At 36.0% G+C, this 57,671-nt stretch carries 48 protein-coding genes (1 of these 48 running past the window's edge); 19 read left to right on the top strand and 29 right to left on the bottom strand.

Translation table 11 applies throughout. The annotated features are described in order from the left end of the window. Positions 1-1,262 carry the 3' portion of an acetyl-CoA hydrolase/transferase family protein gene (locus tag DLK05_RS12885; protein ID WP_127344422.1) on the top strand. It extends 55 nt beyond the left edge of the window, so the window shows 1,262 of its 1,317 coding nt (coding positions 56-1,317); the start codon falls outside the window, past its left edge; its stop codon occupies positions 1,260-1,262. A gap of 94 nt (positions 1,263-1,356) precedes the next feature. Here DLK05_RS12885 and DLK05_RS12880 read toward each other — a convergent pair whose 3' ends face one another. Together DLK05_RS12880 and DLK05_RS12875 are read right to left on the bottom strand one after the other, a co-directional pair. Continuing rightward, the gene (locus DLK05_RS12880; protein WP_127344421.1) at positions 1,357-3,666 is read right to left on the bottom strand and encodes a tetratricopeptide repeat-containing sensor histidine kinase; all 2,310 of its coding nucleotides are present in this window, start codon (positions 3,664-3,666) and stop codon (positions 1,357-1,359) included. Between the two features lie 93 nt (positions 3,667-3,759). After that, a complete protein-coding gene (locus tag DLK05_RS12875; RefSeq protein WP_127344420.1) occupies positions 3,760-5,124 on the bottom strand; it encodes a UDP-N-acetylmuramate--L-alanine ligase in 1,365 nt (454 codons plus the stop codon). Between the two features lie 104 nt (positions 5,125-5,228). On the opposite strand from DLK05_RS12875, the gene DLK05_RS12870 reads away from it, so the two are divergent. Further along, entirely contained in the window at positions 5,229-6,071 is an 843-nt protein-coding gene (locus DLK05_RS12870; protein ID WP_127344419.1) for an MBL fold metallo-hydrolase, read from the top strand. On the opposite strand, the gene DLK05_RS12865 is transcribed toward DLK05_RS12870, so the two are convergent. The 6 genes from DLK05_RS12865 to arsC all read right to left on the bottom strand — a co-directional run bounded on the left by DLK05_RS12865 (position 6,064) and on the right by arsC (position 13,004). Next, positions 6,064-6,399, bottom strand: a complete 336-nt coding sequence (locus DLK05_RS12865) for a hypothetical protein (RefSeq protein WP_127344418.1) — start codon at positions 6,397-6,399, stop codon at positions 6,064-6,066. The two genes, DLK05_RS12870 and DLK05_RS12865, sit on opposite strands and share 8 nt — an antisense overlap. Positions 6,400-6,702: 303 nt before the next feature. After that, complete coding sequence (locus tag DLK05_RS12860; protein ID WP_127344417.1) at positions 6,703-7,212, bottom strand: thioredoxin family protein; 510 nt, start codon at positions 7,210-7,212, stop codon at positions 6,703-6,705. A gap of 90 nt (positions 7,213-7,302) precedes the next feature. After that, positions 7,303-9,459 carry a methylmalonyl-CoA mutase gene (scpA, locus tag DLK05_RS12855; protein ID WP_127344416.1) on the bottom strand — a complete coding sequence of 719 codons (2,157 nt, stop codon included), beginning with the start codon at positions 9,457-9,459 and terminating at the stop codon, positions 7,303-7,305. A gap of 62 nt (positions 9,460-9,521) precedes the next feature. Then, positions 9,522-11,381, bottom strand: coding sequence for a methylmalonyl-CoA mutase family protein (locus DLK05_RS12850; protein WP_127344415.1), 1,860 nt, complete (start codon positions 11,379-11,381; stop codon positions 9,522-9,524). Between the two features lie 104 nt (positions 11,382-11,485). After that, positions 11,486-12,541, bottom strand: a complete 1,056-nt coding sequence (locus DLK05_RS12845; protein ID WP_127344414.1) for an endonuclease/exonuclease/phosphatase family protein — start codon at positions 12,539-12,541, stop codon at positions 11,486-11,488. A gap of 121 nt (positions 12,542-12,662) precedes the next feature. After that, positions 12,663-13,004, bottom strand: a complete 342-nt coding sequence (gene arsC, locus DLK05_RS12840) for an arsenate reductase (glutaredoxin) (RefSeq protein WP_127344413.1) — start codon at positions 13,002-13,004, stop codon at positions 12,663-12,665. Positions 13,005-13,993: 989 nt separating this feature from the next. On the opposite strand from arsC, the gene DLK05_RS12835 reads away from it, so the two are divergent. Together DLK05_RS12835 and DLK05_RS12830 are read left to right on the top strand one after the other, a co-directional pair. Continuing rightward, positions 13,994-14,719 (top strand): DUF6261 family protein, encoded by a 726-nt coding sequence (locus DLK05_RS12835; protein WP_127344412.1) that lies wholly within the window; start codon positions 13,994-13,996, stop codon positions 14,717-14,719. Positions 14,720-14,914: 195 nt separating this feature from the next. Further along, on the top strand, positions 14,915-15,127 hold the full coding sequence (locus DLK05_RS12830) for a DUF6132 family protein (RefSeq protein WP_127344411.1): 213 nt from the start codon (positions 14,915-14,917) through the stop codon (positions 15,125-15,127). A gap of 7 nt (positions 15,128-15,134) precedes the next feature. Here the strand turns inward: DLK05_RS12830 and DLK05_RS12825 are convergent, their stop codons facing one another. Beyond that, complete coding sequence (locus tag DLK05_RS12825) at positions 15,135-15,800, bottom strand: Crp/Fnr family transcriptional regulator (protein ID WP_209319871.1); 666 nt, start codon at positions 15,798-15,800, stop codon at positions 15,135-15,137. 122 nt (positions 15,801-15,922) lie between these two features. On the opposite strand from DLK05_RS12825, the gene DLK05_RS12820 reads away from it, so the two are divergent. Continuing rightward, positions 15,923-16,372 (top strand): OsmC family protein, encoded by a 450-nt coding sequence (locus DLK05_RS12820; RefSeq protein ID WP_127344409.1) that lies wholly within the window; start codon positions 15,923-15,925, stop codon positions 16,370-16,372. A gap of 52 nt (positions 16,373-16,424) precedes the next feature. Here the strand turns inward: DLK05_RS12820 and prfB are convergent. The 5 genes from prfB to prmC all read right to left on the bottom strand — a co-directional run bounded on the left by prfB (position 16,425) and on the right by prmC (position 21,371). Beyond that, a protein-coding gene (gene prfB, locus DLK05_RS12815; protein ID WP_127344408.1) for a peptide chain release factor 2 occupies positions 16,425-17,523 on the bottom strand; the annotation gives its coding sequence in 2 pieces (ribosomal slippage) (positions 16,425-17,459 and positions 17,461-17,523; 1,098 coding nt in all). A gap of 353 nt (positions 17,524-17,876) precedes the next feature. Next, complete coding sequence (locus DLK05_RS12810; protein WP_127344407.1) at positions 17,877-18,476, bottom strand: LPP20 family lipoprotein; 600 nt, start codon at positions 18,474-18,476, stop codon at positions 17,877-17,879. Positions 18,477-18,522: 46 nt separating this feature from the next. After that, entirely contained in the window at positions 18,523-19,932 is a 1,410-nt protein-coding gene (locus DLK05_RS12805; protein WP_127344406.1) for an LPP20 family lipoprotein, read from the bottom strand. 83 nt (positions 19,933-20,015) lie between these two features. Further along, entirely contained in the window at positions 20,016-20,507 is a 492-nt protein-coding gene (locus DLK05_RS12800; protein ID WP_127344405.1) for a regulatory protein RecX, read from the bottom strand. Continuing rightward, positions 20,508-21,371 carry a peptide chain release factor N(5)-glutamine methyltransferase gene (gene prmC / locus DLK05_RS12795; protein WP_127344404.1) on the bottom strand — a complete coding sequence of 288 codons (864 nt, stop codon included), beginning with the start codon at positions 21,369-21,371 and terminating at the stop codon, positions 20,508-20,510. Between the two features lie 51 nt (positions 21,372-21,422). On the opposite strand from prmC, the gene cls reads away from it, so the two are divergent. Next, positions 21,423-22,895, top strand: coding sequence for a cardiolipin synthase (cls, locus tag DLK05_RS12790; RefSeq protein WP_127344403.1), 1,473 nt, complete (start codon positions 21,423-21,425; stop codon positions 22,893-22,895). Here the strand turns inward: cls and DLK05_RS12785 are convergent. From DLK05_RS12785 to DLK05_RS12775, 3 genes are all read right to left on the bottom strand, one after another. Then, on the bottom strand, positions 22,879-23,706 hold the full coding sequence (locus DLK05_RS12785) for a carboxypeptidase-like regulatory domain-containing protein (RefSeq protein ID WP_127344402.1): 828 nt from the start codon (positions 23,704-23,706) through the stop codon (positions 22,879-22,881). The genes cls and DLK05_RS12785 overlap by 17 nt on opposite strands. 41 nt (positions 23,707-23,747) lie before the next feature. Next, positions 23,748-24,569: a carboxypeptidase-like regulatory domain-containing protein gene (locus DLK05_RS12780; RefSeq protein WP_209319870.1), complete on the bottom strand. Its 822-nt coding sequence runs from the start codon at positions 24,567-24,569 to the stop codon at positions 23,748-23,750. Positions 24,570-24,669: 100 nt separating this feature from the next. Next, the gene (locus DLK05_RS12775) at positions 24,670-25,425 is read right to left on the bottom strand and encodes a uracil-DNA glycosylase (protein WP_127344400.1); all 756 of its coding nucleotides are present in this window, start codon (positions 25,423-25,425) and stop codon (positions 24,670-24,672) included. 211 nt (positions 25,426-25,636) lie between these two features. Here DLK05_RS12775 and DLK05_RS12770 point away from each other — a divergent pair, with 211 nt between their 5' ends. Next, entirely contained in the window at positions 25,637-26,458 is an 822-nt protein-coding gene (locus DLK05_RS12770; RefSeq protein ID WP_127344399.1) for a 2,3,4,5-tetrahydropyridine-2,6-dicarboxylate N-succinyltransferase, read from the top strand. A gap of 98 nt (positions 26,459-26,556) precedes the next feature. Then, a complete protein-coding gene (locus DLK05_RS12765; RefSeq protein WP_127344398.1) occupies positions 26,557-27,120 on the top strand; it encodes an L-threonylcarbamoyladenylate synthase in 564 nt (187 codons plus the stop codon). Between the two features lie 385 nt (positions 27,121-27,505). Here the strand turns inward: DLK05_RS12765 and DLK05_RS12760 are convergent, their stop codons facing one another. After that, positions 27,506-28,222: a head GIN domain-containing protein gene (locus DLK05_RS12760; protein WP_127344397.1), complete on the bottom strand. Its 717-nt coding sequence runs from the start codon at positions 28,220-28,222 to the stop codon at positions 27,506-27,508. A gap of 163 nt (positions 28,223-28,385) precedes the next feature. Between DLK05_RS12760 and DLK05_RS12755 the strand changes: the two genes are divergently transcribed. Then, positions 28,386-28,808 carry an acyl-CoA thioesterase gene (locus DLK05_RS12755; RefSeq protein WP_127344396.1) on the top strand — a complete coding sequence of 141 codons (423 nt, stop codon included), beginning with the start codon at positions 28,386-28,388 and terminating at the stop codon, positions 28,806-28,808. 90 nt (positions 28,809-28,898) lie between these two features. Here the strand turns inward: DLK05_RS12755 and rimM are convergent, their stop codons facing one another. Both rimM and DLK05_RS12745 read right to left on the bottom strand, forming a co-directional pair. Continuing rightward, positions 28,899-29,435 (bottom strand): ribosome maturation factor RimM, encoded by a 537-nt coding sequence (rimM, locus tag DLK05_RS12750; protein WP_209319869.1) that lies wholly within the window; start codon positions 29,433-29,435, stop codon positions 28,899-28,901. Between the two features lie 10 nt (positions 29,436-29,445). Next, the gene (locus DLK05_RS12745) at positions 29,446-29,994 is read right to left on the bottom strand and encodes a 30S ribosomal protein S16 (protein ID WP_127344394.1); all 549 of its coding nucleotides are present in this window, start codon (positions 29,992-29,994) and stop codon (positions 29,446-29,448) included. 425 nt (positions 29,995-30,419) lie between these two features. Between DLK05_RS12745 and dnaE the strand changes: the two genes are divergently transcribed. The 4 genes from dnaE to DLK05_RS12725 all read left to right on the top strand — a co-directional run bounded on the left by dnaE (position 30,420) and on the right by DLK05_RS12725 (position 37,069). Then, on the top strand, positions 30,420-34,796 hold the full coding sequence (gene dnaE, locus DLK05_RS12740) for a DNA polymerase III subunit alpha (RefSeq protein ID WP_127344393.1): 4,377 nt from the start codon (positions 30,420-30,422) through the stop codon (positions 34,794-34,796). A 46-nt stretch (positions 34,797-34,842) separates the two neighbouring features. After that, on the top strand, positions 34,843-35,160 hold the full coding sequence (trxA, locus tag DLK05_RS12735; RefSeq protein ID WP_127344392.1) for a thioredoxin: 318 nt from the start codon (positions 34,843-34,845) through the stop codon (positions 35,158-35,160). A gap of 71 nt (positions 35,161-35,231) precedes the next feature. Continuing rightward, positions 35,232-36,152 carry a DUF58 domain-containing protein gene (locus DLK05_RS12730; protein WP_127344391.1) on the top strand — a complete coding sequence of 307 codons (921 nt, stop codon included), beginning with the start codon at positions 35,232-35,234 and terminating at the stop codon, positions 36,150-36,152. Positions 36,153-36,346: 194 nt separating this feature from the next. Next, positions 36,347-37,069: a toxin-antitoxin system YwqK family antitoxin gene (locus DLK05_RS12725; protein ID WP_127344390.1), complete on the top strand. Its 723-nt coding sequence runs from the start codon at positions 36,347-36,349 to the stop codon at positions 37,067-37,069. Here DLK05_RS12725 and DLK05_RS12720 read toward each other — a convergent pair. The 5 genes from DLK05_RS12720 to DLK05_RS12700 all read right to left on the bottom strand — a co-directional run bounded on the left by DLK05_RS12720 (position 37,066) and on the right by DLK05_RS12700 (position 42,462). Next, complete coding sequence (locus tag DLK05_RS12720) at positions 37,066-38,148, bottom strand: endonuclease/exonuclease/phosphatase family protein (RefSeq protein ID WP_209319868.1); 1,083 nt, start codon at positions 38,146-38,148, stop codon at positions 37,066-37,068. The genes DLK05_RS12725 and DLK05_RS12720 overlap by 4 nt on opposite strands. Positions 38,149-38,157: 9 nt before the next feature. Continuing rightward, the gene (locus DLK05_RS12715) at positions 38,158-39,090 is read right to left on the bottom strand and encodes a rhomboid family protein (RefSeq protein ID WP_127344388.1); all 933 of its coding nucleotides are present in this window, start codon (positions 39,088-39,090) and stop codon (positions 38,158-38,160) included. A gap of 84 nt (positions 39,091-39,174) precedes the next feature. After that, positions 39,175-39,996, bottom strand: coding sequence for a rhomboid family intramembrane serine protease (locus tag DLK05_RS12710; protein WP_127344387.1), 822 nt, complete (start codon positions 39,994-39,996; stop codon positions 39,175-39,177). Positions 39,997-40,090: 94 nt separating this feature from the next. Then, positions 40,091-42,070: a DNA mismatch repair endonuclease MutL gene (gene mutL / locus DLK05_RS12705; RefSeq protein WP_127344386.1), complete on the bottom strand. Its 1,980-nt coding sequence runs from the start codon at positions 42,068-42,070 to the stop codon at positions 40,091-40,093. Between the two features lie 86 nt (positions 42,071-42,156). Then, a complete protein-coding gene (locus DLK05_RS12700; protein WP_127344385.1) occupies positions 42,157-42,462 on the bottom strand; it encodes a hypothetical protein in 306 nt (101 codons plus the stop codon). Between the two features lie 431 nt (positions 42,463-42,893). Here DLK05_RS12700 and lpcA point away from each other — a divergent pair, with 431 nt between their 5' ends. From lpcA to DLK05_RS12685, 3 genes are all read left to right on the top strand, one after another. Then, positions 42,894-43,469, top strand: coding sequence for a D-sedoheptulose 7-phosphate isomerase (gene lpcA / locus DLK05_RS12695; protein ID WP_127344384.1), 576 nt, complete (start codon positions 42,894-42,896; stop codon positions 43,467-43,469). A gap of 259 nt (positions 43,470-43,728) precedes the next feature. Further along, the gene (locus DLK05_RS12690) at positions 43,729-45,267 is read left to right on the top strand and encodes a YifB family Mg chelatase-like AAA ATPase (RefSeq protein WP_127344383.1); all 1,539 of its coding nucleotides are present in this window, start codon (positions 43,729-43,731) and stop codon (positions 45,265-45,267) included. Between the two features lie 60 nt (positions 45,268-45,327). Then, positions 45,328-45,597: a hypothetical protein gene (locus DLK05_RS12685; protein ID WP_127344382.1), complete on the top strand. Its 270-nt coding sequence runs from the start codon at positions 45,328-45,330 to the stop codon at positions 45,595-45,597. 46 nt (positions 45,598-45,643) lie between these two features. Here DLK05_RS12685 and DLK05_RS12680 read toward each other — a convergent pair whose 3' ends face one another. Further along, positions 45,644-48,112 (bottom strand): PAS domain-containing hybrid sensor histidine kinase/response regulator, encoded by a 2,469-nt coding sequence (locus DLK05_RS12680; protein ID WP_127344381.1) that lies wholly within the window; start codon positions 48,110-48,112, stop codon positions 45,644-45,646. 423 nt (positions 48,113-48,535) lie between these two features. On the opposite strand from DLK05_RS12680, the gene DLK05_RS12675 reads away from it, so the two are divergent. Further along, a complete protein-coding gene (locus DLK05_RS12675; RefSeq protein ID WP_127344380.1) occupies positions 48,536-49,207 on the top strand; it encodes an inorganic pyrophosphatase in 672 nt (223 codons plus the stop codon). Between the two features lie 248 nt (positions 49,208-49,455). Further along, positions 49,456-49,986, top strand: a complete 531-nt coding sequence (locus DLK05_RS12670; RefSeq protein ID WP_127344379.1) for a GNAT family N-acetyltransferase — start codon at positions 49,456-49,458, stop codon at positions 49,984-49,986. 732 nt (positions 49,987-50,718) lie between these two features. Here the strand turns inward: DLK05_RS12670 and DLK05_RS12665 are convergent. The 3 genes from DLK05_RS12665 to DLK05_RS12655 form a co-directional block, all read right to left on the bottom strand. Continuing rightward, on the bottom strand, positions 50,719-53,097 hold the full coding sequence (locus DLK05_RS12665) for an ABC transporter permease (protein WP_127344378.1): 2,379 nt from the start codon (positions 53,095-53,097) through the stop codon (positions 50,719-50,721). A 63-nt stretch (positions 53,098-53,160) separates the two neighbouring features. Further along, positions 53,161-55,506: an ABC transporter permease gene (locus tag DLK05_RS12660; protein ID WP_127344377.1), complete on the bottom strand. Its 2,346-nt coding sequence runs from the start codon at positions 55,504-55,506 to the stop codon at positions 53,161-53,163. A gap of 206 nt (positions 55,507-55,712) precedes the next feature. Beyond that, complete coding sequence (locus DLK05_RS12655; RefSeq protein WP_127344376.1) at positions 55,713-56,402, bottom strand: ABC transporter ATP-binding protein; 690 nt, start codon at positions 56,400-56,402, stop codon at positions 55,713-55,715. A 384-nt stretch (positions 56,403-56,786) separates the two neighbouring features. Between DLK05_RS12655 and DLK05_RS12650 the strand changes: the two genes are divergently transcribed. Then, on the top strand, positions 56,787-57,566 hold the full coding sequence (locus tag DLK05_RS12650) for a sigma-54-dependent transcriptional regulator (RefSeq protein ID WP_127344375.1): 780 nt from the start codon (positions 56,787-56,789) through the stop codon (positions 57,564-57,566). Positions 57,567-57,671: the final 105 nt, after the last annotated feature.

The following is a 57,671-nucleotide window of genomic DNA, read 5'->3' as shown; positions in this document are numbered from 1 at the left end:
CTGGAGATAGAATCCATTTGCATTCTGTAGCCGCAACTCCAAATAAATTTATTAGTGCGATGTGCGACAGAGGTCGTAAAGGTGAATTTTACGATGTTACCATACAACATATTCATACAGAAGGTGCAGCACCATATGTGGAACCTGAATTTGAAGGTATTTTTAACCTGGAGTCTTTGTTTGTTGGAGCAAACGTCCGCAAACAAACACAAGCTGGATATGCAGATTATATTCCCGTTTTCTTAAGCGAAACTCAGTTGTTAATTCGAGAAGGCTATTTGAATGTTAACTTGGCTGTTGTACAAGTGAGTGTACCCGATAAACATGGATTTGTTTCCTTAGGAACATCTGTTGATTGTACAAGAGCGGCTGTCGAGGAAGCAGACAAAGTTATTGCAATAATTAATCCTAATGTGCCTCGTGCTTTTGGTGATGCAATGATGCCTCTTAGTGCATTCGATATTTTTTGTGAGGACGATTCTCCTCTTGTTGAGCATGGAAACGCTCCTTTGTCCGATTTAGAGGTTGAAATAGGTAAAAATGTTGCAAATTTAATTCCTGATGGAGCTTGTTTGCAAATGGGTATTGGTGGAATTCCAAATGCTGTTTTGGCTCAGCTAGGAAATCACAAAAACCTGGGAGTACATACTGAGATGTTCGCAGATGGTTTGCTTCCATTGGTTGAAAGTGGAGTAGTGAACGGGTTGAATAAAAAGCTTGATAAAGGTAAAATTGTTGCTGGATTTCTGATGGGAACAAAAGAGCTTTACAATTTTGTTGATGACAATCCTGGTGTGTTAATGATGGATGTAGCCTACACAAATGGAGTTCATGTGATTAAGCAGAATCCTAAGGTTTGTGCCATTAACTCAGCATTGTCAATTGATATAACTGGTCAGGTTTGTGCGGATTCCATAGGAACTAGACATTATTCCGGAGTTGGTGGTCAGATTGATTTTACACGTGGTGCTGCAGCATCTGAAGGAGGAGTTCCTATTATTGCAATGCCATCTGTTACGGGCAAGGGAGTTTCAAAAATTACTCCTACCCTAATCGAAGGCTCAGGAGTAGTAACAACCCGTAACAATATGAGATGGTTTGTAACGGAACACGGTGCTGTTAATTTGTTAGGAAAAACGCTACAACAAAGAGCAAAGGCGATTATTTCAGTTGCACATCCTAATTTTAGAGAAGAATTAGATAAAGCTGCCTTTGAAAGATTCGGAAGTCATTATCACTTTGTGAATAAAGTGTGTAAGTAATCTGATAACTATGATACACAAGAGATGTCCTTTGGACGTCTCTTTTTTTATGTGAAAAAACGCTATATGGTAAGAAATAAAAGAATACTATAGGTTATGCACTTGGAATTTTGGGTACAGAGTCCATTAGTTTTTCTGATTTAGGAATAGTAATGTAAAAACTACTGCCTTTGCCTTCTTCACTTTCAGCCCAGATTTTACCTCCATTTTTTATTATGTATTCTTTACAGAGTAATAATCCAACTCCTGCACCTTTTTCCTTTGCAGTACCAAGTGCTAAATAATTTCCGTCTAAACGAAAAATTTTATTCAGGTTTGATTTACTCATACCTATTCCTTCATCGGAAATTTCCAATTCTATCCAATATTTTTTTTCGTTGGCAGATATCGTAATTTTTCCTTCGGGATATGAAAATTTAATAGCATTAGAGAGCAAATTTTTAAAGACTTCAGAAATTGCAGCTATATCAGCGTAAGCCACTGATTTGCTATCCATATTGAAAATGATTTTTATGTTTTTTTCGATAATAGGACCCGATAATATTTGAATTGAGCGGTTTAAAATTTCTTTAATACTAAAAGTGCTGGGGATGTATTTTGTTTTGCCGGCTTGAGAAGCGGACCATAACAGAACATTTTCCACCAAATCATTTACATGAGAAGATAATTCTCTGATTTCCTGAGCTAATTTTAGTTGTTTTTCGATTTCTGGTTCATTAAAACTATCTACCAAATGATTACTAATTCTTTTTAATTCATCAAAAGGTTCTCGCAAGTCATTCGAGATAATATTAAAGATTTTATCCATAGTAAGGTTGGAATCTCTTAATACCAAATCGATTTCCTGAAGTCTGGAGTTGATCTCTTCTAATTCCTTATTTTTCGAAGTAAGAGCAATCGTAGCTTCTTTTCTTATTTTTATATTTTTCTTTACGAAGTAGCCAATAACTCCAGCAGATAATATTAAGGTGATAAATAAATATATAAGAATAGCTTGCATTCTGCTATATTCTTTTAAGCTTTTAATTTCATCCTTCTTTTGGGAGATCTCGTATTTGGCTTCAAATTCGGAAATCTTATTTTTACTCAATTGATCCATGATACTATCATATTGAGTATTGGAATATTTCCGATAATATTGGAGAGCTTTCTTATAATCTCCTTGATTGGAATAATATTCAAATAAATTTTCAGCGGTAGTTTTTTGTAAATTTCTATCATTCGATAGGTTTGCATTCTTAAAAGCTTCCAGCAGGAATTGTTCAGCCTCTTCGCTTTTGTAATAGTTCATTAAGATTTTACCAATACTATTTGAGGAATATGCGATTCCTTTAACATTGCCTAATTTTTTATGCAGATTTAAGGCAATCTTGTGATATTCTAGACTCTTGTCGAAGTTATTATAGGCTTGATATAAGTTTCCTATTAGCGAAAACACATTTGCCTGTTCTTTGATATCAGCTATCTCATCATATATCTTTAGGGATTCATTATAATGTTTTAGTGAAAAATCCAATTCATTTAAATCCTTGTAAACGGTTCCAATATTTTTAAGTGTAGCAGCAATATTTCTTCGGTTTCCCAATGTTTTTCTCAATTCAAGCGATTGATTATAAAAGCGAAGAGATTCATTGTAATTATTTAGACGCCAATATATTCCGCCGATATCATTTAAGGTATAGGCAATAAGAGATTTATCTCCAAGCTCTTTCCTTATTTTTAAGGCTTTATTATAGTAGTCTAATGCTTTATTATATTTATCGAGGTTTTTGTAAACATTACCCAAGTTATTTAAGGAGGAAGCAATATCTGATTTATCACCTAATTTCAATCTAATTTCCAGAGATTTTAAATAGAATTCTAAGGCGTTTGAGTAATCTTTTTTTAACCAATATAAACTTCCAATATTATTGAGAGTATAGGCAATGCCCTTTTGATTTCCTTCTTTCTTACGAATCTCCAAAGCAGTATTAAAATTCAGTAGAGCACTATCGAACTTATTCAGGATTTTGTAAATTTCCCCAATATTATTGTAAGATGCTGAGAGAGCAATAGGATCAGGCTTCGTTTTTCGAATTTCAAGCACTTGTGTATGACAATCCAATGCCAGTCTGTAATTATTGATTTTGCGATACAGATTCCCTAAATGATATAGGGAGGAAGCTTTTGCTTCCGGATCATTGGAATTAAGGATTACGATTTCCTTTGCGTATTCAATACTTTTATCCGGATTAGCATCCCAATAAAGATTAGATAATTCATTTAACAATGCAATTCTTTCTTCTCCCTTAGTATTTGGCAATAATTCTTCTGCTTTTTGAATTCTATTCTGAGCAATTCCTATGTTGTTTAGTATAGGAAGAAAGAGGAGAATACATAAAAGTTTTCTGAGAGTTAGAAGCATAATATTAGCGCATTAAGATACGTTATAAGCTAAAAGTAGTATTAATTTGGAAGCTTGCAAAACATTGGTTTCTAATTTGTCATTGGAAACGGATCAGCTTTTGATAGTAATATTTTCAGCAAGTTGAAGTAGATTCACTCCTGAAAAATTTCCGGAACTCATTAGAAGTACATTTGCATTTTTAAATTCCATGCTTAGTAAATCCTGCTTCATTTTTTCAGAATCAATATAAACCTTCAAATTAACTGTCCCAAATGCCTCGGTAACTTGTTCAGTGGTTATTGGCTCTAATTTTTTGTGTTCTATTGTTTTCGGATTAAAATAAACAATTGCTTCATCAGCCAGACTCATTGAGTGTTTGTATTGTGGGAGAAATTCTTTTTTCAAACTACTAAAAGTGTGCAATTCCATGCAAGCAATTAATCTACGATTTGGATATTGTCTTTTAACCGCTTCCGTTGTTGCTTTTAATTTTGACGGGGAATGAGCAAAATCCTGAAAGACAACACAATTTTCATTTTTCGCTAATATTTGTAATCGTTTTGCAGCTCCTGAAAAAGACTGAATAGCAGTGTAAAATTGATTGTCTGATAATTTTAGCTGTTTGCAGATATGATAGGCGCCCATCAGGTTTTGCAGGTTATGTTTGCCAAAAATAGCAAGAGGATAGTCACCATTTTTTGTTTTCAGAGATGTTTTATTCTCCTTAATGAAGAATGGATGGGTTCCATAGGCAATATATTGAATGTCTGTCCTTCGCTTTTGGATAATTTTTTGAATCTCCTCATCTTCTTCGAAATAAATGAGATTGCCATTTGCTTGAATTAGATCGATAAAGCTTTCAAATTGAGAAACATAATTCTCAAAAGTGGGAAACACATTGATATGATCCCATGCAATTCCAGTAAGCAGTGCAATATTTGGGTGATAAAGATGAAATTTTGGTCTGCGATCTATTGGCGAGGATAGGTATTCGTCACCTTCAAATATAGCTATTCTTGCTTCTTTAGTTAGTTTTACCATCGTTTCAAAACCTTCAATTTGTGCACCAACCATATAATCAAAGTCTATGTTGTTTTCTTTCAAAACGTGCATTATCATAGATGTGGTTGTTGTTTTACCATGGCTTCCTCCTATAACAACTCTGATTTTATCTTTTGTTTGTTCATAAATATATTCAGGATATGAAAAGATCTTTACTCCCAGATTTTGAGCTTTAATAAGTTCTGGATTATCCAGTCGAGCGTGCATTCCCAGGATAATTGCATCAATGTCTGTGGTTATTTTCTCAGGATACCAACCCCAATTTTCAGGTAATAACTTGTAATTAGCTAATCTTGATTTTGATGGTTCAAAAATTTCGTCATCAGAACCGGTGACTGTAAATTCTTTTTTGTGTAATGCTATGGCTAAATTGTGCATTGCACTTCCGCCTATTGCGATAAAGTGAACCTTCATGGAGAATCGTTTATAATATTGTATTTTTGAATCTGTATTTTGTGTAAACAGAGATTTTATGCTTGTTTACGCATTTAAAGGTAATAGAATTAAAAAGAATACAAATGGAATTAGTCAATATAGAAACCGGAAATTTTATGTGCGATGGAGGAGCAATGTTTAGTGTTGTTCCAAAAGTAATGTGGAGTAGAAAATACCCTTGTGATGAGAACAATTACTGCAACTGTGCAATGCGAAGTATGTTGGTTGTTGAAGGAGATCGTAAAATCCTGATCGATAATGGAACAGGAGATAAACAGGATGAAACTTTTTTTGCACATCAGCAATTGAATGGCGACGCGAGTTTGGTTTCTTCAATTGAGAATGCTGGTTTTTCAACCGATGATATTACGGATGTGGTATTTACGCATTTGCATTTTGATCATTGCGGGGGAGCAGTAAAATGGAATAATGCAAAAACAGGATATGAATTGGTGTTTCCTAATGCAACACATTGGGTAAGTAAAAGGCATTGGGAGAATTATAAAAATCCAAATATTAGGGAGAGTGATGCTTTTTTTGATGAAAATATCATGCCAATTCAGGAAGCAGGAAGACTTCGTTTCGTTGAAAAGGAAGGTGCGCTTTTTCCAAATTTCGAAGTTCGCTTTTTCGACGGTCACACGCCAGGATTGATGATTCCAATTCTTAAAAAAGGGAATCAAACTATTGTGTTTGCCGGAGATTTTATTCCAACAGTAGCAAATATTCCGGTAAAATGGTTGGCAAGTTACGATTTGAATCCTACAGCATCCTTAAGCGAAAAAGAAAGCTTTCTTCAGGAAGCGGTTAAGAACCAATATTTTCTATTTTTTCAGCATGATATTCAGTATGAATGCTGTAGTTTAATTCAAACCGATAAAGGAGTTAAAGTGGACGAATGTTTTCCGCTTTCGAGTATTAAATAAGACTTAGTTCATTTTGGTATCCATATTCCATTAATACACTTTCGATTTTCGAAATGCGTTGGAATACCGATTTTTTCATTCCAAAATCTTTGTAAGAGTTATCGAGTGCATGCAAGTAATATTCCATGACTCTAATTTGAGTGGTAAGACTGGAGGTTTCAAATTTTTTCTCCACATCAATGTGTTTAATTTCATTTTGATCTAATAGCTCCTGCACGTAATATCCTGCTTTTACAATTCTCTTGGAAAGCTTATTTTCGTTATGGATATGGAACGCAATAAGGCTAGTAAAAAGGGAAGAACCTAAAATTACAAGTAATGCTGACATATCGTGATATTTTAGTTTAAGAATAATTAACTCAAATTCAATTTACGATAAAAATTTTGAAAAGTTCAAATAGAAGTATATCTATCGTCTTGAAAACGAGATAAAACGCATCAATCTTAGATTTGGATGTAAGACAAAAAGGCTATTTAATCTAAGAAATTAGACTTTTAATCAGGAAAATTAGTGAAATACTAAAAATGGCTTGATTTGCGGGAAAAAGAATATTTGTGCGATTGACAAAATTGTGATTTGTATTGTTTTTTACAGTATTGAAGAATTAGAAATGAGAACTCTGCTTAAGGATTATTTGTTGTTAAGAATGTGAAGTAAGTCTCTTTCCAGGCTTTTTTTAGGATGTTCAATGATTCTTCCAATCTCCTGATCCTTTTTGTAGATGATAATAGTGGGAACTCTAGTTATTCCATTTGTTTTTGCATCAAAATCTGGCGAATGCTTGTAGGTATCCAAGGCGTTCATATCTAAATGTTCGAAAGGGAAAGAAATAGCTTCTAATATTTTGATGAAGCGGGGAACCTGTTGATGACTATCATGACACCAGGAGCCCAAAACTATCAGAATCCTAATGTTGTTTAAATTTTGCTGTTTCAATTTACGGAGTAAGCCTTTCTTTATCTGATAAGTTTCGTGTTCCGGAGTGTACCAGGCCTTACAAATATCCATATTAAACGCATCTAAATTGATTTGCCCACTGAGTACCTCTTTCTGAATTCTGGTATCCAGTTTGGTCTTATTTTGTGCAAAAGCTCCAATGTTAAAAAACGAAAACAAAAGTAGGAAGATTAATTTTTTCATGATACCGGTTTTCAATTGGTCGGAAAAAGGAATAAAAAAAAGGCAGGAAGTAACAACTCCCTGCCTTTAAATATAGTGATAATATCAATATTAGTCTTGATATTGCTCAATTAGGATTTCCAACATTTGGATGGCACATTTAGAAACTTTGGTACCAGGACCAAATACTCCTACAACTCCGGCTTCGTAAAGGAAGTCATAATCCTGAGCTGGAATAACACCACCAGCAGTAACCATGATGTCTTCGCGACCCAACTTTTTCAATTCCTCGATGATAGCAGGAATCAAAGTCTTGTGACCAGCAGCCAATGAAGACACTCCAACGAAATGTACGTCATTTTCTACGGCTTGCTTAGCAGATTCTTCCGGAGTTTGGAACAAAGGTCCCATATCTACGTCAAATCCCATATCTGCAAAACCGGTAGCAACCACTTTACCACCACGGTCGTGACCATCTTGTCCCATTTTTGCAACCATGATACGAGGACGACGCCCAGTCATTTCTGCAAATTTATCTGCTAATTCTTTTGCTTTCGCAAAGTCAGCATCTTGTTTCGATTCTGATGAATATACTCCTGACACAGTTCTGATTACGGCTTTATATCTTCCACATACTTTCTCACATGCATCTGAAATCTCCCCTAACGAAGCACGCAATTGTGCCGCTTTAACAGCAAGATCCAACAAGTTACCTTCGCCTCCGTTTGCACAGGCAGTGATGGCTTCAAGAGCAGCTTGAACAGCTTTTTCATCGCGGTTGGCACGTAGTTTCGCCAATCGCTCAATCTGAGCTGTACGTACAGCTGTGTTATCCACTTCCAAGATATCCAATGGATCTTCTTTCTCCAAACGATATTTGTTGGTGCCTACAATAGTTTGAGTGTTGGCATCAATCTTAGCCTGAGTACGAGCAGCAGCTTCTTCGATACGAAGTTTTGGAATACCGGATTCAATAGCTTTTGCCATTCCACCTAATTTCTCAACTTCTTCGATGTGAGCCCATGCTTTATCAACCAATTCCTGAGTTAATGATTCTACATAGTAAGAACCTGCCCATGGATCCACTGCTTTACAGATGGTAGTTTCATCCTGAATATAGATCTGAGTATTACGAGCAATACGTGCAGAGAAATCGGTTGGCAATGCAATTGCCTCATCCAATGCATTGGTGTGTAAGGATTGAGTATGACCCAATGCAGCAGCCATAGCTTCGATACAAGTACGACCAACATTGTTGAAAGGATCCTGCTCGGTTAATGACCAACCCGAAGTTTGCGAGTGAGTACGCAATGCCATCGACTTAGGATTCTTAGGGTTGAATTGTTTTACAATCTTAGACCAAAGTAAACGACCAGCTCTCATCTTAGCAATCTCCATGAAGTGATTCATTCCGATAGCCCAGAAGAAAGACAAACGAGGTGCGAATGTATCAACATCCATACCTGCAGCCACACCTTTTTTCAAATATTCCAAACCATCAGCAAGAGTATAAGCTAACTCGATATCTGCTGTAGCACCTGCTTCCTGCATGTGGTAACCAGAGATAGAAATAGAGTTGAACTTAGGCATCTTCTGAGAAGTGTATTCGAAGATATCAGCAATAATTTTCATTGAAAACTCTGGTGGGTAAATGTAAGTGTTACGCACCATGAATTCTTTAAGGATATCATTCTGAATCGTTCCGGAAAGTTGATCCAAGCGAGCACCTTGCTCTAAACCTGCAACAATGTAAAAAGCCAATACGGGAAGTACGGCACCATTCATTGTCATAGATACTGACATCTGATCCAATGGAATCTGATCGAAAAGAATCTCCATATCCAGGATAGAGTCGATAGCAACTCCGGCTTTACCCACATCACCAATCACACGAGGATGATCTGAATCGTATCCACGGTGTGTAGCCAAGTCGAATGCTACAGAAAGACCTTTCTGACCAGCAGCAAGGTTACGACGATAAAATGCATTTGATTCTTCAGCTGTAGAGAATCCTGCGTACTGACGAACAGTCCAAGGACGCAAAGGATACATAGCTGAATAAGGTCCGCGTAGGAAAGGAGGCAAACCGGAAACGAAGTTCAGGTGCTCCATACCTTCTAAATCTTCCTTATTAAAAGCAGTTTTAACAGGAATTTGTTCTGGTGTCATCCACGATTTTTTAATGCTGTTTTCCTTTTCCCATTCCTGAGAAGTAGCTGCAGCTCTCTGTGATGACTTGATATTTATATCTTTAAAATTTGGTTTCATTTCTTTTTGTTTTAAACTGTAGAGACGTAGCATACTACGTCTGTACCATGCAACTCCTCTAATTAAATTCCAAGTTCTGCCTGATAAGCTTTTAAAGTTTCAAGAACATTAGATCTCACGTTAACGAAGTTTGTAATGCCTTTAGCTTTTAATTCATCAGCACATGCTGGAGCACCAGCTACAACAGTAATGGCTTTTCCTTTAAGTGCTTCGTTAACTTCAGGAACGATGGTAGCATACTCGTCATCAGAGCTACAAACCACCACAATTTTAGCATTCTTTTCAGTTACGAATTTCACACCTTCCGCAACGGAAGTAAAACCATTATGATCTTCCACATCGAAACCGGCACAAGCGAAGAAGTTACATGCAAATTGTGCACGAGCCTTACGCATATTTAAGTTACCGATTGGAAACATCATCACTTTAGGACGTGCATTTGTTTTGCTGTAAATATCAGTCTTGTTACGAAGTGTTTCGAAAGCCTGAGCGCCACGGTATGGCTTCAAGGTTTCGCATTCTGCTTTATCGGCAGTTTTATCTTCGGGAAGAAGAACAGCTTCAGGAATAGTTTCTAATACTTCGCCAAAATTTGGGAATTGGTTAGTACCCAGGAAGTTTTCTCTACGGGTAGCGATAGCCATATCTCTTTTCTGAGCAGTAGCTTTAATTGTTTCCTGTACGAATCCAGCTTTGAAAGCAGCTAAATAACCACCTTTTTCCTGAACATTAAGGAAAAGTTTCCATGCTTCTTCAGCAATAGATTCGGTAAGAGATTCAATATAATAAGAACCGGCAGCAGGATCAGCAATTGTACCAAAGTGAGATTCTTCTTTCAACAACAATTGTTGGTTACGGGCGATACGTTCCGAAAATTCGGTTGGTTGTTCGTAGGAAGCATCGAAAGGTCTTACGGTATAAGAATCCAAACCACCTAAAACAGCAGACATGGTTTCGGTTTGAGTACGAAGCATATTTACATATGGATCGTAAACTGTTTTATTCCAATCCGAAGTCTCTGCGTGAATATTCATCTTACAGAATTCTTCAGAAGCACCAAATTCTTTCACAATGAATGCCCAAAGCAAACGTGCTGCTCTTAGTTTGGCAATCTCCATGAAGTATTTAGAGCTGGTAGCAAAGTTGAAACGGATTTTAGGAGCAATTTCTTCAATTGCAAGACCCGATTCAATCAATTTGCTTATATATTCAGCACCGGCAGCTAAACTAAATCCTAATTCTTCAACGATAGAAGAACCTGAGTTGTTGAACAATTTACCACCAACTGCAACAACTTTAAAATTTGGAAGTTCTTTTGCAGCCACAACAGCTTCTTTCAAGTAATTGAATGAGCTTTCTTCGGAATGGCAAAAATTACCGGTTGTACTATATCCCGATAGAAGATCGATAGCTACACCACCTTGAATTTTATCCAAAGCAACACCTTTTTCGGTAGCAACTGCCTGTAAGTTTTGAATCAACTCAAGAGTATCGTGTGATTTTTCGAAGTTGATTTCTACACAATCAAGATAAATGCCGTTTAATAGAACAGTCAATTCGTCTTTACGAAGGTCTTTCCAGTTTAGAACAAAGCCTAATGAATCGATACCTTTATTTAGGATGTCGAGTGCTTTTGCGTTAGCCGTTTTCACATCTTCTACAACAATATCCTGACGAACTAGCCAGTTATTGCTGTCTTTTTTATTACCTCGAACGTATGGAAAATCTCCTGGGTAAGTATTCAGGAAACCTTTATCATCCATGTTCTCCAGTCTGTAAAAAGGCTTAACATTAAACCCTTCGTTCGTTCTCCAAACCAACTTCTTATCGAAGTCAGCTCCTTTTAAGTCAATAGTGATTTTATCAATCCACTCTTGTGTGGTTTGTGGAGTAAAATCACTAAATAGTTTATTATCTGCCATAACTGTAACTGTTTAAAAATTAGAGCCTAAAAATAAGGCCTTTTTATCATTTACAAAAAGTTTAAATAATGTTCTAAAACCTACTTTTAGAACATGAATACATGTTATTTCATTGTATTAAAATCGACAATGGTAGGTGCATGATCCGATACGGGCATCCACTGTTGAAGGACTTTCCCGCTTTTCTCGATAAATGCACCATTGGTGAATATATAATCCAGCTTTCGATTCCAAAAGCCATTTTTATCTGTTGTATGCGTAAAATAGCTTGCGTTATCCTTTCGGTAATCTTCTAAAGGAATTGCTGCCCGATAGGATTTGTAAAAAGGCATCATCCATTCGGTTTCGGTACTATAATTATCGGCTTCAAAGTCCTCATCGGTACAAGCCGAATCGTCAAAATTACTGGTTTGTAAGCTGTAGGGCGGCAAGGAATTAAAATCGCCACCTAATATAAATTGTTCCTTATCCTTACTTAGAGAATCTGCGTAAGCTTTGATAATCTCCAATTGTTTTTGCTTGGTATCGTCTTTGGCATAAGCCGACGCATGAGTGGTAAGCAGATGCAATGTGCGTCCCGAGTGTTCTATTTGCACTTCCAACAGGTTTCTTTTCAGATAAAAATAGCGGACAACAAAGTTCTGCTCTTTTATCAGCGGAAGCGCAATTCTTTTGGCATCGGTAAATATCCATTTCGATAAAATTGCATTGCCGGAATCCATTTTGCCGATACCATCGCTTGGGATATAGTTGGCTTTCCACTGCGAGGCATAAGCTGCGTAATTTAAATTGGTATGATTGAGCAGATATTGCACCTGATCGATGGAGGCACTTCGTTTTGCATTCACATCGGCTTCCTGAATAAATAAAATATCAGGATTTACCTCTCTTATTTTTTCGGCTAGCACTTGCATATTATCGAGCACTTCCGATTTTTCCATAATTACCCTGTCGCCATGACAATCGAAAAAGAAATCGATACGACCGCCGCCAAATTTGATATTCCAGGTCATCACCTTAAGGGTGTCGGGGAATTCAAAGCTTTGTTGCTGATTGCTTTGATAGAGCGATACTTCGGTTCCGATCTTGGTGTGAAACGGATCGCAAGCCGCCGATAGCAAGGAAAGCAGGATCAAATAAATTTTTCCAAATTTGTTCATTGGTAAATAAATTTTTCAAAACGATTAATAATAGCCTCCCTATTTATGAGTCGATTAAAGGGAGATTATCAGCCAATTAATTGGGCGCATCAGTTTACAAATAGCAGAACAGAATTCGTTTTTAGAAAATCTCTTCCATATTTTCAGCAGGATCAGCAAAAATTGCTTTGTGTTTACTTACAACAATGGGGCGTTGAATTAATTTTGGGTATTCGATTAAGATTTTGATCCACTCGTCGCGGTTAAAGTTTTTTCCTTTAAAGTTCGTTTTATAGATCTTTTCCTGCGTGCGAATGATCTCCTGAGGAGCTTTATTCATTCTCATCAATACATCGGCCAGTTCCGATTCGGTAAATTCTTCCTTTAAATACAATCTGATTTCCGGTTCTAAACCTTTGTCTTGTAAATATTTTAAACCAGCTCTGCTTTTGGCACAGCGTGGATTGTGGTAAATTTTTAACATCGTGTACTGCTTGATCTGTTGGTTTTGTGGGTACAAATATACGGCTTTACTAAAAAATAGAAGATTCTGAACTGCTTAATTCATGTAATTCCTGATTACTGATGGATGAGATAACCGGAAAAGTGTTTCATTGGAGAATCGTGATAAGCGCATTGCTGAAATACAGCACCCATTATATTGCTGTGAGTGGCACCTGTTTGAGAAGTATAAAATGCCAGATGATGAATATTGCACAAGGCTCTTGCTTTACTTATAAGCGATTTGGAAAATATTACAGGTACAGCGTACCTAAATATTTATAGCAATCTTATTGGCAGGCAAAGAAAAGGTGCAGCGCACCGAAATATTTAAATCAATGAAAGTAAATGCTTTTATAGGCTTTAGAGATTTCTTTGGGATGAAAAAATAAAAAGTTGCTTCATCGGAGACTCCGATGGGGTGAAAAAGCAAAAAGATTGCTTATCGGAGGCTCCGATGAGGGGAAAAAGCAAAAAGTTGTTTCATCGGAGACTCCGATGAGGAGAAAAAGTAAAAAGTTGTTTCATCGGAGGCTCCGATGAGGAGAAAAAGCAAAAAGTTGCTTCATCGGAGGCTCCGATGAGGAGAAAAAGCAAAAAGTTGCTTCATCGGAGCCTCCGATGAGGGAAAAAAACAAAAAACTATTCATAAAAAACACAAGGAAGGTGATCTGTTTTTCATTATTGCATTAATTATCTGTAATCCGCTAAAATAAAAGGCGAATAAGCAATGTAAGGATAAAATGTGAGGTAATTCGCAGTTAGTTTGTTGTATGTGGATTTATAGATGTTCATAATTGTTGTTTTACGTGTTGATTGTGTGAAATATTATTTTTAGTTTAGATAGTTCTTAAATCATTTAACAAATAAGTCTATTGAAATCTATTTGTTTTAAAAATTTCCCAATTGATAAGGGGAAAAAGATTCAAAACAGAAGGGTTTTACTCGGCCAAATCATTAAAAAAATAATAAATGAGACAAATTAGTTCCAAATCAAACATTAAGGAGATTGCTTCGGTAGGAACCGAAATTATCAATCTCAACAAACAAGCAAATATCACCGAAGATGCTTATTTTACGATCACTTATGAGAAGTTGTCTGCAAAAACCGATATATTAATCCAAAAAATAAGAGCAGGTTGGGCAGCAAGTGACCTACAAGAAAAAGATGAGCTCCGTGATCTGGATATTCGTGCTATTTTTTACGAGGTGGAAGCCAAATGTATCCGAAGGAACAGTCCTGCACAGCTAAGTGCAGAAAAAGTGAAGGCTGTATTGGATCGTTACGGATTGAATATTATTTCGGAGTCGTATTCCAAAGAAAGCGTTGACGTGAAAGCCTTGTTGAGCGATTTAAATGCAGACGGATTGGTTGCCGATCGGAGTGCTATTCCTGATTTAGACGGATTAATTAGGAATCTGGAAAATTCGCAGGCTGCCTTCGATTTGTCCTTCACCCAAAATTTAGAGGATAGGGTAGATCACAATAATGCGAAGTCTGCAAGTATTCTTGCTCAGGAATTAAGAAGAATTATCAACACTGAATTTTGCCCTTATGTGGGTGCTATGGCGCAGGCAAATGCTGATAAATTTAAAGTATTTGCCGATTTGTTCTCAGAATTGATCGAAAGGAATAATAAGGAGGTAAGCGAGAGAATAGCCTTGCAAAAGCGCGATCTGAAAGAAAGCGAAGCGTAAGCAAAAATAAAGATATTCGAATGATTTAAGAACAATTGAGGACTGTGTAGCTTATCTGCACAGTCTTTTTTTATGCTTCAAGGTAGAGGCGTAGCATGCTACGCCTCTACTATTTGCACTACATTTCACTTTGTCTGTTAAGCGACATAAAATCACTAATATTTTGATTAGGTTTGAATAAAAAGGAATAATAATATGAAGAATCTTATCAGGAAGAGGAAATACGAAATAATAGGAGGCCTGCTTGGTATATTGGGTGGATATCTGTATTGGAACTATGTTGGTTGCCCCAGCGGAACCTGTCCTATTCAGTCGAATTGGTACACCATGGTTCCTTATGGTGGAGTATTTGGTGTCCTGTTGGGTGGAATTGTAAAGCCAAAAGAGAAAAGTAAATCGGAGCAATAAAGAGATGTCAACCATATTTGGCAATTTCCTCCAAACGCGAGGAGTCGATAATTGTAATAGATTTACCATTACTATCGATTAAACCTTCTTTCCTAAAATCGGCAAGGTTTTTCAAAACACTCTCTTTGGAGAAGCCTATGATTCCGGCCATCTCTTGTCTGGTTAGAGGAATCTCAAATGAATTTCTATCAAAGTTTTTCTGAAATTCACTGATGAGAAAAGCAAGTGCACCTGCAGAATTCTTCTCTTTTAATTTCATCTGCCAGTTGAGAAAATCTTCATTTACCCATGATATATATTGAATAAATGCCATTGAAAATGTACTGTTTGCTTTCAAAAGTTTGGTAAAAGTTTCTCTGTCTAATAGTTCGATGGAACAGTTGGTTAATGCACGTGCCGAAAAACGATATTGAGCAGTGGAAAACACACAATTGATTCCAATAAATTCACCATCAAAAAGTAAGTTTAAAATTTGGCGATGCGGAGTTTGATTCAATGACAATTCCACAATGCCTGATTTTAAGAAATAGATGTTATTAACAGGAGTTCCCTTCTTAATAATCAGTTCTCCAGCTTCGAAATTAAGACTGTTGCTTTTTGAATACAGTTCTTCATTTTCCTCACTTGATAGAATGGAAAGGCATCTTTTTCCCGAATCGTGAATTTGCTCCATGTTAATTTGTTTACACAGGTGTAAAATTACACCCTCTGATATATTTAAGTACACAGGGCTGAAGTCACCGTCCTGCATCTTCCTGATTACTTTTGTAAATCTACAATTTAAATCAGAAAAGTATGGAGCAGATGGAAATACAGAAAATTAATTTTCTTATTGAATCAAAGACAAAATCCAATTCAAGATCAGAAATAAGTGTTAGAAATTTTAAAATAATGGTTGATGGACCAGCACCATTGGGGGGAACCGATTTGGCCCCTAGTCCGGTGGAGTATATCCTTTGTGGATTAAGTGGATGTATTCATATATTGGCCTTTAAGGTTGCCAATGAAATGAATATTGAGCTTAAAGATTTAGATATTGAGATAATAGGAGAATTAAATCCAGAGAAGCTATTTGGTATGCCTACCAAAGATAGGGCTGGTTACCAAAATATAGGAATTGTGTTGAAGCCCGTATTTGAAGCTACTGAAGTACAAAAAGAAAAATGGTTGGAAATAATGCAAGAGAGAAGTCCTGTGTTGGATAATCTTTTGAATCCTACACCAGTTTCAATTACACTAGCATAGGTTTGTAATCATCAAATGAAAAGGACGTAAATCTATTACGTCCTTTCTGTATTTAGTTTTTTTCTTCGCTGCTAAATTCCATGAGAAATGCCTTAATAAAACCATCTAAATCGCCGTCCATCACGGCTTGCACGTTAGAGGTTTCGTGTCCGGTGCGCACATCCTTTACCAATTTATAGGGCTGCATCACGTAGGAACGAATCTGCGATCCCCATTCTATTTTCTTTTTGGAACCTTCTATGGCATCGATTTTTTCCTGTCTTTTTCTCAACTCCAGTTCGTAAAGTTGCGATTTAAGAAGACGTAAGGCATTCTCGCGGTTTCCTAACTGCGATCGGGTTTCGGTATTTTCGATAGTGATACCGGTAGGAGCATGTCGCAAACGCACTCCTGTTTCCACCTTATTCACATTCTGACCTCCGGCACCTCCCGAACGAAAAGTATCCCAGCTAATATCCGCAGGGTTAATTTCAATTTCGATGGTATCGTCGATAGCAGGATATACATATACCGAGGCAAAGGAAGTCATTCGCTTATTGGCAGCATTAAAAGGGGAGAGGCGAACCAAACGGTGCACTCCATTCTCTGATTTTAAGTATCCGTAAGCAAAATCACCTTCAAATTCGAGGGTTGCCGATTTAATCCCGGCTTCGTCACCTTCCTGATATTCCAGTTGACGTACCTTGTACTTATGAGATTCTCCGTAACGGAGATACATACGGTATAGCATATCTGCCCAGTCGCAACTTTCTGTTCCTCCGGCACCGGCATTTATTTTTAGGATAGCTCCCAGCTTATCCTCCTCGTTGCGGAGCATGTTTTTCAATTCCACCTTTTCGATTAAGGAAAGGGTGATAGCAAATTGCTCCTCTACTTCTTCAGTGGTGGCTTCTCCTTCTTTGGCAAAATCAAATAAAACGGCTAAATCATCCATTGATTCTTTAGTCTCTTCATAAGCTTCTACCCAGACTTTTAGTCCACGAACTTTTTTCATCTGAACTTCGGCTTCCTTGGGATTATCCCAAAAACCAGGAGCCTGGGTTCTCATTTCTTCTTCTTGAATCTGAATTAATTTGGCATCAACGTCAAAGATACCTCCTTAGCGCTTCCGTGCGCTCCGCTAATTCTTTTAGCTGGTCTGTTGTAATCATTTGTAATTGGTATTAAATGCAGGGTAAAGTTAGTAAAATTGGGAGTAGACCATTAATCAATTATACCTAAGGTCTGAAAAAATATATTTAGGAAGGAGAAGGTTTGGTAATGATCTACAAAGAGGGGAAGCTGTGGGTGTATTTTCTTCTTGTATTTGAATTAATGCCAAACTAATAATATAAAACAAAGTCGCTGTCAGGTAGAAAATAAGAATTCAGATTGGAAGGTACGGAGTACCGAAAATATTTATAGCAATCAGCGAAGAACCGTTTAATCGGTAATATCAGTGTCCCATAAAAAAAACGCATGAAGTAAATTACCCCATGCGTTATAAATTATTTGCAGTTTACAATTAGATTCCGCTTTGCTGAGCTTTGAGCTTTTGCATTTCGGTTTCGAATGTTTCTTTGAATTTATTGTAGTCGTAATCTACTTTTAGCTTTTCGTCCTGAGATATTTTTTGATTTAAAACTTCTTCTAAATCGTCAGCATTCATTTCAATAGCGATATACGTTTTGTATTTGTTTTGACCAGTTCTGGTTTGCTTCTCGCAGATTACCTTGATATTATTTAATTGCTGGTTGATAACCTCACGAGTTAAGCCTTCGAAACGTTCTTCTACTTGCTCCACATTATTCAGTTCGGTAGAATTTACGTAATTGTCAATTGTTCCCTGAACGGTAGATTGAATTAAAGTAGCTAATTCGGCACGAGCATTGGTGCCCGCTTTCTTTTTAGAAACCATTTGGTCTAAACTCTCGCCGATAGCAGAAGCTCTAAAATGGTTTTTATCACTTTGGTAATCGGGACCAGTACAGTATACCTCAATTAATTCTTCGCCTTGCGCTTTATTGCTAACTATTTTCTCTGAAGATCCGCAGGAGTTAAGTCCAGTTGCTAATAATATTCCTAGTCCCAGGAATATGCTTTGATGTAGTTTTCTTGTTTTCATTTCGATAGAATTTTCATTTTTATTCTTAAAATATTGTGTGTTTCTATTATAAATCTAATTGATTCAGTTTTGGAATAATATTTTTGTGTATTTCTGCTACTGCTTCCTCGTAAGCTTCTTTTACCGCGTAATCGTAACTGATCGGTTTCATTCCTTTTACTTCGTAAATAGCGTCGTTAAATATTTCCAAACCAGTTTTGGCATCGGTGAGAGTGAAAAAGCAATCCAGATATACAATAAAGACTTTGTAGTTTCGTCCTTCTTTTATTTCGCCTTTCACCACATTGGTATTGATATCCAAGATTACTTTGGCCTGCTCTTTTTGTCTGGTAAAAGAGAAAAAGTTTTCCGATAATTCTTTTTTCAAATCATTCTTCAGGATTTCCCGTTTCGAATCTTCTCCAAAAATCTTTTCATTGAAGTTTAGATAAGCTTTTAATCTTTCCGCATGAACACGAATTTTGGCTTTTGGAGCCGATTCAGGAGTGAAGAATAATCTATTCAATTTCATGTTTTCATTGTCGGCATCTAAAATTCCGGCAAGATCCAGGCTTACTTCAATTTCCTGTTGTTTCTGGTGTGAGGTAACTTTAGATAGTTGAGAGGTTGCATAACCGTTTTCGTCGGTGCGCACCTTATTATTTAGAACGCCATCACCTTTCGAAAAATGAAATACTAAGGGAAGTTGAGGGATTGTTTTTTTTCCAGTATTGTCATCCCAAATTGCTTTTATCAAAATTGGTTCTTTTTTAGAGGTTGATATTTCTATTTGAATATCTCTTTTTGCCGGAACGAGTTGTGTGTGCTGAAAAATGTTCTGAATAGAATTGTAAATATCGGTACCAAGATTAATCTTACCATTAAATGTCATAACCGATAGGTCTTCATCTAAATGATTTTTTATGGCATCAATAGCTTTGGCATAATAACTCAATGCTTGAAACAAGTCTAGTTTATTTTCTAATCGCTTAGCTTGTTCAAAATAGTTTTGAGCTACTTTCTTGGCTTTATTCAGCTTAATTCGTTTCAGTAGTTCATATTTATTTTTCGATAATCGGTAGTATACCCAATATTCGTTTTCCCTTTTATTATCCCATGAGGAAACCATTTCGTATCCTTCCAAATTTTGAACGATTGATGTTCTGGTATGAGATTCGAATTCTTCTTTGAACTCCGATTGATTCTCGAACTGATGAAGTACCGAGTTCGAGGAAATGTTGACAGATATTTCGGAGGACAAATCCTGTAAAGCCTGATTTTTTGCAATCTGCATGTAGTTCGTTGGCTCCGAATCTTTATTTACAACAGCAATTCCAATATAGTATTCCGGGGTGACGGGTCTTTCCTTTACCCATTTTGGGGCTCTGCGCTTGGCCATGCTAGTTTGGGTGGAACAGCTAAAAAGAAGTAATAAAATAGAGGAGTAATTAAATAGTAGGCGTAAAGATTTTAACATTTGAATAGGTTTATGGTAATTGTAGTTTGATTTTTAAAGATAAGAAAAGCTTTACAATAAGCTTGCCAACTTCCTGTGAATATTTATTTCATTCCGGCGATCAGATCCTCTAGTATCGATAAGATAATAGAGGACTCAAAGCCTCTGCTTTGTGCAAAACGAAATAATTTTGCTTTCAGCTGGTAACTGTCGTCTTCCTTTATACTTCTCATTTTTGAAACAAGAAGATCGTGCAGGCAGTCTGCATATTCCTTCTCGTCTATTTGTTCTAAGGCAGTGGATATTATCCATTCCGGAATCTGCTTTTGTTTGAGATGATGAATGATTTTTATTCTTCCCCATCGGTTAAATCTAAATTTATCTCGCACGTAAAAATTTGTATATCGCTCCTCATCAATAAATTTATTTTCGATAAGAGATTCAATTACCTTGTCCTGATCATCTGGTGTGAGATTCCAGTTTTGGAGTTTTTTGCGAATATCCGAACAACACTTTTCTTGTCTGCTACAGATAAACTGTACTTTGGCAAGAGCTGCATCTGCACTAATCGTAAATTCCTTCTTTTTCTGATACATTTATTCTGGTATTGTAGCGGTCATCATTCTGTTTCTTCCATTAATATCTTTTCGGACAAGAATAGACGAAAACCCTTTTGCATGAAGAAGTGCTGTCATCTCTTTTCCTAAACTTTCGTTGATTTCAAAATAGAGTTTCCCTCCTTTATTTAAATGAACTAAAGCAAAATCAGCAATAGTTCGATAAAAAATCAAAGGATCATGATCGGTTACAAACAATGCCAGATGAGGCTCGTATTCCAGAACATTATTTTCCATTTTTGCTTTCTCCGATTCCTTTACATATGGCGGATTACTGACAATAATATCAAAATTTTCCCATTCAAAATCTTTCCAGTTTAGGATATCCCGATGATAAAAAGTTACGACAGCATCGTTTATTTGTGCATTTTCTTTGGCAACAACAATGGCTTCTGTTGATATATCAGTAGTGAATACATTGGCCTGATTCAGGTTCTTTGCCAGGCTTATGGGAATACAGCCACTTCCGGTTCCAATATCCATCACGTTGAGATTATCTGCTTTATTTTCGGTAACGATAGCATGGACCAGTTCTTCTGTTTCTGGTCTGGGAATTAAGGTGTGTCGATTTACTTTAAAACGTAGATCGTAAAATTCTGTCTCTCCTAATACATATTGAATCGGTTTATGATCTTTCAATTCCTTTACACATGCATGAATTTCTTCAATTAAATTTTGTTCAATAATCTCCTGTTTTCTGATGTGAATTTCAATTCTGGAATATTTTAGAATATGTTCCAGTAAAATATAACTGATACTTTCAATTTCCCGTAAAGAGTAAGTGTTTTGCAGTTCTTTTTTGATATAATTTATTGTAGATTGTATAGAGTTTTCTGAGTTCATAAACATTGAATTTAGAACAAAGATACAAATCTTCTTTTGTCGTCATTGCTTATGATATTAACAATTAACTGGCCGGATTATTTAGTGCACTTTTTTGAGGTGTTGGGGATTTTATATGCTATCACCATCTTTGCCACAGTAATGATTGTGATATTGGAAAACCGAAATCCTTTAAAAACCATATCCTGGATATTGGTTTTGATTCTATTACCCGTTTTTGGATTCATTGTTTATATGGTTTTTGGACAGAGTTTTCGAAAAAGAAAAATGTTCAGCCTTAAAGAACTGGGTGATTTAAAGTGGTTGCATGTGATGAGCCAAGACCAGAAACTTCACTTAGAAAAAAGTCGCTTACTGAAAGACGAACGGATTCACGAGAAAAAGAATGTAATGACACTCCTACTCAACAACTCGAAAGCTTTGCTTACTGGTTATAATAAGGTGAAGATTTTAAATGATGGAGAAGAAACTTTCAGTTCTATTTATAAAGCATTACGGAAAGCTAAGGATCATATCCATCTGGAATATTATATCATTGAAGATGGACAATTGGCTTCCGAATTAATGGATATTCTGGTACAAAAAGCGAAGGATGGAGTAGAGGTAAGAGTAATTTATGATGATGTAGGCAGTTGGAAATTAAGCAAGGAATATGTAAATGTTTTGCGACAGGCTGGAGTAAAAATTCATGCTTTTTTACCAGTTCGTTTTCCAATTTTAACCAGTAGAGTGAACTATCGGAATCATCGAAAGATAATTGTGATAGATGGTAAAGTGGCTTTTGTGGGAGGATTGAATTTTGCAGATCGTTATTTGCACGGGATTCCTGATATTGGACATTGGAGAGATACGCATTTAAAGGTTTCCGGGGAAGCAGCTTCCAGTCTGCAGATTGTTTTTTTAATTGATTGGTATTTTGTTCGGCAGGAAGTCTTGTTGGACAAGAAGTATTTACCATACAAAAAGGCAAAGGAGAAATGCTTGTTGCAAATTACGGCATCGGGAGCTGATTCCGATTGGGCAAGTATTATGCAAGCATATTTTTCGGCTATCACATCGGCAAAACAAAATGTATATATTTCATCGCCCTATTTTATGCCGAATAGTAGTATACTAATGGCTTTAAAAACTGCGGCAATGAGTGGGGTTGATGTGCGAATTTTGATTCCCGAGAAATCGGATTCCTATATGACCTATTGGGGAACACTTTCCTATATAGACGAGTTATTAGAGGCTGGAGTACGATTTTATTTCTATCAAGGTGGTTTTAATCATAGCAAGATTATGATGGTAGATGGTATTATGGCAACCGTCGGAACAGCCAATATGGATGTGCGTAGCTTTGAGCAAAATTTTGAGGTGAATGCTTTAATTTATGACGAGAATACGACCATGGAATTACGAATGCGATATTTAGAAGATCTAGAACAAAGCGAGGAAATGAAACTGGATAGATGGAGAAGCAGATCCAGAAAGCAAAGGATTAAGGAGTCTATGGCTCGATTGTTCACTCCTTTGTTGTAGTTTTTTCTTTCTTATATTTTTCAAACCATTCCATTATTTGTCTCATCACCTCATAGTCTGATGTGTTTTCGTTCACCTTGATATTAGAACCACAATATTCCATGAAAGCAACCAACTCATCACCTTTAAGCCTGGTAGCATTTGCAATGATTGTTGCATTATATTTTTGGCTAATCTTTCTGTTCTTTCTCTCATTTCGGATTTTATGAGCTAATTTCTGTTTGATTTTTTCCGTTTTACTAAACTTGCTGTACAAAAAATCTGTTGGTGAAAAGATGGCATCCCAAATTTTAGGAGATTCGATTTTAGGACGATATTGAGCTGGAACAATATTTGGTTTTTTGGTGTGAAAGGGTGCTAGTTGTTTTATAATGTCTTTATTGATTGGATTTTTTTCCTCCAATTTTGTATGTATCAATTTCTCCTTAAACTCTTCCCAGCTTCCAAAAGCATAAATATCTATCTCATTCAACAAATAGGAGATCTCCTCCATTTTAATCAGAAAAAAGGGAGGGATGTCGAGATTCCTAACTGCAGGAATAGCCCAATCTATTGCTTTATATCCTAATGCACTTACTTTAAAGGTGTCTATTGGCGATACCTTGAGGTGAAATACTCCGGAGCTATCGCAAACAGTTCCCAGTCGCGAACTTTTAATAGTAATGGTTGCCAAAGGTACTGGCTTTAAATTCTTTGATTGTATTATTTGTCCGGAGATGCTGATAAGAGAATCCCGTTCCAACGGAGCTGAGAACGAAGCGTTAAAGCAAAATAGAAATAATGTTACAAAAAGAATTTGTTTTAGGCTCATTAGGTTGGGTGGGTAGGATTAGTATGTGTAAGGTGCAATTGCTATGGTCGCAAATGATTTGGGATTAAGCCCAAAGTATCAGTATAAGTGAATTCATACTCCCAATTGGGATTTTCATGAAGGAAATCTTTGTAAAGCTGTTTGATTTTGTTCCCAATAAAATAATCGCTTGTTTGGTAAGTGAAATGAGCATTGGTATTGATGTATTTTAAGAGCAAATTTAATCGTTTACCACTCTCGTTGGTGAGTTTTGCTACCAATTCACGATTATATTTTTCCTCAAGAAATTGATTGTGTAATTGTTCAATGGGAGTAGGAATATGTATTCCTTTGGCTTTTTTCCTATTAAACCCAAAGCTGAATCCAAAACCACCTCTTTTCAATGAATTTGCCATGGCACGATCCATTTTCAGATTTCCAAAATCAAAGGTTTCTGCAATATTCTCTTTTTTTGGTAAATCTGTTTTGATAAAATTCTCCTTGAAATCGGACCAGGTGCCCAGAGAATAAATATTTACCTCCTGCAACAGATAGCTTTCCTGTTCCATCTTTATTTCCTGGAAAACCTCATCTTCAATTTTGGGTGTTTTTATACTTACAACTTGCTCCTTGTAACCAATTGCACTAATACGTAATTTTTGATTTGGGTTAATGCGGAGTCTAAAGAAACCAAGACTGTCGCAAACAATTCCCCAATAAGTATTGGCTATTTTGATATGAGCAAAGGATATTCCTTCCAAACTTTCCGGGTTGATTACTTTTCCGGATACAATAAAACTGGAATCCGATTTTTGTTTTTGAGCAAAACAATTAACGGAGGTGAGAAGAGCAATAATTAGGCTTAGGGTAAAGATTGTTTTCAAATCAATTATTTTCTTGTTCAATGGTAAATATAATCCACTTAATTAGCTTGGCCGCAGACTATAACAACTTTTAACAGATTTTAACCGATTTTAAACAGATCTAAAGCACACTCTTTCGACCAGTCCAATTTACCAAGTGCATGGTTGCTTGAAAAGGATTTAGTTTACCAAAAAGGATATCATTATCGCGTTGATAGCACATCATCGGATGTGCTGTTTCCATTTTATTTGGAATTGCCATATCCTTAACGATGTTCTGAGCATTATTACCCCATAAAAACCATATCATATTCTGATTGTTTTTGGCTATGAATTGCAGCAATGCATGTGTAAACGGAGACCATATTTTAGTATGTGAATTTGGTTTGCCGATTTCGCAGGTAAAAGCAGTGTTCAGTAATAGAATATTTTCCTTTTCACTCCAAAAGCGAAACAGTTGGTTGGGTGGTAGAACTTGAAAATCACCATGCATTGGCAAACGATCTCCTTCATTTAGTTTTGTTAATATTTCTGAATATTTCAGTTCTTTTCCAGTGCTTGCCTTATAAATACTGCGAAGAATATTCTTCAACGAAACATTCCTGAATTTATCATGCCACGAATTCAGTCCATTTACTTCAAATGCTCTACCGGTTGCAACTCCTTTCTGGGGATAGGGGTCTTGCCCTAAGATGATGATAGGAATACTATGCAAATCCATTTCTAAAAATCGAAGAACCAAATTGGAAGGAGGCGTAGATTTCTCCGGATAGATTGATTTTTCTATTTCTAGTAGAAGGCCAATAATTTTATCAGATAGAAAAGGGTTCCATGATTTATGGATATTGATATTTGAAAGAAAGGTCGAACTTTGCATAGAGTAAGTAGATTTTTCGTTTCCCAAAAATAGAAGAATTGAACCATTAACAGCGAATAAAATCAGAGTAAATTATTTTTTACCGGAGGATGGAATAGAAAGCACAAGATTTAGAATCTTCAACCTTAACACTAGGCTGAGCGTTTATTCAATTTGTCCTACTTTTTAAGTAGTTTTGTTCTCAATTAACCAAAATAAAAAGCTACAAGTAATGATTTACAATAATTTAAAAGAAAGCATTGAAGCTGCATGGGAAGACCGAACGCTATTGAGTTCTCTTGAAGTGCAGAAAAATATAGAAGAAGTAATTGAACTTTTAGATAAAGGAATATTACGTACCGCTCAACCAAGCGATGAGGGATGGCAGGTGAATGAATGGGTTAAAAAGGCAGTGATTTTGTATTTCCCGATCCGTAAGATGGAAACCATAGAAGTTGGTCCATTCGAATTCCACGATAAAATGGCATTGAAAACCAACTATGCCGAATTGGGAGTTCGGGTGGTACCACATGCTGTTTCCCGTTATGGTGCTTTTATTGCAAGAGATGTTGTAATGATGCCATCCTATGTAAATATAGGAGCATATGTAGATGAGGGGACCATGGTCGATACTTGGGCAACTGTGGGTTCTTGCGCACAAATCGGCAAGCATGTTCACCTTAGTGGAGGTGTTGGAATAGGCGGCGTTTTAGAACCAATTCAGGCTGCTCCGGTGATTATTGAAGATGATTGTTTCATTGGTTCCCGTTGCATTGTAGTCGAAGGTGTTCATCTGGAAAAAGAAGTAGTTTTAGGTGCGAATGTAGTGCTTACTGGTTCAACCCGAATTATCGATGTAACCGGTGAGGAACCAGTAGAATATGATGGTTTTATACCAGCTCGTTCGGTGGTGATTCCAGGAACCCGAACCAAGAAATTTCCTGCAGGAGAATATCAGGTTCCATGTGCCTTAATTATAGGGAAACGCAAGCCATCTACCGATTTAAAAACCTCCTTGAACGATGCTTTACGTGAATATAATGTAGCCGTTTAGAATTATAAATACTTAAAGTACTTAGAGTTGAAAGTATTTAAACTTCTATAATTTACACTCTAGACACTCTAATACTTTAGGCACTTAACAACTTTGCAATGCAAAACGATATCAATAAAGCTCTTGAAGTATTAAAAGATGGTGGTGTAATTTTATATCCAACCGATACTATTTGGGGAATAGGCTGTGATGCTACCAATCACGAAGCTGTGAAACGGGTATATGAAATTAAAAAACGGGAGGATGCCAAAGCAATGTTGGTATTGATGGAGAATCCAAACCTCCTAAATTCATACATAGATGAGGTGCCTGAAATTGCCTGGGATTTGATTGATACGAACGATCAGCCCATGACAATAATTTACCCGGGAGCTAAAAATTTGGCTTCGAACCTGATCAATTCCGATGGTAGTATTGGAATTAGGATCACCAACGAAGAATTTACACAACGATTGATTAAGCGTTTTAGAAAGCCAATTGTTTCTACCTCTGCAAATGAAAGTGGTTGTGAATCTCCGGCTAACTTCATGGAAATAGATGCTGAAATTATTGAGGCGGTGGACTATGTAGTTACTTATCGCCAGGAAGAAATGGAAAAAATAAAAGCTTCCAGTATTATCAAAATAGGATTAGGAGGCGAATTCGAAATATTACGCATGTAGGAGTATATCTCCTATATTGAATTCAGCTTATAAGCTTAACTATAATTTTTTAGTTTTTTTATTAAAACTTTTAGAATTTAGGTGGCTCGATACTCGATTTTGGTGTGTCGAACTACAATCTGTCGTGTATTTTTTAGTCCGAAGTGTGTTTCGATACTCGATTTTCCTATATGGATGCATGATGTATTGTGGTATTTTTGATATCAATCGTGTCTTGATACCCGGTTATCGAGGGTGTTTACGCTATCAAACCTGAGAAATAAATCAAAAAAGAGCTAAAAGGGACATATGATCAATTGTATTTATACGATGATACTTTAAAAAAAATAGGGCGCTAAATTCAATAAAATTCAGCGCCCAGTATTTTGTATTTATTGAAGAGAAGTTACATTCCAACCGATTTAATAGAACCGGATCCCAGCGATTTAGTTTCCAGTTTTTCAGGTTTTCCACGATAGTAGATGTCACCACTTCCGGCAACCTTGGCGTTTAAACTCTTACTTGCAAAAACTTTGCAATCACCTGACCCGGAAACTCGAATACTCACATTTTCCGCTTCCAAATTAGCTGCGTTTACATTACCCGAACCACTAATATTAATTTCAACATCTTCTACACCGTTTCCTTTTAGATTAATATCTCCCGAGCCTGAAATCGTACAATTTACCGATTTTGCATGTAAATCATCGACGATTAATTTTCCACTTCCGCTGATTACATATTCTGCATCATCAGTATGGATAGGTGTTTGAGTAATAATATTTCCCGATCCGGAAATTGTCAAATTGCGGACGGTAGGAGTTGTGATATATACTTCTATTCTTTTGAAAGACTTATTCCAACCCCAACTGGCTTTTTTACGCTTGATCTTTAACGTAGAGCCATCTGTTTCTGTGAGAATTTTCTCCAGATCATCTGCATTACCTTTTATTTTAAGCGAAGTGGAATTTCCTTGGTTCAAATATACTTTTGCATGGATCGAAAGACTAATAGATTCAAATGATCCCACATTTCTGTTTTCTGTCTTTTGAGCAAAGATCAGGCTACTGCTTAATACAAAAGCAAAAATGCTTAAAAGGGAAGTAATACGTTTTGTGTTCATATCAAAAAGTTTTAAATAAATAATCGTGTACTATAAAAGGACGAACAGCTCGCCGAAAAGTTGCACCTTAATTTTAATTACCTCATTAATTGCCTCTGGCTTTAGCCAGAGGATTATTTGTTAATGAATACAGAAGCAATTACATTCGCAAAAAATTATTACAATGGAATTCAATCACAAAAAAAAGATACAAATACGATTCGGAGATATCGATTTGATGGGGCACGTAAACAACGGCATACAATTAAGTTATCTCGATTTGGCTCGCATGGATTATTTTGAGCAAGTATTTGGGCAGGTGATTAAATGGAGCGATTCTGCTTTAATTGTAGCACATCTGGAGATTGATTATTTATCCTCCATCACTTTAAAAGATAAGATAGAAGTACACACTAAAATCTATAAAATAGGAAATAAAAGTGTTGGCTTATTTCAGAATATTGTGGATGTTGTTACTGGTGAGATCAAAACCAAAACCTCTCAGGTGATGGTTGCCTATGATCAGAAGTTAGGAGGGAGTATGCCTGTTCCCGAAACCCTAAAAATCCGAATTCGCGAATTTGAAAGGGAAGTATTGATTAAATAAGAGGATGGGAACTCTGCTTAAATTTCTAAACTTCCAGAAAATCGATAGCCTTCGGCTAAAGCCGAAGGAGTATTTTAATTTGCAGAAACGTTACAAGTACATGTCCAGCAATCCATCGGGAGTTACCATGGTGATGATTTTGTTTGCTTCATCCAGGTCGATAAAGTTTTCGTCGGCAAAAGGAATTAATACTTCCTGTTTGTTCATGGTCAGCACCAAAACAATATTGCCGGAATAATCCTGAATATCTTCAATCTCGCCCAGTTCGCCTTTCTCTTCATCCACGTAAGTGAATCCAATCAGCACATTGGGATCAATTTCGTCGGATTCTTCAATAAAATCTGGCACATCTTTTATCGGAATATAGATGTCGCAACCGATAAAGCGTTTTGCTTTGGCTTCCGAATCCATATCCTCCAATAAAATTCTTATGCTCGAATGATTTCTTGAGGTAATCCCATTTTTAGGAATAAAAAAAGGAACCAGTCCTCCATCGATATCGACAAGGACTGATTCCAATTTATTATTTTCAAGAAGATCACTGTTTTTCTTAGCAACAAGTTCACCTTTTACTCCATGAGTTTTAATGAACGACCCGGCAAGATAACAATCTTCTATTTTTAGCATGCAATCAAAATTAAGCTTCAGTTCCTTCAGCTCCTTCTTCAGTTGCAGTTTCAGCATCACCTGCTTCTTTAGCTTCTTCTGCTTTAGCAGCAGCTTCCACATCAGCAGCTTTTTTAGCGATAGCTTCAGCTCTGTCTGCACTAATCTTAGCTTCAGCCTCAAAACGAGCTTTAGCAGCTTCATCAGCACTTTTCGAAAGACCATCTTTCTTAGCGTTGATTTTAGCTTCTTTCTCTTTTTTCCAAGCTTCATACTTTTCTTCAGCAGCAGCTTCATCAAAAGCTCCTTTTTTCACACCTTCTAACAAGTGTTTTTTCATCATTACACCTTCGTAAGATAAAATTGCTCTTGCAGTATCAGTAGGTTGTGCACCGTTTCCAAGCCATGTTAAAGCTTTGTCAAAATCAAGATTAATTGTAGCAGGATTGGTGTTTGGATTATAAGATCCAATACGCTCAATGTACTTACCATCACGTGGTGATCTGCTATCTGCTACCACAATGTGGTAGAAAGCATTTCTTTTACGACCATGTCTCGCTAGTCTAATTTTTACTGGCATAATTCTTTTAAAATAAGATTAATAAATTTGCCTACATTATAGTTGTGGCATACATACCACGATTTATAAGCGCGACAAAGATACAATTTTATTTTGGTTTAAAAACCTATCGTTTAAGAATATTTTTAATAGATAATAATCACCCTGACAGGAGGTTAGGGCGTGCCCATATAGGTCGGGCTATCCGCTATATCTTTTGCTACGTTCCTTCGCAAAAGGATGCCGCTTCTATCCCTCACGCAATAGCGCCCAATCGTGGATTCCCTGCAATCGTACGTCCAATAAAATTAGATTGTTGATAATTTTGGAGGTGTTTGTTCATTGATATTACTAATTTTGCCTGACTGGATCCCTTTTTTTTATTCCTTAATCTTCGCAAACTGCCTCTCGCTTAAAGGCATAACTATTATAATTCTGATACTGAGATGTTTTTAATATTTGATACCGAAACCACAGGCTTACCCAAAAAATGGAAAGCACCATTAAGTGATTTTGACAACTGGCCACGTATGGTGCAGCTAGCTTGGCAATGTCACGATATAGAAGGTAATTTTCTGTTTGCTAAAAATCATGTGATCACACCTGAGGGGTTTACCATTCCTGATGATGTGGTGGCTGTGCATGGTATTTCAACAGCAATAGCTCTGGAAAAAGGAATTTCGCTCAAAGAGGCTCTGCTTGATTTTATGGAGGATGTGAGGAAATCGAAATATATTATTGGACACAATGTTTCTTTCGATATCAACATAGTTGGCTGTGAACTCTTGCGTTGTGAGATGGATGAGCAGGAACTTCTTACTGCCATTGCTCTCGATACCATGACTGGAAGTAAGGAATATTGTGATCTGAAACGCAAAGGTCAACTTAAAAATCCTACACTTACCGAGCTTCATATGAAGCTATTTGGCGTTCCTTTTGCCGAAGCACATAATGCGGCGGCCGATGTGGAAGCTACTTCTCGCTGTTTCCTGGAGTTGATTCGGGTTCAGGGGTTAAGATCTGAACTTCTAAATATGTCGACGGAGCAGATTCAAGCCTTTAAACTTAATAATCCGAAGTCTATTAAGCTTGTTGGTATCAAGTACGAATCTTTTAAGGTCAATACTGCGTTCGATCAAATCTCCATTGAAGAGGAAGAGCGTAAGAGACAGGATGCAATAAAAAATATTACCCCACAATCTTTTGTTCATTTGCATGTTCATACTCAGTATTCCATACTCGACGGAGCTGCCAAAACAGATAAAATTGCAGCTAAAGCTAAAGAAGATGGTATGCCGGCTGTTGCTATAACCGACCATGGTAGTATGTTTGGTGTAAAAGAGTTTCATGTAGCTTGCGGTAAAGTTGGCATCAAACCAATTATTGGTGTGGAAGCCTATGTGGCAAAACGTGGACATCTGCGAAAAGAAAACAAAATAGATGCGTCGGGTTATCACATTATATTACTGGTTAAAAACTATAAAGGATATCAAAATCTTTTGAAGTTAACATCGATTGCCCATACCGATGGTATGTATTACAAACCACGTATTGATAAGGATTTACTTGAAAAATACAACGAGGGACTTATTGTGAGCAGTGCTTGTTTGGGGGGCGAAGTTGCTCAGCACATTATGACTGGTAATATTGATAAGGCAAGAGAAACTATCCTTTGGTTTAAGGATGTGTTTAATGAGGATTACTACCTGGAGATTATGCGTCACCCAAATAATGATCCTCGCTTGAAGGGTGATATTTGGGAAAACCAGATAAGAGTAAATAAGGTGATTCGTGAATTGGGAGCAGAGCTTGGTGTTAAGCTTATTGCCACTAATGATTCGCACTTTGTGAATCCTGAAGATGCCGAAGCTCACGATGTACTTGTGTGTCTTAATACCGGACGCGATTACGATGATCCTACACGAATGCGATATACCAAGCAGGAATGGTTTAAAACAACAGAGGAGATGAATGAGCTCTTTGCTGATGTACCAGAAGCACTTGCTAATACAATTGAGATTGCTGAGAAAGTGGAAGCTTTTGAGTTGGATGCCAATCCTATTATGCCTTCGTTTGATATACCGGAAGAATTTGGAACTCTGGAAAACTATAAAGAGAAATACGATGAAGCAAAACTTATCGAGGAGTTTGAGGAAGAACGCTACGCAAAATTGGGAGGTTACGATAAGGTATTGTCTATTAAATTAGAGTCTGATTACCTTGAATACCTTGCATTCGAAGGGGCTAAAAAACGTTATGGAGATAATCTTGAAGATCACGTAATTGAACGCCTGAATTTCGAATTGAACACCATCAAAACGATGGGTTTCCCCGGATACTTCCTTATTACACAAGACTTTATTAATTGGGCAAAAAATAATGGCGTAATTGTAGGTCCAGGTCGTGGTTCGGCCGCGGGAGCCGTGGTAGCCTACAGTATCGGGATTACCGATGTTGATCCCATAAAATACGATTTACTGTTCGAGCGTTTTTTAAATCCCGACCGTATCTCAATGCCCGATGTAGATATCGACTTTGATGACGATGGGCGACAGGAAGTACTCGATTATGTAACGAATAAATACGGACATGATAAAGTTGCGCATATTTGCACTTTTGGCACCATGGCTACCAAAAGTTCGATTAAGGATGTAGCTCGTGTTTTACGTTTAGAATTAGCTGAAGCAATTCGCCTGACCAAACTGGTGCCGGAAGCGCCAAAGATGAGCTTTAAGAAAGCATACGAAGAAGAACCTGCTCTTCTCGAAGAAAAAGATTCTCCCAATCCGCTCATCGCCCAAACAATTAAATTTGCTGAAGCTTTAGAGGGATCGGTAAGACAAACAGGAGTACACGCCTGCGGTATTTTGATTGGAAAAAATCCTTTGGATGAGCATTTGCCGGTAATGCCTACCAAAGGGGAGGAATTATTGACAACACAGTACGACGGTCGTTTTGTGGAAGACATTGGTCTGTTAAAGATGGACTTCCTAGGTCTTAAAACATTATCCATTATCAAAGAAGTATTGGCTAATGTAAAGTTGTCTAGAGGAATTGATATTGATATCAACAATGTAAATCTGGAAAATGAAGAGACTTTTCAGTTGTTTAGTCGTGGGGAAACAACTGCTATATTCCAGTTCGAGTCTCCAGGAATGAAGAAACACCTTCGTGCCCTAAAACCGAACCGTTTTGAAGATTTAGTTGCCATGAATGCCTTGTATCGTCCGGGACCAATGGAATATATTCCTTCGTTCATTAAACGAAAGAATGGGGAAGAAGAGATTGCTTACGATCATCCAATTATGGAGGATTATCTGAAAGATACCTATGGAATTACAGTTTATCAGGAACAGGTGATGCTCCAATCCAGAGCTTTAGGGGGATTTACTCGAGGTATGTCGGACTCTTTGCGTAAAGCAATGGGGAAAAAGCAGATCAAAATGATGGATGAATTAAAGGTGAAATTCATCAATGGTTGTCACGATAATCCGAAATTTATGGAAGGTGTTGGAGGTGATAACAATAAAGCCGATAAGTTAATCGAGAAAATTTGGTCCGACTGGGAAGCCTTTGCTAAATACGCATTTAATAAATCTCATTCTGTTTGCTACGCTTACATTGCTTACCAAACAGGATTTCTGAAAGCTCATTATCCTGCTGAATTTATGGCGGCAGTACTTAGTCGTAACTTATCCGACATCACGAAAGTGACTATTTTTATGGATGAGTGTAAACGCATGGGAATGCCTGTGCTAGGACCTGATGTGAATGAATCCTATTCTCGTTTTACGGTAAACAAAGAAGGAGCAATTCGTTTTGGTATGGCGGCGGTTAAAGGAGTTGGAGAGCAAGCCGTTGATGATATTATCGAAGAAAGAAAAAAGGGTCCATTCAAAGATATTTTTGATTTTGTAGAGCGTGTTAACTTAAGATCTGTTAACAAGAGAACTATTGAGAATCTTGCTATGTCGGGAGGTTTCGATAGCTTCGGGTTAAAACGGAGTCAATACTTTCATCCAGATGAAACCGATGTTAGTTTTATGGAATATTTGGTGAAGTATGGAAATAAACTGCAGGCTGAGAAGAACAATTCGCAACAAACTTTGTTTGGTGATGTTGAAGACTATGTGGTTGTACCACCAAGAATTCCTGAATGTGCTGAGTGGAACAAGCTGGAACGCTTGAATAAGGAGAAAGAGTTAATTGGGATTTATCTGTCAGCACATCCATTAGACGATTATCGATTGGAGATAGAATCTTTCTGTAATGCAACACTTGCTCAATTGGCAACAGAAATGCCAACTTTTAAAGATAAGGAAGTGAATATTGCAGGTATGGTGACGGCAATACGCAGAGGAACTACAAAAAATGGAAATCCTTTTGCAATTGTTAACATTGAGGATTTCACGGATTCATATGAAATGGCTTTCTTTGCAAAAGATTTTGTGGAATATAGTAATTATTTTATAGAAGGCTTATCTGTTTATATTAATGGTAAGGTTCAAATAAGGACATGGCCGAGAGATTCCACAGAACTCGAATTTAAGGTGAAAAATATTTCTCTTCTCACTGAACTTATGGAGAAGAAAGTGAAACAAATTACGCTTACTATTCCCGTACAAAATCTAAGCGAAGAGTTGGTTGCAGAAATGTTCAGCTGTATGGAGGAGAATAAAGGTAACTTGAAAGTGAATTTTATTATCGCTGATGAGAATAATATGAAAGTGAAGATGTTCTCCCGGAGTTGCAGGGTGAATCTAACGAATGAATTGATCGGATATTTTAAAAACAATTCGGAAATTGAATTCAAAATTAATTAAATTGCACTAGTTAAAATAAAATATAAAACGCTAAAAATAGATTATCATGACAATTGAAGTAAACGATTCTAATTTTGAAGAGCTTGTATTGAAATCAGATAAGCCGGTATTGGTTGATTTCTGGGCAGAATGGTGTGGCCCTTGTAGAATGGTTGGCCCAATTGTGGACGAGCTGTCACAGGATTACGACGGAAAGGTAGTAGTTGCCAAATTAGATGTAGATAGCTGTCCTGCTACTTCTGCTAAATTTGGAATTCGTAACATTCCAACCGTTCTTTTCTTTAAAAGTGGCGAGGTTGTTGACAAACAAGTTGGTGCTGTACCTAAATCAAGCTTGGCTGAAAAGATTGATGCTATATTGTAAATAATACAAACCTTATATCATGGGCATAGAGATCAATTTTCTATGCCCTTTTTTTATCAATTTAAAGGATGATGGAGCAGCTTAACGATTTAATACCATATGAAGAATTCGACAATTTGGAATTTCTGGCTCAACAGATTGTGGAAGGTTTTTTGATAGGATTACATAGAAGCCCCTATCATGGATTTTCTGTTGAATTTGCTGAACATCGTTTGTATAATAAAGGGGAATCAACCAAGCACGTAGATTGGAAGTTATATGCACGAAGTGATAAGATGTTTGTCAAGCAGTTTGAGGAAGAAACGAATATGCGCGTTCATATTGTCATCGATACTTCCTCCTCTATGTTATTCCCCTATCAACAAAAAAATCAGTCGAAGCTAAGTTTTTCAGTTCTTTGTGCTGCAGCTTTGATTCACTTGCTCCGAAAACAAAGAGATGCAGTTGGATTGTGTTCTTTTGCCGAAGATATTGAGATTTTGACTACTGCAAAACTAAGTCAATCGCATGCACAATTGTTATATTCTCACCTAAATAAGCTTTTCCATACTGTTGGAATTGAGAAAAACAAGGACACCAGAATATCTAATTCTTTACATCAATTGGCTGAGAGCCTGCATAAACGATCCATGGTAATTGTTTTTTCTGATTTTATGGGTGCGGAAACTCCAAGAGAAATATTAGAGGCTTTGCAGCATCTCCGTTTCAATAAACATGAGGTACTATTATTTTCTGTTCGGGATAAAAAATTGGAAGTAGATTTTAAGTTCAAGAACCGACCAACTCAATTTATTGATTTAGAATCCGGAAGTACAATAAAAATGAATCCATCCGAGATAAGAGCAATTTATCAGAAAAAGCAAAGTAAATTTTATAAGGAATTAGAGCTTTTGTGTGGGCAATATTCTATCGACTATGTGGATGCTGATATTCGAGATGAGTTTAAAACTGTTTTGCAAACCTATCTGTTAAAGCGGAAGAAATTAATGTAGCTATATTGGATAATTTATTTTTAAGTTCCCTTTGTTTGGATTATTTTTAATGAACTGTAAGTCTGTTCCAGCAGAATATTGGGGTGGATTTATTGGAGTTTTACGAAGAATAGCATTAATCTTATGCTATCCCTGTAAAATAACAAGGCCGATGAAATTTCCTATGATTCAGAAAGTCTAAATCAAAGATACCTATGAGAAATATAGTATTGATTTTATTACTATTGGTTCTAATTTCCTGTGATCAAAAGACTGGGAAACAACATAAAAAAGAGGCTGACTTTGTGGAGAATGGGGTGGTAAAACAGTATGATCGTCAGAACAGGTTGGTTGGAGAAGTCACTTTTCGTAATGGGGTACGGGATGGAATATCTCGGATTTATTATCCTTCGGGTGTATTGAGTGATGAAATTATGTACGTGGATGATGAGAAAAGTGGGGTAGCAAAAAAATATCATAAAAATGGTAAAATTTATAGCTTAACTCCCTATGTGAAGGACGAAAAGGAAGGTCTGCAGAAGAAATACTATTCTAATGGTAAAATTTGGGCTGAAACACCATATTATCACGGGCAAGCAGGAATCGGATTAAAGGAGTATAAAAGAGATGGTAGTTTGCGGGAACATTTCCCGAGTATTGAAGTCCAAAAGTTCATCTCCAATGATAGGGTTGAACTCAAATTCTTTTTAAGTAATTACTCCAAACGAGTAGTATTTTACGTGTCGGATTTAATGAAGGGAAAGTATATTCCACCATTGGCTAAACCAATGTATTCCGAAGGAGGTTCAGTTCAATATATAATTCCAAGAAATACAGATACTATATTAGATACAACAATTAATATTGTTGCCAAATACCAAACGCGTGATTACAATATATTTGTAACTCAGCATAGATATCATGTATCTGTAAATTAATTTTTTGCTGGTTTTGAAAATTTGAATTCCGAGAATACAGGGAAATGATCGGAATATTCCTTTTTAATTCTTTTGTAACTCAAGCAGGAAAAATGTTCATCATGTAAAACATAGTCGATGCGAAATGATGGAAAATCTCCCGTATAAGTAGTACTTATACCTTTCCCTTTTTCCTGAAAACTATCAGATAATTTTCCTTTTATAGTGTGATAGGTGTAAGAGAAAGCTGTATCATTAAAATCACCACATATAATAATTGGATATGGCGATTTATTAATATGATTTCGTATGATTCGAGCTTGCGTTGCTCTTCGTTGAAAAGCTTGACGTAAGCGAGTGGAAATATCTTTAATTTCTTCTAATTCCTGCTCATCAGCATTAAATTCTTTTTTATTTATAAATGCATAATTTTTCCCTCCCAATCGGTTTGATTCCAGGTGAAGATTGTATACTCTTATTGTTTTGGAACCAATTAAAAGGTCAGTATAAATAGCATCGCATAGATTTCCCTTTGCAAACCTAATTTCGCCTTTATGAAGGATAGGATATTTTGAAAATATAGCAGTACCATTTCTCTTGTTACTGTAGAAATAGGCATTACTTGCTGTTTTTTGTTTTAGGTTTTTTAAAGATAATAATCCACTTAATGTAAATCGGAATTCTTGTAAACAAATTATATCTGCATCACTTTCAGATATTGTTTTCAAAATATTATTGGGTGTTTTTGGATCCTTTGTCCATTCATATTTATCGAAGGAACGTACATTATAGGTGAGAATTTTAATAGCTTCTTTCGGGTGTTCGGGTTTTGCTGAGAAATTAAATTGAGCGAAATTGGAGAGATGCTGATAGCCAATTAAAATTGCGATTAAGGGAAGCAGAAAACTCCATTTCTTACGAATGATCCAATAACAAACAAACAGAAAATTAATACCCAAAAGGTAAGGATATACCAATCCTCCAAAAGCAATAGGCCAAAATTTCTCAGGACTAATGTAAGGAGTAAGATAAGTCAGGAGTAATGCTCCTGAAAAAATCAAGCTAAAAATTACAAGAGCTTTATGGAGAATATTCCTCACTATATTGATTTACTTTTTATCACTTGATTTAAAGAGAATAGCTTTTTCTTCCTTATTCAGACTATCATATCCTGATTTTGCTATTTTTTCTAGAATCTGATTTAATTCTTTCTGATTCTCTTTTTTGGATTTATTGTATTCTTCATCAGTCATTTGTTGGGTTTTCTTATAGCTCACTTTCATTTTTCTTTTTCGAAAAAGACTAAAAAAGGAATCCATCAATGCATTAAATCCAGACGAAATATCTTTTCCTTTGCGCAATTGGTAAATAAATAACCATCCATAAAATGCTCCTCCTAAATGAGCTAAATGTCCTCCGGCATTTCCATGAGGTATATTTATAATATCTGTAAAGAGAAAAAATAGTGCAATATATTTAATTCTAACAGAACCAATAAACATCATACGAACTATATGATTTGGAGCATATACAACCGTGGCTAAAACAACTGCCATAACGGATGCCGAAGCCCCTAAGGCAAAAGAACCCCATCTCACATTTTCGAAAATAGGAAAAAGATTGTACGCGAATATATATGCAGCAGCTCCTGTAATCCCTCCTAATAAATAAATGCTGAGCAATTTTTTCTGATCTAAATAAGTTAGGAAAATTCGACCAAACCAGTATAGCCATAGCATATTAAATAGAATATGCAGGAACTCCTGATGCAGAAACATATAAGTAAAAACTGTCCACGGGCGATGCAATAAGGCATTTGTATCAGCGGGTACAGATAACCATTTCACTAAAAATGGAATTTGCGGATTTTGAATCCCCATAATCCAGGTTATAACACTTACAATATTTACAACAAGAAAAACTCCAAGGTTGATATAAATCAATTTTGTTAGTACACTTCCTTCTCGGAACGAACTTTTAATTCCATCCCAGATATTCTGACTGGAATAACTTTGGTATGGATTGTTAAAATTTATGCTCATAAATAAATATTCGTTATTGATATTGACTCTTGATTTCCATATTCTACAAACAGATCTATAATCTAATATCTCTTTTTTGATTCGTTAATAAAAACGTTTCGAATTCTTCTGCCAGTATTTAATCAGAATAAATCCAAAAAGCATTCCTCCTAAATGTGCAAAGTGTGCAATATTGTCTCCTGTTTGATTTTGAACTCCCATGAATAACTCCAAAACTCCGTATCCAATTACAAAGTATTTTGCTTTGATTGGAATAGGTGGAAATAGAAGCATTAATTCAGTATTTGGGAAAAGCATTCCGAATGCCAGAAGTATTCCAAATACAGCACCAGAAGCTCCAATAGTAGGGATATTGATGTGTTCAATAACCATTTGGTTTACCATCATAACAGCTTTTTGGGTTTGAAATGAATTACTTGGATTATCAGACCAGGAATTAACAAAATCTAACACCCATGGTTTAACAGCACCTACATGTTCCCGGATGAAAGTGAGCATCAAATCAGGAGTTGGAGTATTGTGGAATGCATCTGCTGCAGATTTCATGGAGGAATAATCTATCCAACCAACAAAGGTGTGTAGGGCAGCAGCGCCAAGACCTGTTGCCATATAATAAATCAGAAATCGTTTTGGACCCCATACGCTTTCCAAAACCCGTCCAAACATAAAAAGGGCAAACATATTAAAGAATAGATGCGAAAATCCACCATGCATAAACATGTGTGTGATCAATTGGAAAGGCTGAAAATAGGTGGATTTAGGATAATATAATGCTAGATATCTATCCAGATCAATACCAAACTTACTGCGTAGAAACATACTTGCAAGAAGCATGATCACATTAATGATAAGAAGATTTTTTACTACCGGAGGCAGATTTAATAGCGGTGGCCTATATTGAGTCATTCGAGATATGTTTAAATTGTGTGATAGCCTAACAATTGTCAGACCAAATTAATAATAGTGTCTGTGTTCTACAAATCAGAGACAGTTTGTCAGTTTATTTAAAGCGATTTTCCAGTTCCTGACTTTCCAGGACAGAAATAACCGGTTTTCCATCAGGAGTAAAATTTGGAATATCACAAGCAAAAAGTTGATCGATGATAGAGCTCATTTCTTCATAGGAAAGGGATTTCCCATAGTTTACAGCTGAAGCTTTGGCGAGCGATTTTGCGAGATTTTCCCGTATTTTCAATTTCACATCCAATTGATTCAATTTATAGTTAGCAATTAGATTCTCGAGTAATTCTTTGGGCTCGCAGTTTTTAATATCTGCAGGAGTTCCATTGATTACGAATGTTTTTTTTCCAAATTCTCTAATATCAAATCCCAAAGCCCTTACATCTTCTAAAATAACCTGAAGGAGTGTATAGTCTGAAGCATTGAGCTCAATGGTTTGAGGGAATAAAGTTTGCTGTGCTATTCCCTGATGATTTTCCAGCGAGCTGATAAATTTCTCGAATAGAATCCTCTCATGTGCCTTTCGCTGATCAATAATCATGAGTCCGGAACGAATTGGTGTCAGGATATATTTATTCTTTAGCTGAAAGAAATTTTTTGTCTTTTGTATAGCTTCCCTAGGTTGCAATTTGGGCTGTTCCATTTTCACCCTCTCCTGTGGCTGAAAATAGTCAGGTATATTTTCCGGATCAATAACAGACTGTTTGTCATTTTGATCCTGTGTTTTTGTTGTTGGTTCTTCGTAAAGTTGTTCCCAATTTTCCGGAACTTCTTTTTTTTGTTTGTGAGTAGATGAATCGGGTGTTTTAGCTTTAAATTCCTGGAAAAAAGGATTGGACTCAAAAGATTTCCTTGCCTCATCAAAAGGATTATAGTTTTTTTCAGCATCGAATGGATTAAAGTTTGATTCAGCATCAAATGGGTTGAATTCCGGATTTACTTTAATCATTGGTGCTTCAATATCTTTATTCTGACCTGCTACAGGTATTTCCAGACTGGTATCTTCTTCGAAATCTATAGAAGGAACGATATTGAATTTGCCCAATGCCTCTCTAATGGATGCCTGAATAATTTGATAAATTGCTTTTTCATCTTCAAATTTAATTTCTGTTTTGGTTGGATGAATATTGATATCAATGATTTGCGGATCTACTTCGAAGAAGATAAAATAGGGCGGTACTGTTTCGGGAGGTAAAATCTTATCGTAGGCCTGAATCACAGCCCTATAAAAATAAGGATGCCTCATGAAACGGTTATTCACAAAAAAGAATTGTTCTCCCAGATTCCTCTTGGCATTTTTTGGTTTTCCTATAAAACCAGATAGTTTTACGATGCTGGTGTTTGTATTAATACTAATCAACCTCGAGTTCATACTCTTGCCGAAAACATTAACGATTCTCTGTCGGATATTTGAAGCCGGAAGATTGTAAATCTCACTATCGTTATGAATCAATTGAAACGCAACATCAGGATTTGCAAGCACGATTCTATGGAATTCACTTATAATATTTCGTAGCTCGGTTGAGTTTGCCTTTAGAAATTTACGGCGAGCCGGCACATTGTAAAAAAGGTTTTTAACGATAAAATTACTTCCATCGCTACAGGCTGAAACTTCTTGCGATACCTGCATAGAGCCATCAATAACCAGATGCGTTCCTAATTCATCTTCTGTTCTTTTGGTTTTTAATTCTACATTAGCAATTGCGGCTATAGAAGCAAGCGCCTCGCCACGAAATCCCATAGTGCGGATTGCAAAGAGATCATTTGCTTTTCGAATCTTAGAAGTAGCATGGCGTTCAAACGCAATTCGGGCATCCGTAACAGACATGCCACAACCATTATCTATTACCTGAATTAAGGTTTTTCCTGCGTCTTTTAAATTGATTTTAATAGAATTACTTCCAGCGTCTATGGCATTTTCAACCAGTTCTTTTACAACAGACGCAGGTCTTTGGACTACCTCTCCTGCGGCAATCTGATTGGCCACATTGTCGGGTAGAATCTGTATCAAATCAGACATATAATTATTTACTTCTAAAGGTTGTGTTCTGAGCTAATTCTAAAATTGAAAACCAGCTGCTTGTAATTCATGCCATAAAGGCGAAACTATAAAATTCCATTCCATCCGTAAAGGTAGATGTAGGCAGCGAATAAAAGAATCAGTAGTATAACAATTAGTCGGATATTTGATTTTTGTCTTGCTCCCCGGGCATCAGAATGTTTATGCCGAAGTTCACTCTTCATTCTCCCCTTTATGTTAGGAATATATTGGCCGTTTTCATCCGATATACCCAGTTCTGCCTTGATTCTTCTTTCTCGTTCTTCTCGTTCTTCTTTCGAAGGATCCCAATACCTGGGTTGCATATTAAACCTTTTGTGTTCGGGTTTTTTAAAAAAACTTGTAAATCCCATGTTAAAATATTTTATACCAGTTGTTTGTTAAAGGTGTAGGTATAATTCCGGATTTAAAACTCTTATTATAACTATTCAACGCTTAAAGCAAGTTGGTAAGCTAATATTATTAAAAGTGATTCTCTTCTGAATAAATCCGGTACGAGCAATGTTCTTAGTCTAAAAAGACCTACAAATATACCTATAAATTCTGAATCTAATAGATTCCTTATTATTGTAGAAAGTGTTAAATTCACTTAAAAATAGCCGATAGAGAATCAAAAATAACAACTTATCCAAATTAGTTGGAATAAATTAGTATTGCTTACACTTATTTTTCTTTAGGTGCATTCCTATAATTAGAAGGTGAAATTGAAAAAGAATATACAAAGCCAACATTCAACCTTCTCCATCTGTTAACTTTTTATATTTTTGAAGAAAAATAGGATACTATGATAGAGAACGATATAAAGAATAGTTTTTTAGATGCACAAAGTGTATTGAATGAATTCATCTCAAAAAAAGGAAATTTTAAGTCCATTGTAGCCGCGGGAGATGCTATGGTCAAAGCTTTGCACAATGGAGGTAAAATTCTTTCTTGTGGAAACGGAGGATCCATGTGTGACGCCATGCATTTTGCTGAAGAACTTACAGGCAGATTTAGGGAGAACAGAGCAGCGATACCTGCGATTGCTATTTCTGATCCTAGTCATATTACCTGTGTAGCTAACGATTTTGGATTTGATTATATCTTCTCCAGATATGTAGAAGGTATTGGAAAGGCCGGAGACGTATTATTGGGGATAAGTACTTCAGGAAACTCAGCAAATATTATTAATGCAATTGCTGCGGCAAAAGAAAAGGGAATGATTGTGGTAGGACTTACCGGAAAAAGTGGTGGACAGATGGCATCATTGTGCGATGTAGAAATAAGAGTGCCGTGGAATCAATTTTCCGATAGGGTGCAAGAGATTCATATTAAAGTGATTCATTGTTTGATTCAATATATTGAAGCTAAGATCAAATAAATAATACAATAATATATATAGAAAAGATGCAGTCACGCATCTTTTTTTTTATCTGCATGTTTTTGCCTGTATTGTAAGGCGTAGAAGGTTTAATATAGATTTGTTAGGGGGTAGGAATAAAGTCATATATTCTTATTAGGGATAATAGATGGGAGCATGTTAAATTATTTATTAGAATAAATTAAATAAGCTTGTTGCGAATATGAAATTATTGTTATATTCACAAATCATTTCTATTGATAAGTAAAAACTTAATGCAATGCTAGTAAAAACATATGGAAGTGCTGTGTATGGCATCCATGCTACCACAATCACAATTGAAGTGAATGTTTTCCCCGGAGTGAGATTTAGTTTAGTCGGTTTACCCGATAATGCTGTTAAGGAATCTCAACAAAGGATAGATTCTGCCTTGCGCGAGGTAGGTTATAAAATTCCAGGTAAGAAAATCATTATTAATATGGCTCCAGCGGATATTCGTAAAGAAGGTTCCGCTTATGATTTACCTCTTGCCATCGCAATCTTAACTGCCACTGAACAAATTTCATGCGAAACTCTATCTAAATATATGATCATGGGAGAATTGTCTCTGGATGGTAGTTTGGTTCCCATAAAAGGAGTTTTACCCATGGCTATTCAAGCTCGCGAAGAGGGTTTCGAAGGATTGATTTTACCTACAGCAAATGCACGGGAAGCTGCGGTGGTGAATAAACTGAAGGTGTATGGTGCTGACAGTATAAAGGAAGTAATTGATTTTTTGAAAGGAGAGAAGGAAATTGTTCCAACAGAGGTAGATACAAGAGCTGAATTTTATGCGCATTTGAATAATTTTCCACACGATTTTGCGGATGTAAAAGGACAGGAAAATGTGAAGCGGGCGTTAGAAATTGCTGCTGCCGGAGGTCATAATATTATCATGATAGGCCCTCCTGGAGCCGGAAAAACCATGTTAGCCAAACGAATCCCAGGGATATTACCACCGCTTAGCTTGCAGGAAGCCTTGGAAACCACTAAAATTCATTCAGTAGCTGGCACACTTGAAAAAAATAGTGCCTTGATGACTCAACGTCCGTTCAGAAGTCCGCACCATACCATTTCAGATGTCGCCTTAGTAGGAGGAGGTACTTACCCGCAGCCTGGAGAGATTAGTCTGGCACACAATGGAGTGCTTTTTCTGGATGAGTTGCCCGAGTTCAGGAGAACGGTTTTAGAGGTAATGCGCCAACCTTTGGAGGATAGAACCATTACTATTTCTCGCGCTAAACTATCGGTAGAGTATCCTGCCAGTACCATGTTAATATCCTCTATGAACCCTTGTCCATGTGGATATTATAATCATCCGGATAAGGATTGTGTTTGTGCACCAGGAATGGTTCAAAAGTATTTGAGCAAAATAAGTGGTCCGCTTTTAGATCGTATTGATATTCATATTGAAGTGATTCCGGTTTCATTCGATAAGATCTCAGATCAACGATTGTCTGAAAAGAGCGAAGTGATTCGGGCTCGAGTAGAAAAGGCAAGGCAAATTCAGGAACAGCGATTTGAGGAGGAAGAGGGAATGCATTGCAATGCTCAGATGAGTTCTAAATATTTAAGAAAATATTGCCAGCCTGATGAAGCAGGTAAGCAATTGTTGAAAACTGCAATGGAAAAAGTAGGCTTGTCTGCACGAGCTTACGATCGGATATTAAAAGTGTCGCGTACTATTGCAGATTTGGCTGGTTCTGAAAATATAGAAAGTGATCATTTGGCAGAAGCAATCCAATATCGGAGTTTAGATCGGGATGGTTGGGGTGGATAGTGCAGGAACAATGAGGAGGGAATATAGAGAATTGAAATAAAGGACTTACAATATAAGAATATGAACATCATTCAATATTTAGAATTTGCCGAAACGGTGAAACAACATCGGGGGATTTCTCCAATGAAGATTAGTACTGTCTATGGAGATGTGATTTGTGGTTATATTAGAACCACCTACAATAAAAGGCATATGCTGGAAGGAGGAGTTCCTGTTGGTGTTGATGTAACAGAAATAGCAATTTCCATTATTAACGAAAGAGGAAAAGAAACAGGTAAAAGAGTTAAACTCACCATTGATGATATTGAAGACTTTTCGGTTTTAAAATAGAGGAATAAATGTAATTATAGTCAGTTTATGGATGATTGCTTTTTAGTTAAATATGCTTTTCGATAACACTTTGTAAATGATTGATGGCAATAGGTTTGGAAATAAAATCATCGCAACCCATTGCGAGTGCTTTTTCAATATCCTTTTTGGTAGAATAGGCTGTTTGCGCAATAATAGGAATATCAGGAAGAAATTCCTTTATCTGTTTGGTTGCATCAAAGCCATTCAGGACAGGCATTTTTAAATCCATTAAGATTAGATCAATAGAGTGCTTTTTGCATAAGGCTATAGCATCTACTCCATTTTTAGCATGAATGATTTTGCAATTCAGCTTTTCTGTTAGTGCTGTTTCGATATATAAAAAGTTCATTTCTTCATCTTCAGCTACTAAAATGATTTTATTGCTAATTTCTTTCTTTTGATCTTCTTTTACAAAACAAGGTTTGAAAGGAAGTGTAATGATAAAGTTTGTACCCTCGCCAAGAGTAGAATCCAAAGAAATTTCTCCGCCTAAGAGTTCTGTGATTTCTTTAGCTAGTGACAAACCTAGTCCTAATCCACCAAAACCACTGGATAATTCACTTTCAGCTTGTGAGAAACGCTCGAAAATGAGTTTTTGTTTTTTACTGTCAATACCTGATCCTGTATCTTTCACATAAATTTGCAATTTTTTGGGCTCGGTAGAAGTGGTTAAGCGGTAACCAAATTCAATGGAGCCATTTTTCGTGAATTTCAGCGCATTTTCGAGTAATGAATTTAGGATTTTGCTGAGTTTAATGTCATCTGTAATAATAGTACTCTCCCTGTCTCCCATTTCTTTTTTGAGATGTACAAGTAGTTTTTTTTGAGTAGCTCTAGGATTAAAATCCTGAAATAATTCATCCAATAACTCATTTAGGCATACTTGCTTTTCAAAAACAGGTGATTGGTGTGTTTCCAGTTCTGATATTTCCAGGATTTCATCAATAATATGTAATAATTGTCTTCCGCAACTTTTTATTATATCCAGATAGTAGAGTTTTTTCTCCATATCAATTTTCGGATTAGAAACTAATTCTGAAAATCCTAAAATCCCATTTAATGGGGTTCGTATTTCATGAGACATATTGCGAAGAAACTTAGTTTTTAGTGCATCACTCTCTTCGGCTTTTTCTTTTAAGGCAATAAGTTGGTCATTCGCTATTTTTCGATCTGTTATATCACTATCAATTCCTCTGAAGGAAATTAATTCACCATCTTTATTCAAAACAGGAATGGAATTGCTTAATAGATACCGGAAACTACCATCTTTATGTTTCCATTTGATTTCCCAATTGCTCCAACCCTTTTTTTTAAGAGCATATTCCTGAACCATTGGTTCTATTATTTTCTCATCCGGACTTAGAAAGCTGTAACAAGATTTCCCCATAATAAACGAAGGAGAATAGCCTAATATTTTTTCGATAACCGGATTTGAATAAGTAAAAATACCATTCGTGTTTATACTCCAAATCCACTCTGAGGTATTTTCTACCAGATCTTTAAATTTTTTCTCGTTTTCTTCTGCTTTGTCTTTGGCGAGAATTAACTTTTCCTGTGTGTTTTTTAGTTCTGTGATATCCTTTGTAATAATAAAAAGAATGGGAGGAGTTTCCTCAATTCGAATGATTGAAGCAGAAAGTAAAACATCTACCTTTGTTCCATCTTTAGCAATTATTGAGGTCTCAAAATTTTCAATAGATTCATTAGTTTTAATGTCTTTTGTAAATTTTCGTTTCTCTTCAGAATTTTCCCAAAGTTGAATTTTATCTGGGTAATTATCTATTAATTCCTTTTTTGAATATCCAAAAAGTTTAATAAAACTTTTATTGATAGAAATGATTTTATCATCATCAATATGCGATAATAGAATGGCATCCGGACTTGATTGAAATGCTATATTATATTTTGATTCACTCATAAGGAGTGCATATTCAACTTGTTTCCTCCTTTTTATTTCTTTTAAAAATGGGAGGTAGATGAATAGGTAGAATATGGGAGTTGAAAAAACTAGTAATAATAAAGAATCAGTGATAGCCTCCATTAAATGGGAGTTAAAATTGATATTATGAACCAGTATATAACTCAGTACCTCACTAATAAAAATAGAGCTTAAAAGGATAAGAATTAGTCTGCCAATAAAATTGGAACGTACTAGTAAAGAGTTTTTTAAATTGTGTGTTTTACTCCACTGATTGATTTTACCTAGAAATTTGTTTTTTGTAAAATCAGAACTGGTTTGAAAGCTTTCGTGTTTTATTATTTTATTGGAGTAGATTTTTTTTATTTCGGGAACAAGCAGCCAAAAATAAAATACAGGAGCAAGTAGGATTACCAGAATACTTGCATTTATTATAGATTGTATAGAACTTTCCTGAATGCCAAAATTATTCACTAATAGCAGACTTGTCACTTCGTAAACACTAATAGTGATCACCAATATGATTACTGTTTTCCAAAACAATCGTTGAGAAAAATCTGGTTTTAAGGAATTCATAGGGATTTGCTTTGTAAATTTCGCTATATAAGTTAATGAAATTATATGACGTTCGAATAGTATAATATGGCTTAAAATAAACTTTACGGATTCTTTTTTTATGAATAAGTATAGGGACTACCAATTAATAACCCTTTGTTCAGTTGGACAGAATCGCCTTCCTGTTGGGTTAGGGATTGAAGTGGAAACCCCGTAGCGGAGTTTTGGATTGTGGGTTAGGGCAGCGAGGAGTTATTACGGAAAGCCCGACCGACGATAGGAGGGAACCCCCTAATAGATATGGCGATAAACACTCATTTTGTAGGTGTGGAAGGAAAAGAAAAAGACAATTGGATAGTTTTTTACATTGTTTTGCTACTTTTGTTTACATCGATAAAATATAGGTTTAAAGCCAATTAAACCCTCATTAATTATAAGTTAACTATGGGAAATAAATTGAATGATCCGATTGCAAGACTAATGGGATTGCGTTATAAATCGCATCCATGGCATGGGTTGGATATTGGAGATGATGCTCCGGAATCGGTAATGGCATTTATTGAAATGGTGCCAACAGATACGGTAAAATATGAAGTAGATAAGGTTAGTGGTTATTTGAAAATAGATCGCCCACAGAAATATTCAAATGTTATTCCTGCCTTATATGGATTTTTACCTCAAAGCTATTGTGGTAAATCGGTTGGTGAGTTTTGTAGCGAAAAATCTGGGAAAAAAGGAATTTTGGGTGATTCGGATCCTTTGGATATTTGTGTGTTGACAGAGAAAGTAATTTCTCATGGCGATATTATCGCCAAAGTGCGCCCGATAGGTGGATTTAGAATGATAGACGGTAATGAGGCTGATGATAAGATTATTGCTGTCCTTATAAATGATGCAACCTACGATTGTTATACTGATATTTCGGATGTTCCGGAAGTTATTATAGATCGTCTGAAGCATTATTTTTTAACCTACAAGGATATGCCCGGATTGGATCGTCAAGCCGAAATCACTCATACTTATGGAGCTGATGAGGCGAAGCAGATAATCACGTTTGCGATGAATGATTATAAAACGAAATTCGAAAATTTAGAAGATATACTAAGACACGTATAATTAAATTTTTAAATAGAATGGAGAATGGTAGGCTTATGGTTTACCATTTTTTTGTTGGTATTATGATGCTTATTTGTTTGGCGTGTAAGTGTGGAGTGCCTTTGTTTGTAGCATTTACGTACAATGTTAAAGGTGTTACAAAGAGGTGATTCCGTATAAATAAGATTGAGGAGCATAAAAAATTTGCACAATTCGTTGATATGTGCGAGCTTAAAACAAGATGTTTTACAATGTGAAAATTTAAGAGAATGAGAATACCAATTGAAACGGAACGATTATACTTGAGAGAAATACTGGAAAGCGATGAGGAAAGCATGTTTGAAATGGACTCTGATGCGGAAGTATATAAATTTTTAGGAATAAAGCCAATTCGAAATATTGAGCAAAGTAGAAAGCTGATTGCTGCTATACGTGATCAATACAAAAAGAATGGGATTGGCCGTTGGGCGATTGTGGAAAAGGAAACGGATTGCTTTATTGGATGGACCGGTTTTAAGCTGGAAAATATCATCATAAACGGGCATCATGATTTTTATGATTTGCGTTTCCGGTTACTTCGTAAATTCTGGGGAAAAGGTTATGTAACCGAAGCAACAAAAGCTGCTATTGCATATGCTTTTACAACTTTACAAATACCCGAAATTTGTAGTATGACATTAAAAAGTAATGTAAAATCGCAACACGTATTAGATAAGCTTGGCTTTAAGTTGGTCGAAGAATTTAATTATCAGGGAGCGGAAATTACCTGGTATCAACTAATTAATCCTAAACTTATTTGAATGGTATTTTGAATTTAAACAATCCTGTTGTTAAAACAACAGGCAATTGATAAGTTATATAAGCATTTTATCAGCATCTCTTTATTTGAGCCATTTCCATAAATCAGAAATTAAAATTATCCATTGGCAATAACTGTATCAATTGCCTCTGGCTTTATGTAGAGGATATAAAAAACATCCAGTTGTTAAAACAATAGGCAATTGATAAGTTATATAAGCATTTTATCAGCATCTCTTTATATGAGCAGTTACCACAATCAGAAATTATAATTATCCATTGGCATGAACTGTATCAATTGCCTCTGGCTTTATCTAGAGGATATAAAAAACATCCAGTTGTTAAAACAACAGGCAATTGATAAGTTATATAAGCATTTTATCAGCATTTTTTTATTTGAGCAGTTTCCACAATCAGAAATTAAAATTATCCATTGGCAATAACTGTATCAATTGTCTCTGGATTTATCCAGAGGATATAAAAAACATTCAGTTGTTAAAACAACAGGGAATTGAATTAGGATCCAGGTATTTTATCAGCATCTCTTTATTGGGCACTTTTCACAAATTAGACTTCTTAATTATCTATTTGCAATAACTGTATCAATTACCTCTGGCTTTAGCCAGAGGATCTCAAACAACAGGCTTTATTTGAGCCATTTCAAAAATAAGAAATTATAATTATCCATTGGCATGAACTATATCAATTGCCTCTGGATTTATCCAGAGGATTATTTATTCATACCGCAAACTCTCCACCGGATTTCGTGTTGCCGCTCTCCAGCTTTGCCAACTCACGGTAAGCAAGGCAATTCCCAGAGCAATGAATCCCGCCAAGGCAAAAATCCACCAGTTAAGCTCTGTTCGGTAGGCAAAGTTTTCGAGCCATTTGGTCATGGTATAGTAGGAGATAGGGCAAGCAATAATAAAGGCAATGCCTACCCATTTCACAAAATCTCCGTTTAATATTGCTATAATTTCGATAGTTTTGGCTCCGTTTACTTTTCGGATTCCGATTTCTTTGGTTCTCTGTTTTGTTGTGAAAATTGTAAGGCCAAACAGACCTATTATGGCAATAATTGAAGCGAGAAGGCTGAAAAATATAATAATATATTCCTGTTCTTGCAACGATTTATAATTGGAGGCTAGCATATCATCTAAAAATGAAATTTCATAAGGTGTTTCAGGAAAACGAGCCTTCCATAGTTTATCTATTTGACTTTTTAAATGTAGAATATTGCTGGTTTGAAATCGGATATTCACTACTGAATATCCCCAGTCATCCCATCCTGGATTTGCCATTATCAACATTGGTCGTAATGCATTTTCCAATGAAGCAAAGTTGAAGTCTTCAACAACACCAATCACATTTAGGATACCATTTCTATGAATTTTAAGATCTAATGGATTGCTTGAGTTAGAGCACTTGGCTAGTTTTTGATTAATTAAAATAACATTTCTATCCCGATTACTGTTACCGCTGAAATTTTGTCCCATTAATAGCTTTATCCCGAAGCATTTCAGAAAATCCTCATCAGTATATAGAGCATTGATCAATGAATTTTGCTTTTTGTCTCTAATCGAATATCCATTTTGGGTTATCCCTGTACCAATTGGTTGACTAGATAAACTTACAGAGCGAATATCTGCTAAGTTTTGTAAATCAATTTTAAATGAGGATAGTTCATTGTTTAAAAATTCTTTGTCAGACCGTAAGGTTAAAATGTTCTCTCTATTGAATCCTAATTCCTGATTCAATAGGAAGCTGTTCTGTTTTGAAATCACAAAAACAGTTATCAATAATAAAATGACTGCTGTAAATTGAAAGGAAATTAAAAGTCCGCCCTGAATATTCTTCGAACTACCAGTAGTTGTTGTATTTTTTATCGAGTTAATTGTTTTTGAAGTGAAAATGCGTCGGGTTGAAAAGAAAGAAACAATAACAGATAACAACAAAATGGCAAGAAGCATAAAAACAAGGGTGGGTAATATATTATTTTCAATATGTACCGAAGTTTGTAAATGTATATTTAAATATGGGGTTGCAATCGAAAGCAAAAATGCCCCAAAAATGGTAGCGATAGTAGTTATAATCAGCACTTCGATATAGGATTGGAACATTAGTCCTTTTTTATCAGCCCCATGCACCTTCAGAATACCAATCTCTTTTAATTTAGCCAATTTTTGGACTGTATATAATATGATATAATTGATAATTCCCAGTATTAATATCAACAAACTGATACAGGCAATGACAAATATGCTATTCTTACTTCGGTTAGACGGACAGTCATAATTGATGGAGCCGTCAGACAGGTGCACATCTTTAATGTTTTGTAGTGATTCTGATAGTCTAAAACCAGATTCTTTCCATGTTTGATTCACTTTTGTGTAAAGTAAATTTGGCAAAGATTTTTCGATTTGTACAGGGCTGATTCCTTTCTGTAATAAAAGATAGGATAGAAAGGTGATTCCACCTCCCCAACCTTTCCAATACTTATCACTTTGTTCAATGTATTTTATGGATACCAGAGCATCAAAAGCAAGCTGAGTATTTGCAGGAGGGTTAGCAGCAATACCTGAAACAGTAAATAATTTTTGCTTATACATCAGGCTTTGCCCTATTGGATTCCTATCCCCGAAAATTTGTTTTGCTTTTTGATCTGTCAATACAATTTTGTCAGCGCTATTCAGTACTGTTTTCGGGTTTCCTGACAGGAGCTTGAAATTGAAAAATTGAAAGAAATTATCATCGGCAAAACGGAATTGTTTGATTGCATACAGTTCCTTTCCTTTATAGCATTTTATTGCTCCCTCTGCAGTGATTCGGCAAAAATCGTCTATCCCCGGAATCTCATTCTTGATTGATGGTGCTGCAGGGAAGCAGACAAAACCAGAGGTGGAAATATTATCTTTTGAGTTGAAAGTACTTACTAAACGGTATATTCTTTCTCCATTATGGTGAAAATTGTCGAAACTGGTTTCATATTTTATGAATAGGAAAACAAATAGGCTGGCTGCTATCCCAATAGATAATCCGATAATATTTATGATGGAGTTAAGCCTGTTTTTAAAGATATTTCTAAATGCTAGTTTGAAAAGTAAATTGTTCATTTTTTTTGTTCTTAGTAAAATAATATTTTCCTAGATTTATGAGTTTTGAAGTGGTTGAGGGTGTTACTCATACCGCAAACTCTCCACCGGATTCCTCGTTGCCGCCCGCCACGATTGAAAGGAAACAGTAAACAGAGCAACTCCCATAGCTATGACTCCTGCCAAGGCAAAAATCCACCAGCTCAATTCAGTTCGGTAAGCAAAATTCTCGAGCCATTTGTTCATGGCATACCAGGCTATTGGGCAGGCTATAACAAAGGCAATAACAACCCTCTTCAGAAAATCTTTAGTGAGCATACTTATAATTTCATAATTTTTGGCACCATTGGTCTTTCTCACTCCGATTTCCTTTGTTCTTCTTTCAGCAGAGAAAATAGCTAGTCCTAAAATGCCAAAACAGGAGATGCCAATGGCAATTAGCGTAAATAGTAAAATGGTATTGGCAAGGCGTTCTTCTTTTTCATACATAGTATCAAACCAATCATCGTAAAATTGATAGCTTAAAGGATAATCTGATAAAATCTCATTCCATTTTTCTTTTACACGTTTGATTGCAGGTTGAATGGAATTGGTAGCAATTCTTAAGTTAAGTTGATAATAGTTACTATTTTCTCCTAAAATAATACAGGTTGGAGCAATTCTATTGTGTAAAGATCCATATTGAAAGTCATTGACCACAGCAATGATTTTTAAACCTCCATCTATATAATTGTCGAATCGCTTATTATCAAGACTGTTGAATTTAAAATGCTTATAGAAAGCTTCGTTAATTAAGCATACTTTTCCAAAGTCAGATGGTAAGGGTTTTCTGCCGTTTATTATTTTTATTTGAAAGGTCGACAGAAAATTCGTATCCACAATTAGGGTTGGTACGCTAATATTATTATCATCGTTCTCAATACCTGATCCCATTGTGAAATTTACCTTCCCAGGAACACCATTGGTTAATGAAACATTTTCAAATAATGGTAATTTTCTTAATTCGTTGGCATAAGTGATCGCTTTCGTCTTACTTCCTTTAGACAGGTAAGGCATATTTACCAACAAAAGTTGAGATTTGTTAAAACCAGGATCGCGATGTTTTACAAAACTGATCTGTGTCTTAATAACAAGAACACTAACTATCAAAGCTATTGATACTGCAAATTGAAACACAACCAATATATTTCTGGATATGGAGATATTTTTTTCTTTTCGAAAGTTTGAACTAGGATTGGCTTTGGCTAATGCAATTGAGGGGCCCAAGCCACTCAAGAATCCTAAAAATAAAATAGAGGCAAGAAGATAAAATTGAATTTTCAGATCCAATATCAGATCTATTGAAAACTGATAATTAAAAACAGAAGAGTACAGGGGACTGCAAATCCATACAATAAAGATGGAGAGGAGGTAGGAGATGAAAGCCATGATTATTGCTTCAATGAAATAATGAAACAGCAGATTTTTGGTAGATGCGCCGTAGCTTTTTCGAATTCCAATGATTTTATTTTTTTCATTGAATTGAGCTAAGGTCAAATTGATATAATTCACAATAGCAAGAATCAAAATTATTCCTGCAATAATTGTTGATAAAGTCAATAATTGAGGATTCCCTTTTTCTGTGTTACTTCCTATCGTATTATCATGCAGATAAATGTCCTTTAAGGGGAGGAAATCAACTTCCTCTAAATAAGGGGCAAGAATATTAATATCTGCATTTAATTTATTTTTAACATTTTCTGGATCTGAATGTTCATTTAGTAGAGCATAGATTCTAAAAGGATGTCGATGTGTTGATACATCATCTGAGTTTGTGCACGTAAAAGCAAATTTGAAATCATCATTTTCAGCATTCACAAAAATTCCAGCTTTTATACTTGAGTTTTCAGGAAAATCCTCTACAATACCATTAATTCGTAACAAGTTTTTTCTTTCAAAAAGGATTTCTTTCCCAATTACTTTTGTATTTCCAAATAATTTTTGAGCGGTACTTTTTGTGAGAATAACAGAATTCTGATTTGCAAAAGGTTGAGACGGATTTCCTTCAATGAACTTCAATGAAAAGAATCGAAAGAAATGATTATCTACAGACATGATTTCATTACTGGAAACAGCCTTATTGTTAATAGTTAGATTGGTAGGCCATGGATTTTTAAATACCAAACAGGCATCTTTAAACTCAGGAAAATTCTCAAGAATTATATCTTTTACACGGTAATCAATTTCACTTGAATTATTTTTAGTATCGATGATTCTAACAATTTGATCTGCATTCTTATGATAGCGATCATAGGAAAATTCATGAATCAGGAAAATACTTATTGCTAAAGAAACTGAAAGGGCAAATGAAAATCCAAGTATATTAATAATCGTAAATTTCTTATTTACCAAAAGACTTCTTATTGCAGATTTTAAATAATAGATAAACATAGATATCTGTTTTTTTTGATAAAATTTGATGCCGGTTATTTATGATATGTTTTTTTACTCCTACCGCAAACTCTCCACCGGATTACGTGTTGCCGCCCTCCAGCTTTGCCAACTCACAGTAAACAGAGCAACTCCCAGAGCAATGAATCCTGCCAAGGCAAAAATTCACTACGATAGATATGCTTTGTAAGCAATATTTGAGGCTACTAGGCATGTGCTTCCACCAAATTCTCCTCCATAACAACTTTTCCGTCGAATAGGTTGATGATTCTGTGGGCAAAGCTTGCATCCCGATGCGAGTGAGTAACCATGATGATGGTAGTACCTTCGCGGTTCAATTCGGTAAGTAGTTGCATTACTTCCGATCCATTTTTTGAATCGAGGTTACCGGTAGGCTCATCGGCAAGTATCAATCCCGGGTTGGAAACCACCGCCCGGGCAATGGCAACCCTTTGTTGCTGTCCGCCGGATAATTGTTGTGGATAGTGTTTTGCCCGATGACTCATATTCATTCTGTCCAATACATTCTTCACCATTTCTTTACGCTGTCGGCTACTGATTCGCTGATAAACCAAAGGCATTTCCACATTTTCGAAAACATTCAGTTCATCAATCAGGTTGAAACTTTGAAAAACAAAACCGATATTTCCTTTTCGCAAGTCGGTTCGCTTACCTTCTTTTAGCTTCGATACCGGGGTTTGTTGAAAAGTATATACCCCCTCCGAAGGATTATCCAATAAACCAAGGATATTGAGCAGGGTAGATTTACCACAGCCCGAAGGTCCCATGATGGCAACAAATTCACCTTGTTTTATTTCTAAGTTGATGTTGTTTAGAGCTAGTGTTTCAATTTCATCAGTCTGGAATATTTTCGATAAGTTTTCTGTTTTAATCATATCTTTTGATTTTAAATTGCTGGTTTAAATTACTAATTCGATCTTATTATGTTGCTTGTTTCGGTAAAATTATGTGTCTGGTATGAAATTCATTTACCACCAAGGGATCTATTCGTTAAAAATACGCTTGTAAAGGCATTGTTTTACATCATTTTATTCCAATAATCTTTAAAACCGATTCTTGATAATTTCATACTGCAATTAAAAGCTAATCCTGTGCCACTGAGGGTAAGTATTGTGATATTTATGTCCTTAGACTTTTAATTTCATTTTGAAGTGTAAAAAAAATAGACAGACCTTGTCTAATATTTTGAAAAGCGAACTACTTTAGATAAATATTATCAAAATCGTACAATATCACCTCAATAATATATATCTGGATACATGAAAGATTCCAAAATCCTAATCGTTGATGACAAAAAAAGTATTTTGAGTGCCTTGGATTTACTTTTGAGTCCCAATTGTAAAATGCTAAAATGTTTGTCTTCCCCCAACTCTTTACTCTTCGAACTCAAGAATAATTCCTACGATGTAGTTCTTTTGGATATGAATTTTAAAGCCGGAATCAATACCGGAAATGAAGGAATTTATTGGTTGAATCAGATTCTGGAACACCATCCGGGAATGAGTGTAATGATGATAACTGCTTATGGAGACGTGGAGCTGGCAGTGAAAGCCGTTCGTGCCGGGGCGGTGGATTTCGTCCTAAAACCCTGGGAGAATGATAAAATGCTTGCAACCGTAGCCATGGCATGCAAGCTGAGTCATTCCAAAAAAGAGGTGAACAGGTTGCGTCGGAAAGAATCCGGATTAATAGCAGAGATTAACGGCAGTAATAAAAACCTGATCGGTAAATCCCAGGCATGGCAAAGTGTGATGCAGGTAGTAGAAAAGGTTGCTGCCACCAATGCCAATATTTTGATATGTGGGGAGAATGGAACTGGAAAAGAATTAATTGCCAGAGAAATTCATCGTTTATCGCAGCGAAACAAACAGGTGATGGTTACCGTTGATATGGGTTCAATTGCCGAGACTTTGTTTGAGAGTGAATTGTTTGGCCATAAAAAAGGAGCCTTTACCGGAGCCGATAGCCACAGAATGGGAAAAATGGAAGCAGCCTGTGGGAGGGCACTGAAAATCCCCTTTAAATTTCCATCGGGGTGAAAATATATAAGGTTGTAGAATGAGTATTTCACATACTTCCAGCTACAACCTTATTTTTTTGAAGTAAATTCCTGGTGCCTCAAATCGACGCTATTTGAGTTTTTA

The organism is Ancylomarina longa, from assembly GCF_003996985.1.
Lineage (GTDB): Bacteria > Bacteroidota > Bacteroidia > Bacteroidales > Marinifilaceae > Ancylomarina_A > Ancylomarina_A longa.
The sequence above is the reverse complement of the archived record's forward strand: the minus strand, read 5'-3'. Positions and strand labels throughout refer to the sequence as shown.

Coding starts and splice junctions, on each gene's coding strand:
- DLK05_RS12880 (WP_127344421.1), bottom strand. CDS start 3,666: ATGCTTCTAACTCTCAGAAAACTTTTATGTATTCTCCTCTTTCTTCCT.
- DLK05_RS12875 (WP_127344420.1), bottom strand. CDS start 5,124: ATGAAGGTTCACTTTATCGCAATAGGCGGAAGTGCAATGCACAATTTA.
- DLK05_RS12870 (WP_127344419.1), top strand. CDS start 5,229: ATGGAATTAGTCAATATAGAAACCGGAAATTTTATGTGCGATGGAGGA.
- DLK05_RS12865 (WP_127344418.1), bottom strand. CDS start 6,399: ATGTCAGCATTACTTGTAATTTTAGGTTCTTCCCTTTTTACTAGCCTT.
- DLK05_RS12860 (WP_127344417.1), bottom strand. CDS start 7,212: ATGAAAAAATTAATCTTCCTACTTTTGTTTTCGTTTTTTAACATTGGA.
- scpA (WP_127344416.1), bottom strand. CDS start 9,459: ATGAAACCAAATTTTAAAGATATAAATATCAAGTCATCACAGAGAGCT.
- DLK05_RS12850 (WP_127344415.1), bottom strand. CDS start 11,381: ATGGCAGATAATAAACTATTTAGTGATTTTACTCCACAAACCACACAA.
- DLK05_RS12845 (WP_127344414.1), bottom strand. CDS start 12,541: ATGAACAAATTTGGAAAAATTTATTTGATCCTGCTTTCCTTGCTATCG.
- arsC (WP_127344413.1), bottom strand. CDS start 13,004: ATGTTAAAAATTTACCACAATCCACGCTGTGCCAAAAGCAGAGCTGGT.
- DLK05_RS12835 (WP_127344412.1), top strand. CDS start 13,994: ATGAGACAAATTAGTTCCAAATCAAACATTAAGGAGATTGCTTCGGTA.
- DLK05_RS12830 (WP_127344411.1), top strand. CDS start 14,915: ATGAAGAATCTTATCAGGAAGAGGAAATACGAAATAATAGGAGGCCTG.
- DLK05_RS12825 (WP_209319871.1), bottom strand. CDS start 15,800: ATGGAGCAAATTCACGATTCGGGAAAAAGATGCCTTTCCATTCTATCA.
- DLK05_RS12820 (WP_127344409.1), top strand. CDS start 15,923: ATGGAGCAGATGGAAATACAGAAAATTAATTTTCTTATTGAATCAAAG.
- DLK05_RS12810 (WP_127344407.1), bottom strand. CDS start 18,476: ATGAAAACAAGAAAACTACATCAAAGCATATTCCTGGGACTAGGAATA.
- DLK05_RS12805 (WP_127344406.1), bottom strand. CDS start 19,932: ATGTTAAAATCTTTACGCCTACTATTTAATTACTCCTCTATTTTATTA.
- DLK05_RS12800 (WP_127344405.1), bottom strand. CDS start 20,507: ATGTATCAGAAAAAGAAGGAATTTACGATTAGTGCAGATGCAGCTCTT.
- prmC (WP_127344404.1), bottom strand. CDS start 21,371: ATGAACTCAGAAAACTCTATACAATCTACAATAAATTATATCAAAAAA.
- cls (WP_127344403.1), top strand. CDS start 21,423: ATGATATTAACAATTAACTGGCCGGATTATTTAGTGCACTTTTTTGAG.
- DLK05_RS12785 (WP_127344402.1), bottom strand. CDS start 23,706: ATGAGCCTAAAACAAATTCTTTTTGTAACATTATTTCTATTTTGCTTT.
- DLK05_RS12775 (WP_127344400.1), bottom strand. CDS start 25,425: ATGCAAAGTTCGACCTTTCTTTCAAATATCAATATCCATAAATCATGG.
- DLK05_RS12770 (WP_127344399.1), top strand. CDS start 25,637: ATGATTTACAATAATTTAAAAGAAAGCATTGAAGCTGCATGGGAAGAC.
- DLK05_RS12765 (WP_127344398.1), top strand. CDS start 26,557: ATGCAAAACGATATCAATAAAGCTCTTGAAGTATTAAAAGATGGTGGT.
- DLK05_RS12760 (WP_127344397.1), bottom strand. CDS start 28,222: ATGAACACAAAACGTATTACTTCCCTTTTAAGCATTTTTGCTTTTGTA.
- DLK05_RS12755 (WP_127344396.1), top strand. CDS start 28,386: ATGGAATTCAATCACAAAAAAAAGATACAAATACGATTCGGAGATATC.
- rimM (WP_209319869.1), bottom strand. CDS start 29,435: ATGCTAAAAATAGAAGATTGTTATCTTGCCGGGTCGTTCATTAAAACT.
- DLK05_RS12745 (WP_127344394.1), bottom strand. CDS start 29,994: ATGCCAGTAAAAATTAGACTAGCGAGACATGGTCGTAAAAGAAATGCT.
- dnaE (WP_127344393.1), top strand. CDS start 30,420: ATGTTTTTAATATTTGATACCGAAACCACAGGCTTACCCAAAAAATGG.
- trxA (WP_127344392.1), top strand. CDS start 34,843: ATGACAATTGAAGTAAACGATTCTAATTTTGAAGAGCTTGTATTGAAA.
- DLK05_RS12730 (WP_127344391.1), top strand. CDS start 35,232: ATGGAGCAGCTTAACGATTTAATACCATATGAAGAATTCGACAATTTG.
- DLK05_RS12725 (WP_127344390.1), top strand. CDS start 36,347: ATGAGAAATATAGTATTGATTTTATTACTATTGGTTCTAATTTCCTGT.
- DLK05_RS12715 (WP_127344388.1), bottom strand. CDS start 39,090: ATGAGCATAAATTTTAACAATCCATACCAAAGTTATTCCAGTCAGAAT.
- DLK05_RS12710 (WP_127344387.1), bottom strand. CDS start 39,996: ATGACTCAATATAGGCCACCGCTATTAAATCTGCCTCCGGTAGTAAAA.
- mutL (WP_127344386.1), bottom strand. CDS start 42,070: ATGTCTGATTTGATACAGATTCTACCCGACAATGTGGCCAATCAGATT.
- DLK05_RS12700 (WP_127344385.1), bottom strand. CDS start 42,462: ATGGGATTTACAAGTTTTTTTAAAAAACCCGAACACAAAAGGTTTAAT.
- lpcA (WP_127344384.1), top strand. CDS start 42,894: ATGATAGAGAACGATATAAAGAATAGTTTTTTAGATGCACAAAGTGTA.
- DLK05_RS12690 (WP_127344383.1), top strand. CDS start 43,729: ATGCTAGTAAAAACATATGGAAGTGCTGTGTATGGCATCCATGCTACC.
- DLK05_RS12685 (WP_127344382.1), top strand. CDS start 45,328: ATGAACATCATTCAATATTTAGAATTTGCCGAAACGGTGAAACAACAT.
- DLK05_RS12680 (WP_127344381.1), bottom strand. CDS start 48,112: ATGAATTCCTTAAAACCAGATTTTTCTCAACGATTGTTTTGGAAAACA.
- DLK05_RS12675 (WP_127344380.1), top strand. CDS start 48,536: ATGGGAAATAAATTGAATGATCCGATTGCAAGACTAATGGGATTGCGT.
- DLK05_RS12670 (WP_127344379.1), top strand. CDS start 49,456: ATGAGAATACCAATTGAAACGGAACGATTATACTTGAGAGAAATACTG.
- DLK05_RS12665 (WP_127344378.1), bottom strand. CDS start 53,097: ATGAACAATTTACTTTTCAAACTAGCATTTAGAAATATCTTTAAAAAC.
- DLK05_RS12660 (WP_127344377.1), bottom strand. CDS start 55,506: ATGTTTATCTATTATTTAAAATCTGCAATAAGAAGTCTTTTGGTAAAT.
- DLK05_RS12655 (WP_127344376.1), bottom strand. CDS start 56,402: ATGATTAAAACAGAAAACTTATCGAAAATATTCCAGACTGATGAAATT.
- DLK05_RS12650 (WP_127344375.1), top strand. CDS start 56,787: ATGAAAGATTCCAAAATCCTAATCGTTGATGACAAAAAAAGTATTTTG.